We start from the raw sequence: 48,662 nt of genomic DNA, 5'->3' as shown, positions 1-48,662 counted from the left end.
GTGGGTGGGGGATCTTGTGGGTGGGGGTGGCCGTCATCCCGTACGCGCGGGTAGTGGACCACTTGTGTACGCCCCCACTCAGCGTTTTTCCTCCCCCTCACGGGAGGGGCCGCTCCGCAGGACGGCAGTCCGGAGGAGCGGCCCCGCACCCGACAAACCCACGCCCGCCGCAGGCGCCACGGCGAGCAACACGCGCGGCGCCGCAGCCGACAACGCGGGAAGCCGGCCAAGCGCAGCGGACAGGCCCTAGCGAAGCGCAAAGTCGCGGCGGCCGAAGCCCAGTGCGATGACCACGAGGACGCAGGCGAGGCCGCCGCCGGTGATCGCGATGGCCGGGGAGGTCAGATCGGCCGCCGAGCCGGCGAGGAAGTCGCCCAGGCGCGGGCCGCCCGCCACCACCACGATGAAGACGCCCTGGAGGCGGCCGCGCATCGCGTCCGGCGTGGCGGCCTGGAGCATGGTGCTGCGGAACACCATCGAGACGGTGTCCGCGCAGCCGGCCACCGCCAGGAAGAACAGGCCGATCCAGAGGTGCCGGGAGAGTCCGAAGCAGGCGATGGCCGCGCCCCAGGAGGCCACCGCGAGCAGGATCGCCAGGCCGTGCCGGCGGATCCCGCCGAGCCAGCCGGAGAACAGTCCGCCGAGGACGGCGCCGACGGCGGGTGCGGCGGCCAGCAGGCCGACCGTCTTGGCGTCCCCGGCGAACCAGAGCACCGCGACCGCAGGGAAGAGTGCGCGCGGCTGGGCGAGAACCATCGCCGCCAGGTCGGTGAAGAACGTCATCCGCAGGTTGGGGCGGGTGGCGAGGAAGCGCAGGCCGTCGAGGACGGAGGCCCGGCGCCGGGGTCCCTCGCCCTGGTCGGGGCGCATCGCCGGGAGCCGCCACATCGCGTACAGCGAACCGCTGAAGGCCACCACGTCGATGAGGTAGGCCGCCTGGTAGCCCCACAGGCCGACGATGACGCCGCCCAGCATCGGACCGCCCATCAGACCGAGGTTGCTGGTCAGGGAGTTGAGGGCGTTGGCGGCCGGCAGCTGCTCGGTGGGCAGCAGCCGGGGGATCATCGACGAGCGGGCCGGGGAGTTCATCGCGAAGCAGACGGCCTGCAGGGCGACGACGGTGTAGAGCAGCCAGACCCGGTGGTATCCGGCGAGCGCCGCGGCGGCCAGCACGACGGACATCGCGGTCGCGCCCGCGGCGCTGTACAGGCCCAGTTTGCGGCGGTCGACGGTGTCGGCGATCGCGCCGCCGTAGAGCCCGAAGACGACCAGGGGGATGAGGGAGCACAGGCCGACCAGGCCGACGGCGAAGGTGGACCGGGTGATGGCGTAGACCTGGAGGGAGACAGCGAGCGCTGTCATCTGCTGGCCCATCCAGGAGACGGTGTTGCCGCACCACAGGCGGCGGTAGTCCGGGGATATGCGCAGGGGGGTCAGATCGGCGAATATCCGGGAGCGCGTGGGTATTTCACGCTTTGCCGGGTGCGCCGGGGAGGTGTCGTCGGAGGTCTCGTCGGAGGTCGTTGTACGGGCCACGGGTCGCAGTAAAGCATGCCGGGGTCCGGCCCATCGGGCAGACCCTAGGGAAGTCCGTACACCCGTTGGGCGTTCTCTGCGGCGATCATCGCTCCGACCCGCCGGGCGTCCTCCTCCGACCACGCACCGGCCGTCGTCCACGCACCGAGCACGCCCGCCAGCGCGGTCCGGAACAGCGCGCTGCCGACGACGTACAGCTCGGGGAGCCCATGGGCGTCGGTGGAGAAGAGCAGTTTGCCGAAGGGGGCGAGCTCCAGGAACTCGGCGAGGACGGCGGCGGCGCGCGGGCCGGTGTGAGTGAGCGTCAGCCCGATGTCGGCGTACACGTGCGGGAAGACGGCCGCCAGGTAGGCGGCCTGGCGGTGGTACGGGTAGCAGTGCAGCAGCACCAGGTCGGTGCCGGCGGTGGCCCGGATGAAGCCGGTGAGCAGTGCCGGGTCGGCGTGGTCGAGCCGTAGGTCGGGGTCTCCGAAGCCGGTGTGGAGCTGGAGGGGGCGGCCGGTGGCGACGGCCAGCCGGATCAGGTGGCGCAGCAGGACCGGGTCGGTGAGGCGGGACGTGCCGGCCGCCGACCAGGCGCGGGCGGCGGCGTGTACCGCGTCGGTGCCCGGCGGCTCGGGGGACAGCGCGAGGCCGTGCCGGTAGGCGACGACGGTTTTGAATGCCACGGCGGTGCGCGCGGCGTCCTGAACGGCGAGGGCGAGCGCGTCCGGGAGGTCGTCGGGGTTCCGTACGGCGGCCGCGGTGTGCTCGGCGAGCGTCTCCAGCCGGACGATCTCGTGGCCGGTGCCGCCGCCGGCGGCAGCCGTCTCCGCCGGCCCGGTCAGCTCGCCGGGCAGCCCGGTGTCCAGGAGGTACGTGCCGATGCCGGTGGCGCGCAGCAGGCGGCGCCGGGTCTCGTCGGGGCCGAGCTCCCGGCGGCGGGCCAGGTAGTGGGCGGGCGGGCAGTGCGCGGGCAGACCGAGCAGCGGCGGGCACCAGCGGCGCACGGCGAAGCCGGTCTGGGTGTCGAAGAAGGTGGTGCCCGCCGCGGGCGGCCGGTCCGATTCGGTGAGGTACCGGGCGAACGTCCCGGGGCCGGGGTCGTGCCGGAGCACGCCGTGGCAGTGGTGGTCCACCAGCGGCGGCAGTCCGTCGACCGGGCCGGGGCCGCTCCCCGGGACGTCCGTGGCCATCACCAGCGCCAGCGGGTGGCGGCGGCGATCTCCTCCGGTCCGTGGTCCGCGAAGTGCGCCTCCTCGGCGCGCCGGACCGCGAGCACCGCCCCGTGCAGCACCTCGCCCATCGCCTCGCGCAGCGGCGCCGACTTCTCCAGCCGGTCGGCGGCCTCGGTGAGGGTCGCGGGCAGCCGTACGATGCCGCGCCGGGCGCGTTCACGGACGCCGAGGTGGCCCGGGTCGCCGCTCTGCGGCGCCGGCAGCCGGGCGGCGGTGTCGATGCCGTGCAGTCCGGCGGCGAGCACCCCGCCGACGGCGAGGTAGGGGTTGGCGGCGGCGTCGAAGGGCTTGACCTCGGCGTGGCCGCCGTCCGGGTCGTCGGGAGCGCCGGTGATCAGGCGGAGCGCCGCCTCACGGTTCTCCACGCCCCAGCACTGGTAGATGCCGGCCCAGTGGGAGGGCTGGAGCCGCAGATAGCTCGCGGGTGACGGGCAGCCGAGAGCGAGCAGGGCGGGGAGGGTGTTCAGGACACCGCCGAGGAACGCCGTCGCGTCCGGCGCCAGGCCCCAGGCGGCGTCGGGAGCGCGGTGCAGACTGCGGCCGTCGCGGTACAGGCCGAGGTGGAGGTGGCAGCCGTTGCCGACCTGTCCGGCGACGACGGACGGCGCGAAGGAGGCGCGCAGCCCGTGCCGGGCGGAGACCGCGCGGACGGTCTCGCGGACCAGGACGGCGTCATCGGCGGCGCGTACCGGGTCGCCCGGTGCGGTGCTGACCTCGAACTGGCCCGGTGCGTACTCGGGGTGGAGCTGGAGGACGTCGATGTCCTGGAGGGCCAGCGCCTCGGTGACATCGCGGAGGTAGTCGGAGAGTTCCACGATCCGGGTCATGCCGTACGCGGGGCCCGCGCAGGGGTAGTCGAGCTCCTCGTACGCCTCGGGGGCGGCCGAGGGGCGGCGCTCGGGGACGCGGGTGACCACCCACTCGGTTTCGAAGCCCATCCGCACCTCCAGACCGGCCGCGGTGGCCCGCTCGGCCATCCGCCGGGCGAACAGCCGCTGGCAGGCGGGGTGCGGCGCGCCGAGCTGCTCATAGCGGTCGGCCGGCGCCCAGGCCCAGCCGGGCTGGCCGGCGAGGGTGGTGAGGCGGCCGAGGTCGGGGAAGAGCCGCAGGTCCCCGTCGGGCCCGCCGAGGTGGTCGGACGCGGTGATCGTGTCGTCGGAGGTGAAGACGTCGAAGACCGGCGCCGCGCCGACCCCGCGCGTCACGGCGTCCGCCAGCCGCTGGGCCGGGATGGCCTTGACGCGGGTGATGCCGGCGTTGTCCACCCAGGTCATCGCCACGTTCCGGGCGCCTTCCGCCACCAGTCGCGCCGCCGTCCGGCGGGCCTCCTCGCACTGTTCCGCAGCCCGCGTTGCCATGAAGCCGTCCTCACTCGCCCGTGCCGATCCCTCGGCGCCCGTTCGCTCCCCTGCTGGTGGCTCGGGGCTCCCCCCGGCTCATGCCGGGCGGTACCGCCACCCGGTCAGGGGCAGTTGAACTCGCACCATACGCACTTTCCGCCGCCGCGCGGCTCCACACCCCAGACGTCCGTCAGCCGGTCCACGAGGAGCAGGCCCCGGCCGGAGACGCCGGACTCGCCCGGTTCACGGCGCCGGGGCAGGCTGCTGGAGTGGTCCTCGACCTCCAGCCGCAGCCGCCGCTCGACGCTGTGCGGCATCCGGATGTGGACCACGGCCCCGCCGTCGGTGTGCACCAGCGCGTTGGTGATCAGCTCGTCGGCGACCAGCTCGATCTCCTCGGCCCGCTCGGCCGCGCCCCAGGCGCGCACCGCGGCCCGGATCATGTGCCGGGCGGCGGAGAGGCCTTCCGGGTCGGCCGGGGCGACGTGCCGGCGGAACCGTCCCACGGTGTCGTGCTCCGGGGCGCCCAGCCGGCGCAGCAGAAGCAGCGCCATGTCGTCCTCGCCGGTGCGGTCGCCCGCGGACTCGCAGAGCCGTTCGGCGAGTTGCTGGACGTTCTGCGGGCCCTCGCGGACCTCGCGGGCCAGGTGCCGCATCCCCTCGTCGAGGTCGGTCCCGGGCCGTTCGACGAGGCCGTCGGTGCACAGCAGCAGGGTGTCTCCGGGGGCGAGCCGGACGGTGGTGACGGGGTAGTCGAGCCGCCGGAACGCGGAGGAGATGCCCAGCGGCAGCCCGCCGGCCACCGGCAGCCGGCGGCAGATGCCCTCGGCGTGCCGCAGCAGCGGGTCGAGATGGCCGGCCCGGACGATGCGGGCGGCGCCGGTACTCAGGTCGGCGTCGACGTAGATGCAGGTGGCGAAGCGGTCGGTCTCCAGCTCGTCGAGGAAGGCCGAGGCCCGGCCCATGACCGTGGCGGGGGCGTGCCCTTCGGCGGCGTAGGCGCGCAGCACGATCCGCAGCTGGCCCATCAGCGCCGCGGCCTGGGTGTCATGGCCCTGGACGTCGCCGACGACGGCGGCGACCCGGCCGTTGGGCAGCGGGATCACGTCGTACCAGTCACCGCCGATGTCCCGGCCCATCCGGGCGGAGCGGTAGCGGACCGCGATCTGCGCGCCGGGGACGCCGGGGATCCGGCGCGGCAGCATCGCCTGCTGGAGGCCGGCGGCGATCTCGTGCTCCTGGTCGTAGAGCATGGCGCGGGCCAGGCTCTGCGCGATGCTGCTGCCGAGGGCCACCAGGACACTGCGCTCCTGGTCGCGGAAGTCGTTCTCCCGCTCGAAGAACAGGCCGATCACACCGAGCAGGTGGCCCTGGGCGATCAGCGGCAGATAGGCGGCGGAGTTGACGTTCAGCGGCTCGATGGCGTGCCACAGCCGGGGGTAGCCGTACCGGAACTCCGCGCGGTTGCGCACATAGCGCGGGGCGTGGCTCCGCGCCACCTCGCTCATCGGGAACGCGTCGGCGACCCGGGTGTATTCCAGATCGGGGACGAAGCTGCCCGCCCTGCCCTCGGAGACCAGCCGGATCCGCCCCGCCTCGACCAGCCCGAGGATGACGTTCTCCGCGCCCAGCCGGCTCAGCCCCTGCTCGTCGGCGAGTACCGCGATGACCTCGCCGACCGTTCTGGCGTGCGCCAGGGCGACGGTGGTGCGCTCGACGACGCTGGTGTGCCGGCGCCGCTCCTCATCGACCGCGAGCCGCTCCGCGGCATGGATGTACTCATGGGTGGCGTCGCGGACCACGCCGATGACGCGGCGGGGCCGTCCGGTGCTGTCGCGGCGGATACTGCCCTGGGTGTGGGTCCAGCGGAGCTCGCCGTCCCTCAGCCGTACGCGGAAGTAGGCGCCGTACGAGTCGCTGCCGTCCTTGAGGGCGCGGGTCACCAGGGCGTCCAGCCGGGCCGCCTCAGGCTCCGGGACGCGCCGGTTCAGGGTCTCCGGCCGGTCGTCGTACTCCGCCGGCCGCATATCGAAGACCTCAAGGGCGGGCGGGTCCAGGTGCATCAGCCCGCTGTCGAGATCCCAGTCGAAGGCGCCCATGCCGTTGAGGGCAAGGGTCAGGTCCGGGTGGGCGGGCCAGTCGTCGGGCACCGACACGGCGGGCTGGGGCGCGCGGGGGCGGGCAGCCATGTCGTTCACCTTACGCTTTCCGCTGCGCTTGGCTGGCTTCCCACGTTGTCGGCCGTCCCGCCGTGCGGGTTCCCGCCGTTGTGGCCCGTCGCGGCGCCCCGTTTGTTTTTGGCGTCTCCCGCCGTTGCGCCTGCGGCGCTGTTGCCGCTGCGCGGGGCTGTACGTCGCGGGTCCGGCCCTCCGGACTGGCGTCCTGCGGGCCGGACCCTCCCGTGGGTGGGTGGGAGAGGGCCGGTGGGGGTGCGCGTCACCCTGTGTGTGCGGGTGGTACACCGTACTGACTCGTATTTTTCTTGACGCGGACATGTCGCGCCGCCATGGTTGCCCCCGACGGCTCCCCCACGCCACAGGAGACGGATATGCAGCCTCTGGTCAGGAACCCCCGCTTGGCGATACCCGTCGCCGCGGGTGCGGCCCTCGCGCTCGTCGGGGGTGTCGCGCTGTGGTCGGCCGCGGACCGTGCGGACGCCGCACCCGGCCGCGCGGCGGGCGGATTCACGGTCGCCGCCGCCGGCGATATCGCCGAGAAGTGCACGGCGAGCGACAGCGGCTGCGAGCACCCCAGGACCGCGGCGCTGGTGCGGCAGATGAACCCCGCGTTCGTGATCACCATGGGGGACAACCAGTACGACAAGGCCCGGCTCAAGGACTTCCAGCGCTACTACGACACGTCCTGGGGCGCCTTCAAGGACAAGACGCACCCGATCGCCGGAAACCACGAGACCTACGACCCGGACGGGGAACTCGCCGGGTACAAGGCCTACTTCGGGTCCATCGCCTATCCGGAGGGCAAGAGCTACTACAGCTACGATCAGGGCAACTGGCACTTCATCGCGCTGGACTCCAACAGCCTGAACTCCACCCAGCTCGACTGGCTCAAGGCCGACCTCGCCGCCAACTCCAGCAAGTGCGTGGCCGCTTACTGGCACCACCCGCTCTTCTCCTCCGGCGAGCACGGCAACTCGCCGGTCGGCCGCCCGGCCTGGAAACTGCTCCACGACGCCAAGGCCGAGCTGGTCCTCAACGGCCATGATCACCATTACGAACGCTTCGCACCCCAGGACCCGGACGGCAGGGCCGATCAGAACGGGATCGTCGAGCTCCTCGCCGGGATGGGCGGGGCGAACCCATACGCCATCGAAGAGGTCCAGCCGAACAGCGAGAAGCGGATCACCGACACCTTCGGGGTGGTGAAGCTGAACTTCACCGACACCGGCTTCTCCTGGGAGCTGGTGGGCACGGACGGGAAGACGAAGGACAGCAGTCCGGAATACCAGTGCCACTGATGTCTTTCGGTACCGCGGCGCGCGGGCGGTCCGGCTGATGTACCTCGCCACCACGGACGCGGCCACGACGGCGAGGAAGGCGACGCGTGGCCGCGTCGGCGGGCCGGTCCTGGCCCTTGGCGCGGTCAGCCTGGTCACCGATGTCTCCTCGGAGATGGTCACCGCCGTACTGCCGCTCTACTTCGTCCTCCAACTGGGGCTGTCGCCACTCCAGTTCGGCTTTCTCGACGGCCTCTACAACGGCGTGACAGCGCTGGTGCGGCTGCTGGGCGGGCATGCGGCCGACCGTGGCGGGCGCCACAAGCTCGTCGCCGGGGCCGGCTACGCGCTCTCCGCGCTGTCCCGTCTCGGGCTGCTGTTCGCCGGCGGCGGCACGCTCGGCATCGGCGCCTCGCTCGCGGCGGACCGGATCGGCAAGGGCGTACGTACCGCTCCTCGCGATGCGCTGATCTCGCTCAGCGCTCCCCCGGACGCGCTCGGCCGGGCCTTCGGCGTCCACCGCGCCATGGACACCACCGGCGCCCTGCTGGGACCGCTCGCCGCGTTCGCCCTGCTGTGGGCCACCGCCGACGCCTATGACGCGGTGTTCGTGGTGAGCTTCTGCGCCGGGGTGGCCGGGGTGTTGCTGCTGGTCGCCTTCGTACCGGGGCGGGCCGGGCCGCCCGCGCCGCCCCGTGCGGGACGCGGAGGACCGACCACCCCGCGGTCCCGCGCAGGGCTCCTCGCTCCGCTCCGCGACCCCGCCTTCCGGCGGATCTTCGTGGCGGCGGCGCTGCTCGGCGCGGCGACCATCGGCGATGCGTTCCTCTACCTGCTGGTGCAGCGCCAACTGGACTTCGCGGTCAGCTGGTTCCCGCTGCTGCCGCTGGGCGCGGCCGCGGTGTATCTGCTGCTCGCGGTGCCGGCCGGGCGGCTCGGTGACCGTATCGGCCGCCGGGTGCCGTTCCTGTGCGGACACGCGGCGCTGCTCGGCGGCTATCTCCTGCTGCTGGCGACCGGCGCCGGACCGGTACTGCTGGTGGGTGTGCTGCTGTTGCTGGGCGTGTTCTACGCGGCCACGGACGGGGTGCTGATGGCCCTCGCCGGTCCGGTCCTTCCGGCCGCGCGGCGGGCCAGCGGGATGGCGCTGCTGCAGACCGGGCAGGCGGTGTGCCGCCTGCTGGCGGCCGCCGGATTCGGCGCCGCCTGGACGCTGTGGGGTGCCCGCCCCGCGCTGCTCCTCGCCGCCCTCGCCCTGGCCGCGGCGCTGGTGGCGGCCGCCGTCCTGCTCCGTGGACCGGAGCGGCCATGACCATGCCCCCGTCCTCCTCCCGGGTCGTCTCGCTCTCCCTCCGGGCCCGGATCGTCGCCGTGGCGGTCGCGACCGCGCTGCTGGCCGCCGTCGCCGTCGTCTACACGGTCGGCGCCGCCCGGCGCGCCGAACCCACCGACCCGGCCTCGGCCTTCGGCCTCGACCACGGCCGGCTGTACTTCCGCAGCGCCGGAGCCGGCCGGGTGGCCCGGCTCCCGGCACCCGCCGCGCGGACGACGGCCGCCGACGGCCCGGCCTGCGACCGCTTCTACGCGGCGACCGGTACCGCGCTGTGCCTCCAGCGCCGGCCCGGGATCCCGCCCCGGTCGTACGCCGTGGTCCTGGACCGGCGGCTGCGCGAGAAGCGGCGGATCGCGCTCACCGGCATCCCCAACCGTGCCCGGGTGTCGGCATCCGGCCGGATGTTGTCCTGGACGATGTTCGCCACCGGTGACTCCTACGCCACCACCTCGTTCTCGACCCGCACCTCGATCCTGGACACCCGTACCGGCTACCTCATCAAGAACATGGAGGAGATCCCGCTCACCCTCGACGGCCGCCGCTACCACTCGCCGGATGTCAACTACTGGGGTGTCTCCTTCGCCCGCGACGACAACCGCTTCTACGCCACCGTGTCGACCAAGGGCAAGACGTACCTCGTCCAGGGCGATATGCGCGGGTGGGCGGCGCGGACGCTCCGCGAGAACGTGGAGTGCCCCTCGCTCTCGCCGGACAACACCCGTCTCGCCTTCAAAAAGCGGGTCCGTGCGGACGCCGCCGCCCCCTGGCGGCTGTACGTGCTGGATCTGCGCACGCTCCACGAACACCCGCTTGCCGAGACCCGCAGCGTCGACGACCAGGCCGCCTGGCTCGACGACCACACCCTCGCCTACGCGCTGCCGGGCCGCGACGGCCGGGCCTCCGACGTCTGGACCGTCCCGGCGGACGGCTCCGGCCCGCCGTCCCTTCGCGTACCGGACGCTTCCTCACCCGTGCGCGTCCCTTAGCCGGTGTGGGGAGGGCGCACAATCGAAGGGTGAATGATGTGCAGCACGTCCAAGGTGAGCCTGCCGGCGGCGGGGAGCCGGGGTCCGGTGCGGGGCAGCGTGGCGTCCGGCGGCGGGACCGTGATGAGCGGGGGCGGGCCCGCAATGCCCGGCCGCGGGACGGGCTGGGCCGGCCACTGCCGTACGGTGCGCCCGGCGTGGCACGGCAGCCCGAGGGGGTGTCCCGTGCACCGGCGGCGGCGCTGGCCGAGGCGCAGCGGCTGCTCGACGAGGGGATGCCGTTCCACGCGCATGAGGTGCTGGAGGACGCCTGGAAGGCGGCGCCGGAGGCGGAGCGCGAGCTGTGGCGGGGACTCGCACAGCTCGCGGTGGGGCTCACCCATGCGGCGCGGGGCAACCCGGCAGGCGGTGCGGCGCTGCTGGGCCGGGGCTCGGCGGCCATCGCGCCGTACGGGGACGCCGCTCCCTACGGGGTCGATGTCGCGGGGCTGCGGGCCTGGGCCCGGGAGCTGACCGGCCGTCTGACCGGCCCGGGGAAGGGGGCGGGGAAGGGCATGGGGACTGTGTCGGCAGTGGGGAGCGCGCCTCGTCTGTGCCGTGGCGATGAGGCGGCCGGAGGATGCCCTGTGTGACGACCGGTGAGTGGGCGGCGGCCGGGGCCCACGGGGCTGCCCGGCAGGCGCCGGTCCTCCGGTCCGTCTCACTCACTGCGTCCGCGTACCCGCCGGCCCATGGCGAGCAGGCCGGCCAGGCCGACGATCGCGGCCCCGGCGAGGCCCGCGCCGAGGACGAGGGCGGGGCGCCACGGGGATCCGGGGTGGATGCCGGCGGCGTCGGCCTGGGCGGCCGCCGGGAGGAGCGGTTGGCCGTCGTGGCCGCTCTGTACGGCGTGCAGGGTGCCCACCGGTTCGGCGGTGCCGGCCGAGCGGAAGCCCCAGTCCAGCAGTGAACCGGCTTCCTTGTAGACGCTGTTGGCGACCTTCGACCGGGGGTTCAGCACGGTGACCAGGAGCGTACGGCCGTTCCGGCGGGCGGCGGCGATCAGTGTGTTGCCGGCTTTGCTGGTGTAGCCGTTCTTCACGCCGATGATGCCGGGGTAGCGCGGCACTCCGTGCGAGCCCGCCAGCATGCGGTTGGAGTTCTCGATCGGGGTGCCGCCAACGCTGGGGAACCGGGCGCGAGTGGTGCCGCAGTAGCGGGCGAAGTCGGCGTTGGCGAGTCCGGCGCGGGCGAAGACGGTCAGATCGTACGCGGAGGACACCTGGCCGGGCGCGTCATAGCCGTCGGGGGACTTCACGGTGGTGTCGCGCGCGCCGAGTCTGCGGGCGTTCTGCTCCATCTCCTGGGCGGTCTTCTGCCAGCCGCCGTTCATGGCGGCGAGGACGTGTACCGCGTCGTTGCCGGAGCGCAGGAAGACGCCGCGCCACAGGTCGTCGACGGTGTAGCGGCGGCCCGCCTTGACGCCGACGACACTGCTGCCGGATCCGAGGCCGGCCAGGTCCGCGGTGCTGACCCGGCGCACCGTGCCGGAGGAGAACTTGGGCAGGACGGTGACCGCGAACAGCGTCTTGATCGTGCTGGCGGGGGCGAGTCTGCGGTGCGGGGCCTTGGCGGCCAGCACGTTGCCCGTGTCCGCGTCGGCGACCAGCCAGGACAGGGCGGAGAGGCCGGTGGGCGGTTTCGGTATGCCGGGGGCGGTCTCGACGGGCTGACGGGCCGTCGGGCGGACGGCCGCAGCGGCCGGTATGGACGTCAGCGACATTCCCGCGACGGCGGCCAGGGCCATCGCGGCTGCCTTCTTGGATACTCGTGCGTCACGTGCCATGCCGTCACGCTACGTAGGGCAGCGGCCGCGCGCAGCGTTGCTGGGCCGGATGGAGCACAGCGGTTTCGCCCGCCCGGCTGCCGCGGGCGGCGGATCGCATCCGCAATGAGTGCAAACGACGGGCACGCAGAAGGACCCGCCCGGTGCGACGGGGGATGCACACCGGGCGGGTCACAGGAACCTTTCTACCGCATCGGGGAACGGTCACGCTCCAAAAACTTGTGCGTGTGCGGATTACCAGGCGACGGGGAGCGAAATCAGGCCACGCGAGCGGAGCGTTCTGCGGTACCGCAGCGTGTCACGTGGCACGTCCAGGCGGAGGTCCGGGCAGCGGCCGAGGAGCGCGTCGAGCGCGGTGACGGTCTCCATGCGGGCGAGTGCGGCGCCGAGGCAGTAGTGGATGCCGTGGCCCAGCCCGAGGTGCCCGGAGACGTCGCGGCCAGGGGACAGCGTGTCGGGGCCGGGGAATCGGGCCGGGTCGCGGTTCGCGGACGCGATCGACAGGAGCACGGTGTCCCCCGCCGGGATGCGTACGCCGCCGATCTCGATGTCCTCGGTGGGGAAGCGGCGGATCGCCAGGGGGGCCGGTCCGTCGTAGCGGAGAAACTCCTCGACGGCGGTCGGGAGTTCGGCCGGATTCCGTCGCAACCGGCGGAGCTGTTCCGGGCGGTCGAGCAGGCCGAGCACGGCGTTGCCGATGAGGTGGACGGTGTTCTCGTAACCGGCGAGGAGGATGAGGAAGGCGAGGGAGGTCAGTTCGTCCTCGGAGAGCCGGTCGCGGTGCCCGTTGCCGTCGGTGTCGTCGCGCACCGCGATCAGGTCGGACAGCAGATCGTCGCCCGGCTCGGCCCGCTTTGCGGCGATCAGGCCGGTGTAGAACTCCAGCATCGCCCCGACGGCCTGCTTCGCCGACTCCGGCCGGGACGGGTCCGGGGTGATCAGGGCGTTGGACCAGGCCAGGAAGTCGGGACGGTCGTGCGGCGGGATCCCGAGCAGATCGCAGATCACGGCGATCGGCAGCGGCCCCGCGTAGTCCGCGATCAGGTCCGCCGGGGCGCCGCGCCGCTCCATGGCGTCCAGCAGGCCGTCGGCCACCCGCCGTACGGGGGCGCGCAGGGCGTCGACCCGGCCCGGTGTGAAGGCCTTGACGACCAGTCGGCGGATCCGGGTGTGGTCCGGCGGGTCCATGTTGAGGAGGTTGGCGTCGAGCGCGGGCGGCAGCGCGAGGCCGCGGTAGCCGCCGGGGGTGGCGTGGCGTTTGTCCAGGGAGAGCCGGGGGTCGGCGAGCGCGCGGCGGACGTCGTCGTAGCGGGTGACCAGCCATGCGGGGTTCCCGTCGGTACCGGTGATCCGGTGGACCGGGCCGGCTTCGCGCAGCGCCGCGTACGCGGTGTGCGGATCGTCGAGGAGGGGGGTCGGGTCGAGGGGGGCGGCGGGGCCCGTCCCGGCGGTGTTCTGCATGATCCCGACTGTAGGCCTCCGGCGGACGGGGTGTTCGCCGCACGTTTCGTTCCGCAGCGCTGACGCGGTCGATGCCGTGCGGCGGTACGAGCGGAGGTGGCACCGGCCGCGTGGACCGGTGCCACCTCCGTGGTGCCGGGCGGCCCGGACCCCCGTGCCGGGCCACCACGTCTTCGGTTCCTCAGTTGCGTGCCATCGCGCTCCGCTGGCGCAGTTCGGTGAGGACGGTCTCGATCAGCGGCGAGCGGTAGACGTCGGCGACCAGCGCCAAGTGCTCGTACTCGGCGGTGAGTCCGGCCTGGTCCGAGCCGTCGGCCACCACCACGCTGTCGGCGCCGTGGAGCGGGACGTGGCCGACCGCGCGGTTCTCCAGCCCCCGGCGGAGCGCGGCGGCCTCGGCGACGGCGGCCAGCTGCCGGTCGTCGAGGGCGACCGCGCGGGCCCGTTCCCGGGCGATGTCGACGGCGTCCGACTCCACATGGCGGCGGATTCCGCGCTGTACGTCCCGGATCTCGGCCATCTGCCGGTTGGCGCGCCACTCCAGGTCGGCGAACGGCCAGCGCAGCGGCCACGCCGAGCGTTCCATGGTGATCTCGGGGGTCTGTGCGGTGACGGTCCGCCAGAGCGGGGAGAGCCGTCGCAGTCGGCGCCAGGCGGCGACCCGGGGGCCGACGGCCGGCAGCGCGAAGCCGGCGAGGACCAGGATCGCGCCGACCGAGGCGCTCAGGGGCGCCACTCCGTTGGAGAGCCAGAGCGCGGGGTGCCCCGTCCAGGACAGGACGAAGCCGATGACTTTGCAGGCGCAGTAGACCAGGCCGAGCCAGCAGCCCGCGGCGAGGACCCGCAGGCCGCGGGCGAGATGGGTGCCGCCGAGCCGGGCCGCGTAGCGGGGGCAGAGCGTACCCAGGGCCGCGAGGCTCGATCCGAAGATGGCCAGATACAGCACCAGGAAGAGCATGACTCCGGGTGAGTCGGTGTAGGCGGTGCTGAAGTCCCTGGGGTGCTCGACGGCGTCGGGGCGGCCGACCGCGAAGCCGGTGATCGCCACCGCCCACAGCACGGCCACCGTGCCGACGGCGGCGCGGGCCCGCTTCCGGGCACCGGCCCGGGCGGCGCCGCCCTCGCCGGCCGTCCAGCGCAGCAGCAGGACGAGCGCGCCGGTGGCGAACACCACGACGGAGGAGTAGAGGAAGACCATGGCGAGGTTGGCCACGCCCACCAGCCGGTCGAAGGCCCGGTAGAGGCTGGGCGCGGAGAAGAGGAAGACCGTCGCGACCCCGCCGGTCATCACACAGGCGAGTCCGAGGTCGGTGTTGCCGCGGTCGCGGAACCAGGCGAGGGACTTGTACCCGACGATGCCCCAGGCGGCGATCCCGAAGGAGAGGTAGATGAGGTCAAACACGCGGCCTCCCGTCGCCCGCCGCGCCCGCGCCGACGCCGTCGGCGCCCGCTCCCCCGGCCGGGGCGTCCTGCGCCCGCCGGATGTGCTGCAGCGCGGGCCCGAGGGCCGCCGCCAGCTCCGCGGCCTGGCCCTCCAGGGGGAGTTCACGCTCGGCCACGGTGGGCACCACGCGCTCCATCAGCAGCGTGCCGAGCACCTCGGTCTCCCGTTCGGCGAGGTTGTCGTAGCCGTGGTGCCGGGCGAGCCCCATGGTCAGCCCCATCCGCCGGAGGGCGGTGGCGGCATCGACCGACGGCGTCCACATCTTCAGCGCGTCCTCGGTGATGGCCGGGTCCTGGCCGTGGCCCAGCAGCAGATGGCTCAGTTCGTGCAGCACGATGTGGGCCTGGTGCCAGGGTGAGGTCCTGAGTTCGTAGAAGACCCAGTAGCCGTCGTCCGTGACGGCCGTCATGCCCGAGACGACCCCGCCCAGGCTCATCGGCACCAGACGCACGGGCCGTTCGACGCGGGTGGCGACGATGTCGCACAGCCCGCGCAGATCGGTCGTGGCGGGCAGCGCCAGTTCCTTGATGAGCCGCTTGCACCGCCTGCGTATCCGCCCCACTCGCATGCTCGTCCCGTCCTCGTCTCCGGCCGGCCGCCAGGTGGCGAAGGGCCGGCCCCGGTCAAGGGTCCCGACCGGCCCGCTCACCCCGTTTCACCCCCCGGTTCCGGCGGGTCGGCCGGCAGGTTCATCTGCTGCCGGAACTGGGAGATGATCGTCGTCAGGCTGTCCTGCACCTCCGGCGGCAGACCGACGGAGCGCAGCGCGATCGCCCGCACCCGCTGGTCCCGCATGGCGGCGAGGAAGCGGACCTCCTCCTCCACCCGTGCGGCCTGCGGCTGGGAGAGGTCCCCCAGCAGATAGCCGACCGGTACGGCGAAGAACTTGGCCAGCGCGCGCAGCAGCTCCGGACCCGGGTTCGCCCGCTTGCCGTTGCGCAGCATCGACAGGTACTGCTCGGTGACCTTGACCCCGCCGTACTCCTCGGCCCCGCCGCTGATCTCCTCCGCCACGAAGGCGTTGGTGTACGGCGCACCGGGCGGGTGCATGTTCGCGAAGAGGTGGTTGAGCCGCTCCGCGAGCACACTGCCCGCGGCTCCGGCCCGGTCGTCGCCTCCCACGCCCATCCCCCGTTCCCCGAACCGACGCTCTTCGGAAACCCCACGACATCCCGCGACGTCCCACGGCGAACCCAACGAACAGTTAAGGCCGTTCCCGCCGCGTTCCCCATACTTGCACGCAACGAACGGGACGCACCAGTCCACTTACGGACAGTGAACTTCGGCGGCCTTAACCACCAGTTGAGTAACGGCCGGGCGCGGCTCAGCCCTGAGCGGGGGCCGCGCGGTGGTCGCGCAGAGCGGTGGCGGCGAGGTCGCTCGCTTCGCCCAGGACGAAGGCCCGGACGCCGTCGGACCGCCACTGCGCCTGGCGTTCGGGGGTCCGGGCCATCGCGCAGAACGGCACGCCGTGGCCGGCGCACGCGGTGCGCAGGCGCTGCACGGCGTCCCGCACCCGGGGGTGGCGCAGCTGCCAGGGCACGCCGTAGGACTGCGACAGGTCCCCGGGGCCGGGGAGGACGAGGTCGATGCCGCCGCCCGCCAGGATGCCGTCGATGGCGTCCACGCCTTCGGCGTCCTCGATGAGCGGGATGAGCATGACCTCGGCGTTGGCCCGGTTCACGTACTCCGGCAGGTCGATCAGTCCGAAGCCGGGGACGCGCCCGCCGTTGAGGGAGCGCATGCCCTTGGGGGCGTAGTACGCGGCCCGGACCGCGTCGTCCACGTCGGCCCGGGTCCGTACGTGCGGGACAACGATGCCCATGGCCCCGGCGTCCAGCGCGCGCAGCACCGCGCCGGGGTCGGCCTCGGGCACCCGCACGAACGGGGTGAGGCCGGTGGCCTCGGCGGCGCGGATCAGGTGCTCCAGCTGCTGCGGATCGACGAGGGTGTGCTCGGTGTCGAGGATGACGAAGTCGTATCCGGCACAGCCGATCATCTCGACCAGGGTGGCGGAGGGGACCGAGCAGAAGAGGCCGTGGACCTCCTCGCCCTCGGCGAGCTTCCGCTTGACGGCGTTGGGGCGCAGCATGTCAGCTCGCCTCCGTGCGGCCGGAGCCGGTACCGCCGGCCAGGAAGTGGAACGTCGGACGCGGGTGCATCAGGAAGTCGTGGTGGGAGATGTTCCAGGCGTAGGCGCCGGTGACACCGAACGCCACCCGGTCGCCCGCCCGGAGGCCCGGTGCGTGGACCTGGCGGGCCAGGACGTCCTTCGGGGTGCACAGCTGGCCGGTGAGGGTGACCCGGTCCTGGCGTGCCGTGGACCGCGGCCAGGGGTGGGGCCAGGGAGCGGACACCGGCAGGACCGTGCAGGGCTGGTCGTGGCCCTTGGTGGCGGGGGTGCGCAGGTGGTGGGTGCCACCGCGGACGACCGCGAACTCCTCGCCGTGGCTGTGCTTCACGTCCAGCACCTCGGTGGCGTACCAGCCGCAGTACGCGGTCAGGGCGCGGCCGGGTTCGATACGGAGCAGCAGGCCGGGGTGGGCGTCGGTGAGGCGGGCCAGGCCCGCGCCGTAGGCCGCCCAGTCGAAGCGGGTGCCGGGGTCGGCGTAGTCGACGGCCATGCCGCCGCCGACGTTGACCTCGGCGAGGCGATGGCCGTGCCGGCCGGCCAGCGCGAGCGACCAGGTCACGATCGACTCGGCGGCGTCGAGGAGCTGCGGTGCGTCGAGGCCGGAGGCCAGGTGGGCGTGGACGCCGCGCCACTCAAGCTGCGGGCAGGAGCCGTCGGTGAGGAGGCGGACGGCCTCGTCGGCCTCGGCGGGGTCGAGACCGAAGGGGCTGGGGCGGCCGCCCATGGCCAGGGAGCTGTCCTCGAGGGAGTCGGCGGCCAGCGGGAGGTTGAAGCGGAGGAGGACCGGGATGCGGGCGTCCGGGGCGGTGCGGGCGGCGAGGGCGGCCAGCATCCGGAGTTCGCAGACGCTCTCCACGTGGAAGCGTTCGGTGCCCGCTGCCAGGGCCGCGGTGATCTCCGCGGGGGTCTTGCCCGGGCCGCCGAAGGCCAGCGGCCGGCCGGGCACGGTCGCGCGGACGTGGGCGAGTTCGCCGCCCGAGGAGACCTCGTAGCCGTCCACGTACGGGCCGAGCGCGGCCAGGATCTCCGGTTCCGGGTTGGCCTTGGCGGCGTAGTACAGCTCGACGCGCTCGGGCAGCGCCGCCCGTACCCGGGCCGCGTGGTCGCGCAGCGCCGCCAGGTCGTAGAGGTAGGCGGGCAGCTGGTCGCCGGGCAGGGCGAGGGCACGCTCGCGGACGGCGGCGGTGGGGGCGGTCATCGGGCGGTGCTCCAGGGCTCGTCGGTGCGGGCGGCGCCGGTCAGTACGTGTTCGGCGAGGGGAAACGGGGAGGCGAGGCGGACATAGCCGGCGTCCCGGTCGGCCTTGCGCTCCCAGCGGGTGAGCAGGTTGGCCTTGGCGGGCAGCGGTACGCCCGCCAGCAGGGCGCTGAGCAGGGGCGGGCAGCCGTGGGCGTCGGCGTAGGCCTGGATGGCGGCGCGGACCCGCGCCCACAGCTCGGCCTCGGTGTGCGGGTGCAGGTCGGCGAGCGCGGCGAGCAGTTCGGCGACGTGGTTGACCAGCAGGCAGTAGACGACCCGGTCCCAGCCGCGCTGGGCGTCGTACGTCATCGGGCCGGCGACCTCGGGCGGCAGCGCGGCGAGGGTGTCGGCGTGGTGGTCGGGGACGAGCTTGGTGCCCTCCAGGTCGCGGAAGAGAACCTGGGCGGGCATCCCGTCGCCGTCGACGCACACCAGGACGTTCTGCAGGTGCGGTTCGAGGACCATGCCGTGCTCGAAGTACGCGGCCAGGACCGGCGGGATCAGCAGGTCGAGGTAGGCGGCCCACCAGTCCAGGGCGGTCTGCGGACCGGCTCCCTCCAGGAGGCGGGAGATGTGGGCGGGGCTGGTCGGGTATTCGTCGGCGACCGCGGCCGCGAGCAGCGGGGTGGTGCCGGGGGCCAGCCGCCGGTCCAGACCCTCGCGGACGATCATGCCGAACCCTTCGAGCAGGGTGCGGTCCGGGCTGCCGTCGGGACCCGGCAGGGCGAGGCTGCGGTAGGCGGGTTCGCGGAGCATGGCGCTGCCGGGGTAGCGGGTCTCCAGGTCGGCGAGGACCGGCGCCAGCAGGCGGGTCAGCGCGACCGCGCCGGACAGCTCGTAACTGGCGTTCTTGCGCAGGCAGTTGGTGATCCGGACGTTCAGGCTGAACTTCAGGAACGTGTCGCCGTCGTACAGGGTGCGGACGGAGGCGGTGGCCGCGAAGGGCCGTTCGCTCACGCCCAGGTCGAGGAGGTCGCCGCGGTCGAACGCGGCCCGCAACGCGGGGTGGTGGTGGAGCAGTTCGTACTGCCACGGGTGGGCGGGCAGCAGCCGGTAGCCGTCGGGCACGGCGGGGTGCAGCGCGTCCACCGCGGCGGTCGCGCCGGCCGCCGCGGACTCCTCGGCGATCAGGTGGTCGCGTACGGCGAACAGGCGCAGCGGGAAGGACGCCGCCGTCTCGGGTGCGTACGCCGCCCAGGAGGCCGGGTCGCCGGTGCGGGCCTTGGGGGTGGGGTGGAACCGGTGGCCGAAGAGCAGCGACTGTTCGGAGACGAGGTAGGCGGCGAGGGGGTCTTCGGGACCGTCGCCGGTACGGGCCGGGGTGTGCGCGGCGAGGGTGGCGGTCAGGGCCTGGTGGCTGGAGTGGATCTGCTCCCGGAATTCCTCGTTGTCCACGCCGGTGCGCAGCGACAGTTCGGCCCCCGCGTACTCGGCGAGGCGGCGCCAGTCGGTCTTGTCCCAGCCGCCGTCCGGCCGCTGTTCGGTGACCGGTCCGGTGAACCGGTGGGCGCCGAGCAGCGAGGTGCGGCGCAGCGCGACCCGGAGGAGCACACCGCGGCGCGGCAGCCGGAGGAGCAGATGGCCGTCGGCGACGGCCGTCTGGTGCTCGGGGCCGGACAGTTCGCGCAGCAGGCAGTTGAGGAGGGTGTGCGCCACGGCCTCGTCGGCGGTGGGCAGGCCGTCCGGGGTGGCGGTGGGCGAGGGCGCCTGGAGGGGGGCGGTGCCGGCGGGCAGCGACATCAACGGCTCCAAAGGGGCTGGGAAGGGCGACGGATGAGGGCGGGGAGGGCGGCCGCGAGCACCGTGGCGAGGGCGACGGCGGTGCCGGTGAACAGGGGCGCGGCGGGCCCGAAGAAGCTGTTGCCGGCCGCGGCGGCCAGGCCGGCGGCGACCGCGCCGGCCTTGGAGACGAACTCCAGCGAGCCGAACATCCCGCCCGGCGCGCGCCCCTTGGCGCAGTCGGCGGCGAGCACGGAGCGGCAGACCAGGCCGAGGGTGAGGCCGGCGCCGAGCAGCAGCCGTACGGCGATGAAGGCGGCGAGCGAGTCGGCCAGGACGTGTGCGGCGAGGCCGAGCGCGATACAGCCGAAGCCGAGGGTGATGCCGAGCCGGGGGCGGCGGTGGAACGCGGCGTGCACGGCCATGGCGCACAGCAGGTAGCACAGGTGCGGGAGGGCGAAGAGCACTCCGGAGAGCAGCGGGGAGGCGCCCGGTATGCGCTCCTCGATCAGGGAGATCAGATACGGGAAGGAGATGACGGTCGAGAAGACGAAGGCGAACTCGAAGGCGTAGAGGGCGCGCAGGGGCCCGGGCGCGGGTCCGGTCCCGGCCGGCTCGTCCCCGGCCTTCCCGGCCGTCCCGGCCGCGTCGGCCGCCTGGGCGCCGGGCCGCTTCTCCTGCTCGCGCGGTTCGGGGAGCGTGGCGAGCATCAGGGCCGCGGCGAGCGGCAGCACGGCGAGCAGCGCGTACTGGCGGTGCGGTGACAGCCAGGGCGAGAGTGCGCCGACGACGATGGGTGCGAAGACGAGGGCGGCGCGGGCGCTGCCCTGCATCAGGGTGAGCGCCTTGGACAGCGCGGGGCCCTCCAGCGCGGCGCCGAGGTAGCCGTTGGACGCGGCGAAGGTGCCGCCGAGCACGCCCTGGAGGACCAGCGCCGCGGTGAAGACGGCCAGGGAGTCGGCCCATCCGGCGAGCAGGAAGGAGACGGCCAGGCCCAGCTGGGCACGGAGCAGCAGCCGTTTGCGGCCGAACCGGTCGGCGAGCCGGCCCCACAGCGGGGCGCCGAGCCCGCCGAAGACGGTGGGGACGACGTAGAGCAGGCCGGCCCAGTGCGCGGTGTGGTCACCGAGCTCCGGCAGGATCGCGGAGAGGTAGGGCGGCAGGCCCAGGGCGGCGAAGGACGCCACGAAGTAGCAGCCGGCGACGGCGTGGATGTGCCGGCGGCTGAGCGGGGAAGCGGCGGCCGGGGCCGGCCCGGCCACCGTGGCGGAATCGGCCGCGGCCCGGGCGCGGTCCGGTGACGCGGTGGCGGTCATCGTGAACCACCGGGCCGCCGCAGGTAGTTGGGGCCGTGCGTGTAGTGCTTGTTGATGTCGGCGGCGCCGGAGCGTTCCTTGCTGAGCAGGGTGCCCGCGGTGACCATCGCCTTGACCGGCAGGCGGGGTGCGTCCAGGACCCGCGTGCGCAGCGTGGCCCCGGGGCCGCCGGGCGCGCCGCCGAGCCGTTCGACGGCCTCGGCGAGGCGGTCGCGGACGAGCCCGAGGAGCCGTTCCAGCGGGGCGCGGCCGTGGCGGGCGAGCCCGAAGGCGTACGCACCCGCGCACAGGTGCACGGTGATGGTGGTGAACAGGTCGGCCACCGGCTCGTCGCCGTCGACGAGGATCCGGGGGTCGGCGAAGGCAGCGGGGTCGAACGCGCCGGTGCCGAGGGTGTCGCGCAGCCGGCGGGCGTTGATCCGTGGCCCGTCGTTGTCCTTGAACAGCAGCCGCAGCCGGGTGGCGCCGCCGTCCCGGTCGAGGACGAGGGAGATGTTCTGCTGGTGGGACTCCAGGCCGATGCCGTAGCCGAAGAGGGTGGTCTGCCAGTCGAACAGGAGGGTGAGGCAGGCGTCCAGCAGGGCGATCGGGTCGCCGCCGTGGAACCGGTCGGCGAGGTGGTCGACGACCAGACGGCCGCCGGGTGCCTCGCTCAGCAGCGCGGCCAGGGGGACGACGACGGCGTCGTCGAGGCCGGCCGGGTAGCGGCGGCACAGGGTGGCGAGGAGTTCATGGCCGGCGTGGGCGTAGGTGGACTCGTCGGCGTGCAGGATCCTGCCCTCGAAGCGCGGTTCGCGGGCGATGACGGTCTCCAGCAGCCGCTGTCCCAGGGCACCGTTGACCAGGGTGTGGGGCTTGATGGTGCGGCGGTTGCGCAGGCCCAGGGTGGCGGTGGCCAGCGGCAGTTTGAGGTGCAGGGCGGGGTCGGCGGTGAGGGCGACCGTGCGCATCGACAGGGTCGGTATCGCCTCCAGGTGCGGCTGCCCGGCGAGGTGCGCCTGGTCCTCCAGGCCGGCCTCGCGCAGGGCCTCGCGCAGCGGGGCGCCCACGGTGAGCGGGTGGACGGGGAGGGCCAGGTGGCTCCGCTCCAGCTCCGGCAGGCCGAGGTCCGCCGGGGTGGGCCAGTGGCCGGGCAGACCGGTGGCACCCTCGGCGAGGGTGACGGCGTGCCGTGGCAGGGCGAGCCAGCGCAGCGCGAAGCGTGGGTGGAACTCCGGCGCCCAGGCGCGCAGTTGGTCCTCGCCGAGGCCGGAGCGGCCGCGTGCCGTGGGGTAGACGGGGTGGTCGTGGTGGGCGGCGAGGGTGTCGTGGGCGAGGCCGCCGGCCAGGCCGGTCCAGTGGGCGGGGTCGGCGCCGTACCGGGCGGTGAGCCGGTCCAGGACCTCGCCGCGCGCCTCGGTGTGCAGCCGCATCGTGGCGAGCGTCTGACGGCACTCCTCGGCGAAGGCGTCGAAGCCGTCGCGGTCGACGGGGTCGGCGAGCGCGCGCAGCGCGGCCAGGATCTCGTCGGTGGTGGCCAGTTCGGTGCCGTCGGACTCGCGGAGCAGCAGCGGCCGGCGGGCGGCCGTCTCGCACTGGAAGCCGTCCTCGGCGACCGGCAGCAGCAGCGCGTCGCCGTCGGCGGCCGCCCGCCGCAGCCACCGGCCGTCCGCGCGCTCCACGGGCGCGCTGTGGCTGCGCAGGCCGACGACGTCCTCCCGGAGCAGCGCGCTGAGCACGCGCAGCAGCAGATCCGCCTCGGCGGTGGCGGAGGGCGTGGCGTCGGAGAGCGTGGTGGTGCCGGTCACGGGGTGATCTCCCAACGCTGCGCGGCGAGCAGCTGGTCCGCGGCCCGGTCCACCGCCTGCTGGTCGGTGCCGGTGGCCCGGAGCACGCCGACGTAGTCGCGGTTGGTGTGGTACAGCTCGTGCCGCTCCCCCAGGGCCCGCAGCGGGCGGTAGGTCAGCCGGACCCCGTCGACGGTCCGTTCGGTGGCTTCGGGGGCCGCGGTGAGCGTGCCGGCGGCGGGGGCGCAGAGGTGGTCGATGCGGGCCGCGCCGTCGGTGCGGGCGCCCAGGTCGACGGGGAGCGGCTCGCCGAGGTGGGTGCGGAGGATGTGCGCGAAGAGCGGGATGTCCAGCAGCTGGGCGAGCATCAGGTCGCACTGGTCCCCGATGACACGGTAGTTGACCTCGATGATCCGGGCGCGGCCCTGGTGCACCACGAACTCGGTGTGGCAGGCGCCGAACCCGACACCGAGCGCGTCGAGCTGGGCGAGGACCTGGGCGACGACCGGCTCGGGGTGCTCGGGGACGAAGGTGTGCCGCTGCTCGATGAAGTGCGGCGGCGCGGAGAGCGTGGTGTGGAAGCCGCCGAGGACGTGGCGTATCCGGCCGTCGCCGAGGGTCTCCAGGGTGTACAGCTCACCGGCGAGGTACTCCTCGACGACCAGGGCCGCGCCCGGCCGCCGGGCCTGGATCTCCTTGGCGTGCCGCACCAGTTCGTCCGGGCCGTCGGCGAGGACCACGTCCTCGCTGGCGACGCCCTCACGCGGCTTGACCACGCAGGGGTACGGCACGTCGAGGCCGGTCAGCGTCGCCGGGTCCCGGTCCGCGGGGAGCTCCGCCGACCAGACGGTGTCGGCGCCGGCGGCGGCGAGGTGGCGGCGCAGCTGTGCCTTGTCCTTGGCGCGCAGGGTGGCGCGCCAGTCCTTGGCGGGGAGCCCGAAGTAGTCGGCGGCCAGGGCGGCCTGGGTCTGGAGGTGGTCGCTGTTGGTGAAGACCGCGGCGGCCGGGTGGTGGGTGGCGATCCGGGTGATGACGGCGCGGAAGTCGCGGACGTCGCACTCGAGGATCTCGGTGTGCGGGTGGCGGCGCCGGTGCGGTTCCGGCTGGTCGGTCAGGACGGTGACGTCGAGGCCGAGCCGGGCGGCGGCGGGCAGGAAGCCTTCGGAGACGGAGTCGGTGGGGTTGAGCGCGAGCAGGTAGAGCCGCATCAGCGGCGCCCCTTCCGGAACGAGCGGAGCCGGCGGCGGACCGGCGGTGAGCATGGCGCGGGCACGGGGAACGGGCGGGCGGTGTGGGACGGTGGCCCGCCCGTTCCCCGGCGGCGGTTACTTCTTGGGCAGTTCGACGCCGGCGGCCTTGGCCACGTCGGCGAGCATCTTCTCGGCGGCCTGGACGCCGATGCCGGACATCCAGGTCTCGTCCGGGACCTCGAACACCTTGTTGTCCTTGACCGCCTTGAGGTCCTTCCAGACCGGGTTGGAGGTCACGGTCTTCTGCTGGGTCTTCTGCGGGTCGTCGGCGAGCGTGACGAAGACCAGGTCGGCGTCGGCCCGGTCGATCTGCTCCGCGCTGACGTCCTTCATCGTCACCTTGGGGTCGGTGGAGGACTGGGACTCCGGGCGCTTGAGGCCGATGTCGTCCAGGACGACGCCGCTGTAGGAGGAGCGCTGGTACAGGCGGGTGGGCCCGGCGACGAAGCGGACGACCGACGCGGTGGGCATCTTGCCGTACTTCTTCTCGATCGCCTCGCCGAGGGCCTTGGCGCGGCCCTCGTAGCTCTTCAGGGCGGCGTCGGCCTCCTTCTCCATGCCGAGCGCCTTGGCGTGGACCTTGAGGTTGTCCTTCCAGGGGCCGCCGGTGGTCTCGGTGAAGACGGTCGGGATGCCCAGGCCCTTGAGCTTGTCGTAGATCTTCTCGTGCCGGACCTTGGAGGAGAGGATCAGGTCGGGCTTGAGGGAGGCGATCTTCTCGAGGTTGGGCTCCAGCAGCGGGCCGACGTCCGTGACGCCCTCGACCTTGCCCTGGAGGTAGTTCGGGAAGCCGCCGGCGGTCTTCATGTGCGGGGAGACGGCACCGACCGGCTTGATGCCGAGCATGGTGACGTCGTCCAGCTCTCCGGTGTCGAGGACCACGACGCGCTTCGGCTTCGTGGGGACCTTGACGTCGCCCATCGCGGTCTTGACGGTGCGCGGGAAGCCGGCGGCGGACGCCCCGGCCTGGTCGCCGCCGTCGGTCTTCTCGTCGTTGCCGCAGGCGGACAGGGCGCCGACGCCGAGGACCACGGTCAGCAGCGCGCCGCCGAGCCGGCGGGATCCGCGCAGGGGAGATCTGGTGGACATGGGGTTTCCTTGCTGTGAGCGGAGAGGGGGAGGGGGTGACGTGGTGTGGGGGTTCGGGGGGGGTCAGCGGGCAGCGGCGGCGGTGTGCCGGGCCGCTTTGCCCTTGGGGACGACCAGCGGGGTGCCGGTCTCGGGGTCGGGGATCACCCGGCATTCCACGTCGAACACGGACTTGACCAGGTCCGCGTCGAGCACCTCGGCCGGGGTGCCGGCCGCGGCCAGCCGCCCCGCTTTGAGGACCACCAGGTGGTCGGCGTAGCGGGCGGCCTGCCCGAGGTCGTGCAGCACCATCACCACGGTGCGGCCGGCTTCGGTGTGCAGGTCGGCGACCAGGTCGAGCACGTCGAGCTGGTGCCGCAGGTCCAGGAAGGTGGTGGGCTCGTCGAGCAGCAGCAGCTCGGTGTCCTGGGCGAGGGCCAGGGCGATCCAGGCGCGCTGGCGCTGGCCGCCGGAGAGCTGGTCGACGGGCTGGTCGCGCAGTCCGGTGGTGCCGGTGCGCTCCAGGGCGGCGTCCACGGCGGCCTGGTCGGCGGCGGACCAGGGGCTGAGCAGCCGCTGGTGCGGGTAGCGGCCGAGCCGTACGAGTGCCTCGACGGTGATGGCTTCGGGGGTGACCGGCTGCTGTGGCAGCAGGCCCATCCGGCGGGCGAGGGAGCGCGCGGACATCCGGTGGATGTCCGAGCCGTCCAGGGTGACGGTGCCGCCGGCCGGGGCGAGCAGCCGGGTCAGCCCGCGCAGCAGGGTGGACTTGCCGCAGGCGTTGGGGCCGACGATGGCGGTGACGGCGCCGCCGGGGAGGACCAGGTCGAGCCCGCCGACCACCACCCGGTCGCCGTAGCGCAGGTCGAGGCCGTGCGCGGCCAGCTGGTTGGGCTGCGGCCGGTCATCCGGCCGCCGGGCGTTCCGCTCCTCGGCGGCCGGCCCCTGGGTGTTCGGCTCCTGGGGTGCCGACTGCTGGACGGTCATACGGAACTCCTCTTCACGGGCGTGCTCTGTCGGAACATCAGCACCAGTAGCCAGGGCGCGCCGAGGGTGGCGGTGACCACGCCGACCGGCAGCCCCTCGACGGGCAGCAGGTGCTGGACCACAAGGTCGGAGGCGAGCAGCAGCACGGCGCCGGTCAGGCCGGTGAGCGCCAGCGTCCCGGCGGTCGGCGGGCCGGCCAGGAAGCGCACGACGTGCGGCACGGCGAGGGCGATGAAGGAGACCGGTCCGGTGAGCGCGGCGGCCAGCGAGGCCAGCGTCACGGCGGCGACGAGGAGTTGCAGGCGCGCGGCGGAGACGCCCAGGCCGAGCGCGCCGGCCGAGTCGTCGCCCAGGTCCAGGACGGCCAGCCGGCGGTTGAGGACGAACACGGCGGCCAGTGCCACGGCGAGGGCGGCGGCCGCGCCCCAGACCTCGGTCCAGGTGCGGCCGTAGAGCGAGCCGGTCGTCCACTGCCGCGCCGAGCCCGCGAGTTCGGCGGGGAAGCGGACGACCATGAGGTTCACCGCGGCGGCCAGCCCCGCCTGGACGGCGAGGCCCACCAGGACCAGGCGGGTGACGGCGAGCCCGGAGCGCCAGGCGAACGCTCCCAGCAGCAGCGCGGCCACCAGACCGCCGCCCAGCGCGCCCACCGGGATGAGCGTCTGCGAGGCGCCGGTGGCGAGGAGCACCACCGAGCCGAACGAGGCGCCTCCGGTGATGCCCATGACGTCCGGAGAGGCCATCGGGTTGCGGAACAGCCGCTGCAGCACGGCGCCGGCCGCGGCCAGACCGGCCCCGGCGAGCAGCGCCGCCACCAGCCGCGGCGCCCGGAACTCCTGGACGACGTACACATCGCCCAGGTCTCCGAGGCCGATCAGGCCGCGCAGCGCGACGGACGGCGACAGCGCCATCTCACCCGTCGTCAGGGAGACGGTGGCGAGGACGCCGAGCACGACGAGGGCGCCACAGCTGAGCAGCGCGGTACGGCGGCGCTGCCGGGCCCGTACGTCACGGGGCCGGGCGGCGGCGGTCGGCACGGGGGCGGTGGCGGTCATCGGGCCGCCTTCCGGGCGAGCAGCGCCAGCAGCGGCGCGCCGAGGAGACCGGTGACGATGCCGACCTCCAGCTCGGACGGCCGGATCACCAGCCGCCCCAGTACGTCGGCGGCGAGCAGCAGCAGAGGGCCCGCGATCAGGCAGCCGGGCACCAGCAGCCGGTGGTCGCCGCCCAGCAGCGGGCGGACCAGGTGCGGTGCGGCGAGCCCGATGAACGCGACCGGCCCGGCCACGGCGACCGCGGAGCCGGCGAGCAGCACCATCGCGAGCGTGCCGGCCAGCCGGATCCGCGTCACCGGGACGCCGAGCGCCTGGGCCGTCTCGTCGCCGAGTGCCAGGGCGTTGAGCGCGGGGGCGAGGGCCAGGGCGAGCACCGCACCGATCGCGAGGGTCGGCAGCATCGGGTACAGCACGTCCAGCGGCCGCTCGGCGAGCGAGCCGGCCAGCCAGAAGCGGGCCTCGTCCAGGGTGCGCTGACTGGTCAGCATCACGGCCGACGTCCAGGACAGCAGGACGAGCTGGAGGACGAAACCGCCGAGGGCGAGCCGCACCGGGTCGAGGTCGCCGGCCCGCCGGCCGAGCGCCTGCGCGAGCAGGGCGGCGCCCGCGGCCCCGGCGAAGGCGAACCACACGTACTCGACGGGCCGGGTCAGGTGGAGCGCGTAGATGGCGGTGACCACGGCGAAGCCGGCGCCCGCGTTGAGGCCGAGCGTGCTCGGTGAGGCGAGCGGGTTGCGGGTGATGCCCTGGGCGACCGCGCCGGCCAGGCCGAGTGCGGCGCCCACGACCAGTCCGATGACGGTACGCGGCAGGCGCAGCCCGGTGACCACGAGGGCGTCGCGCCCGTGGGCGCCGCCGAACAGGGCGTCGGTCACGGTGGACAGCGGTACCGAGCGCGCGCCCAGGGCGAGGCTCAGTACGGCGCACACCGCGAGCGCGGCAACTCCCAGGAGGAGCACCGGCACGCGGCGGGCTGAGAAGGTGGGCACACCGGGCGGTGCGGCCTGATCACTCGTGGACACGGTGCGTGAGTTTAGGTTAGGCATACCTAAACTTGTCAACTGCTGGTGCGCCTGTGGCAACGTCCGCGTCCGCTGATCACCCTACGTGGACGGAAACCGCTCCCCCACACCGGTCCAGCCGCGGCCGGCCGAGGGAGGCGCCGACGGCCTCCCGGGCGCCGCGGCACCCCACGACCTCAGTGCGTGGGGACTCTGAGCTCCCCGCCCCGGTAGAAGCCTTCCCGCTCCTCGACGACGTACGGTGCCATCGCCGTGCGCCGCTCGTGCTCCTCACCGGAGGCCCGCCAGGCGTCGCAGGCCGCCCTGGAGTCCCACATCGAGACGCCGGTGATCTCGTGCCCGTCCTCGGACCAGTACGCGAAGGCGCGGAGCAGGCCGCGCGGATACGGGTGCGGGCGCCAGGCCCGTTCGAACTCCGCCAGCGTGCCCGGCTTGATACGGCGCGTCGTGACCCAGACGAAGTGCTCCTCCATCGCAGCCTCCTTCGGAACACCGTTTCCGTACCGCGGAGGTCCGGAGGTGCTCTCGCGCAACGCTCGGACCGCCGCTCGAACCACCGTAGGTCCGCCGCCCGGCTTCCGCCTTCCCAGCGGCCCGGGACGCGCCTTTCGCCACGCACGCCGAAGGCCTTGTCGCCACACATGCCGAAGGCCCTGTTCCACTTCCGTGAAACAGGGCCCTCACTCGGGCCGAAGCCCTTCTGCACCGTCGGGACGACAGGATTTGAACCTGCGACCCCTTGACCCCCAGTCAAGTGCGCTACCAAGCTGCGCCACGTCCCGGTGCCCGCTCCCGCCGGGCTTCCCCGGCTGACCGCGCACAAGAACAATACCGCATGTCAGAGGGTGGGTGCTGCCATATCCACGGCACCGTGACGCGCAGGACGGCGCGGAGCGGCCGGGTCCGTTCGGAGGTGCTCTCAGATGTGTTCGCCGAGCCAGGCCAGCAGGTCGGCGTGGACCTCGTCGCGGTTGGTCTCGTTGAGGACTTCGTGGCGGGCGCCGGGGTAGGCCTTCCAGGTCAGGTCACGGGTGCCCAGATAGCGGAAGTCCTCCAGGAGTTCATGGACCAGGGTCATCCGCTGGTGGCAGGGGTCCAGGTCGCCGACGGCGATGTGGACGGGCAGTCCGCGCGGGACGCGGACCAGGTTGGCCGGGTCGTTGATCTTGCGGATGGCACGCACCCAGTCGAGCGAGAGGCCGGCACAGAACGGGAAGCCGCAGTCCTCGTCGGCGACGTAGGCATCCACCTCGGCCGTGTCACGGGAGAGCCATTCATAGCCGGTGCGGCGGGGAAAGGCGTCGTTGAAGGAGCCGAAGAGGCGCGGGATGAAGGGGGAGAGCGCGGTGCGGCCATGTGCGGCGATCTCGTCCTCCAGCCCGCTGACGGCACCGTCGATGTCCAGGCCGGGCAGGGTCCGGAAGGTGCCGGTGAGGATCAGTCCGGCGAGGTCGGCGCCGTACTCCTGGGCGTAGTCGCGGGCCAGCATCGCGCCCAGGCTGTGACCGAGCAGGACCAGCGGGGTGCCGGGGTGGGCGGCGGCCGCGCGATCGCCGATGCTCTTGAGGTCGGTGACGATGGCCCGCCAGGCGTCCGGACCGGCCACGCCACGGCCACCGGTGGAGGCCGCGGTGGCGCCGTGCCCCCGGTGGTCGGAGGCGAGGACGCCATAGCCGTGGCCCGCCAGAAAGCGGGCGAAGCGGTCGTAGCGCCGGCCGTGTTCCGCGGCGCCGTGCGCGATCTGGACGAGGGCGCGCGGGTGCCCGCCCTCCGGGGGCCAGATGTACGCGGCGATCCGGGCGCCGTCCGCTGCCTGGTGGAACTCCTGCCGCATGGCCTGCATCGCGTCGTCTCCTGACTGCCGGGCGGTGGCTGACGAGCCGTCGGCGCCCACTCTTCCGCTCCGGGCGGCGGCGCGCCACGGGAGGCGCGTCGGCATGTTGACCACCGGACCGGGCGGCGTGACACGATCAAGCGGTCCGTTGCCGTCGCGCGCTGTCGCCCGCACGGCAACACCGGTACCGAGGAGGATCGTTGGACACCACTGATCGCCACTCCGAGCACTCCGCAGGGCCCCTCGAAGCGCCCGCCCCCGCCGGCCGCCGCTTAGGGCCGGTACGCTCCGCGCCGCTCTCCCGCCGCAGATTCCTGCAGGGCACCGCGTCGGCGGCCGCCACGGCGGGGCTCGCCGGCGTGGCGGCCGGGGCCGGCGCACCCGAGGCGTGGGCGCGGGGCGGCCGGGCCCCCGGTGCCGCGGTGACCCTCACCGCGGCCACCGACGGCGCGGCCTCCCTGGCTCCCGCCGGCGACCGGCTGGTCGCGGAGGTCCAGAACGTCCTGTGGTCGCTGCCCCGGTCAGGCGGCGAGGCGGTGGCCCTGACCCCGCCCGATCTGGAGCCCACCCGGCCGGTCCACTCCCCCGACGGCCGCCAGGTCGCGCTCTGCGCCTACCGGGGCGGCGCCTTCCACCTGTGGACGGTCGCCGCCGACGGCTCCGGCCTGACGCAGCTGACCGACGGCCCGTGGGACGACCGCGGGCCCGCCTGGTCCCCCGACGGGACCCGGATCGCCTTCGCCTCCGAGCGCGGCGGCGACCCGGCGGCCGGCCGCAGCCCGTACCGGATCTGGGTGCTGGACGTGCGGAGCCGGCGGCTGACCCGGGTGACCGGGCGGTCCGGCCAGGACGGGCCCCATCAGGACGGCGCCTGGGAGGACTTCGACCCGTGCTGGTCGCCGGACGGCTCCCGGATCGTCTTCGTCCGCGGCCGGGTGTCGGGCACCGACCTGCTCTCCCGTACGGTCGCGTCGGTGCCGGCCGACGGGAGCGGCACGGTGCGCACCGAGCACACCGAGAGCGCGGCCGCCGAGGTGATGACGCCGGCGCTGTCCCCCACCGGACGGCTGGCCTACCTGCGGACCACGGACAAACCGGGAGCGACCTGCACGCTGGTGGTGGACGGGGCGCGGGTCGGGGTGGACGGCGATGTGGCGCCGGTGCCGCCGCGCTGGGTCTCGCGGGACGAGCTGCTGCTGACGGTCGACGGCCAGTTCCGGATCGTCCGGGCGGACGCCCCGCGGCACGCCGAGACGATTCCGTTCAGCGCGCGGCTGCCGCTGGACCGCCCCGATTACCGCGTCAAGGACTACCGCTTCGAGGAGGCCGGGGTCCGGCCGGTGCGCGGCGTGCATCTGCCCGCGCTCTCCCCCGACGGCCGCCGGGTCGCCTTCGCGGCGCTCAACTCCCTGTGGGTGGCGCCCGCGTCGGGCGGCGGTGCGGCCCGGAGCATCGTCCGGGCCGACGCCACCCGCTATGTCCTGGCGCCCAGCTGGTCCCGGGACGGCCGGGCGCTGCTGTACGCCGACGACCGGGACGGGCTGTTCGCAGTGCGCCGCCGGGAACTCGCCACCGGCGAGGAGACGGTGCTGGCCACCGGGGGCCGGGTGCAGCCGGCGCTGTCGCCGGACGGCGGCCGGCTGGCCGCGCTCGACATGTCCGGAAATCTCGTGGTACGGACGCTCGCCGACGGCACCGAGCGGGTACTGGCCGCCCCGATGGGCGCCGGCGGTCTCCCCGGTCGCCCCAGCTGGTCGCCGGACGGCCGCTATCTGGCGTACTGCGACCGCAACCGCCTCAACCGCCGCTTCCGCGAGGGCTACAACGTCATCCGGGTCGTGGACGCCGAGACCGGCGAGGGACGGCTGTTCACGGTCGCCGAGCATGTCTCGATCGCCGACCGCTACGACTCGGGGCCGGTGTGGTCGCCCGACGGACGCTGGATGGCGCTGATCGCCGAGTCCGCGCTGTGGGTGCTGCCGGTGCGGCCCGACGGGACGCCGGACGGGACGCCCCGGCAGCTGACCGACGAGGCCGCCGACCATCCGTCGTGGTCCGGCGACTCCGGCACGCTCCTCTACCTCTCGGCGGGCAGGCTGCGGCTGATCGGGGTGTCCGGCGGCCCGGCCCGGACCGTTCCGCTGTCCCTCACCCACCGGCCGCCGCGCGCCCGGGACACCGTCGTGCACGCCGGCCGGTTCTGGGACGGCACCGGCGACGAGGTGCGGCAGGACGTCGATGTGGTGGTACGGGACGGGCGGATCACCGCCGTGGAACCGCACCGCCGGAGCCGGTCCGGCACGGCCCGCCGGGTGGACGCCTCGGCCCGGACCGTGCTGCCCGGCCTGTGGGACGCGCACACCCATCCGTGGCAGACGACGTACGGCGGCCGGCAGACCGCCCTGCAACTGGCGTACGGCATCACCACGGCGGTCTCCTGCGGCGGCTTCTCCTACGAACAGGCCCGCATCCGGGAGGCCGTGACGGCCGGCCTGCTCACCGGACCACGGCTGCTGACGTGCGGGGAACTGCTGGACGGCGGCCGGGTGGCGTACAGCATGGGGCGGGCCCACCGCACCCGCGCGGGGCTGCGCCGTTCGCTGGCCCGTGGCGCGGCGCTGGACTGGGACTTCGTGAAGACGTACGTACGGGCACCGGGCTGGGTGATGGCGGAGGCCGCGCGCTTCGCGCATGACCGGCTCGGGGTGCGGGCCGGCAGCCATCTGCTCACCCCGGGCCTCCAGCTGGGCCAGGACCTGACGACTCATCTCCAGGCGACACAGCGGCTGGAGTTCGGACACGCGGTGTCCAGGACCGGCCATTCCTACCAGGACGTCGAGGAGATCTACACCGGCACCGGCTTCCACCTGATCGCGACCCCGTTCTCGTCGGCACCGCTGCTCGGCGCCGACCCGGCGCTGGCCGACGACGTACGGGTGACCCGGCTGATGCCTCCCTGGGACACCTCGGTCGTACAGGAGGGGGCCCGGCACCGGCCCACGCCGGCCCAGCTGTCCGACCTCGCCACCGAAGTCGGCCTCTACCGGCGGGTCCTGGGCGCCGGCGGGCTGGTCGCGCTGGGGACCGACCAGCCGTTGCAGCCGGTGGGGCTGAGCCTGCACCTGTGTCTGCGGGCGCTGCACCAGGGCGGCCTGAGCGTGAGCCAGACGCTGCGTACCGCGACCGCGCTGCCCGCCCGGGTGTTCGGCGCGGAGCGGGATCTGGGGACGCTGGAGGTCGGCAAGATCGGCGATATGACGCTGGTGGACGGCGATCCGTTCAGCGACTTCAGCTCGCTGGTGCGGACCTCGGCGGTGCTGCGCGGAGGCCGGCTCGTCGAGCAGCGGGAACTGGTCGACTCCTTCCCGGCGCCGGCCGGCCACACGCTGCGGGCGGCCGGTACCGACTGGCTGGAGGTGGGCCGGCAGCAGCGCCGCGACTCCTGCTGCGACCTCGCGCACTGACCCTGCTCCCACAGGGTGGTGCGGCGCCGCTGCGCACCTCAACCCTTCGCATGGATCGCCCAGTTGATGTTTCGCGCGTCCCGCAGTAGGTATGCCAACGGGTATTGCACGCGGTAAGCGACAGATCACGTTCGGATACGGCCGCCGCCGACGGCACCGCCAGTGCCGTCCCGGGCGGGGTGCGACCAGCGCGGAGAAGATCGCGGAGGAGGGCTCGTCTTGTATCGCTATTTCACCGACCAGCGGCATGAAGCACTCCGATCGCGGGTGCGGGACTTCGCCGAAAGGGAGGTCCGTCCCCGGATCGCGGAGATGGAGGCGAGCCGTACCGTCTGCCATGACCTTTCCCGCCGGATCGCCCGCCAGGGGTGGATCGGCGCGACGATCCACCGGGCGTACGGCGGGATGGGCGCCGGGCATCTCGCCAAGACCCTCGTCATCGAGGAGCTCTCGCGGGTCTCCGGCGCCATGGGCGCCATGGTGCAGGCGTCCCAGCTGGGCGTCGCGAAGATCGTCCACTTCGGCGACGAGGAGCAGAAGAAGGCCTGGCTGCCGGCGATCGCCTCCGGCGACTGCCTGCCGACCATCGCGGTCACCGAACCGGGCTCCGGCGGCCATGTGCTGGGCATGGCCGCCACCGCGGTCCGGGAGGGCGACCACTACCTCCTCAACGGCCGCAAGATCTACGTCGGCAACAGCCATGTCGGGGATCTGCACGGTGTGATCGTCCGCACCGGCGAGGGCTCCCACGGGCTGTCCGCGTTCCTCGTGGAGTCCGGCACGCCCGGCCTCCGGGTCGGTCCGCAGCAGCCGGCGATGGGGCTCCACGGCTTCAGCTTCGGCGAGCTCATCTTCGACGACTGCCGGGTCCCGGCGGCGAACCTGCTGGGCCGGGAGGGCGACGGGCTGTCCGTCGCGTACTCCTCCAGCGTGCTGTACGGACGGCCGAATCTGGCCGCCGTGTCGCTGGGCATCCATCAGGCGGTGCTGGACGAGACGACACGGTTCTGCGCCGAGCGGCAGCGCTATGACAGGCCACTGGCCGACCTCGGCAACATCAAGCTCAAACTGGGCCGCATCCAGTCGCGGCTGATGCTCGCCCGGCTGTCCGCCTACCATGCGGCGCACTTGCTGGACCAGGGGCTGCCCTGCGATGCGGAGCTGATGAACGCCAAGCTGGTGAACGTGGAGTCGGCGCTGGAGTCGGCGCGTGACGCGATGGACATCCACGCCGCGTGCGGGCTGTTCACCGACAGACCGGTCGAGCGCTTCCTCCGGGACGCGCACCACATCTTCGCACCGGCCGGAACCTCGGACGTCCAGCTGCTGCGCCTGGGCGAAGTGGCCCTGGGGCAGGGGAAGGGCGACTGGTCCGGCCGGTTCGCCGAGCAGCTGCGGCTGGATCCGTCGGAATGGCCGGAGAGCCCGGAGGTTCCGGAGAGCCCGGAGAGCCCGGAGGGTCGGGAGGGTCCGGAGATTCCGGAGGGTCGGGAGGAGAACGGCCGGGCGACGGTTCCGGGCCAGCGCACCGCGCCGCCCCGCCAGCGCTCCTGGTTCACCCGCCTGAAGTGAGCGACGGGCCCGGGGTGACCCGGGCCCGCGTCGTACCGGCGGGGCCGTGGCCCGGGGCCGGCTCCACCCGGGGCCGGCCCGGCCGGTCAGGACGAGTCGCGCTGCTGGTCCTCCATGCGATGGATCTGCTCGACGAGTTCGGCGGCCAGCGACTTGATGGTCTCCAGCCCCTTCCGCCCCCAGGGCCGTGGTTCGAGGTCCACGACACACACGGTGCCCAGCGCCATGCCCGTGCGGTCGATCAGCGGCGCGCCGAGGTAGGAGCGGATACCGATCTCGTCCACGACGGGGTTGCCGGCGAACCGCGGATAGTCGCAGACGTCCTCCAGGACCAGCGCCTTGCGGCGGACGATGACATGCGGGCAGTAGCCGTGGTCGCGGGCCATCACCCGGCCGGGCCGGGCGCTGGCGGGCGCCGGTCCCAGCTCGACGGCCTGGTTCTGGCCCGGTGTGTAGAGCCCGGCGAAGTACTGCCGGTGTTCGTCGATGAAGTTGACCATCGCGTACGGCGCCTCGGTGGTCCGGGCCAGCTTGCGGGCGAACTCGTCGAAGGCGGGCAGCGGGGAGTCACCGATGCCCAGGGCCCGCAGCCGGGCCACCCGCGCCGGGGCCTCGTCGTCCTGCGGGGTGAGCAGCAGATGGCGGGTGGGGTCGTAGGGGACGTTCGGGACGCGGGAGACGGGGTAGTTCATGGCAGCTCCGGGGTCGTGGCGAGGGCGGGGGTGAGCAGGTGCTGGACGAGCGACACCAGGACTTGAGTGGCCGAGCTGCACTGGCGGGCGTCGCAGAGCACGACGGGCGTGGCCGGCGAGAGGTCCATGGCGGAGCGGACCTCGTCCGGTTCGTAGTGGTAGGAGCCGTCGAACTCGTTGACCGCGACGATGAACTGGATACCGCGCCGCTCGAAGAAGTCCACCGCGGCGAAACACTGGTCCAGCCGCCGGGTGTCGGCGAGGATCACCGCGCCGAGCGCGCCGTTGGACAGCTCGTCCCACATGAACCAGAAGCGATGCTGCCCCGGCGTCCCGAAGAGATAGAGGATATGGGCGGGGCTGAGCGTGATCCGGCCGAAGTCCATGGCGACGGTCGTGGTGTCCTTGTCCTCGACGCCCGCCAGGTCGTCGGTGCCGACGCTGATCTGGGTCAGCAGCTCTTCCGTGCTGAGCGGTTCGATCTCGCTCACCGCCCCGACGAAGGTCGTCTTGCCGACCCCGAATCCGCCCGCCACGAGGATCTTCAGCGCGGTCGGGAAGAGGTCGGTCGAGGAGTCCCCCTGCCGGGGGTCACAGTCGCTTGCGAAGTCCATTCAGCACCGCCTCCAGCAGGGCTCGGTCGGTACGGGACGCGGGCCCAGCCGGAACGGCCTCGGGGGCCCGCGCGGTGAGCGCCCCGCAGTCGACGAGGTCGGCGAGGAGCACCTTCGTGACCACGGCGGGCAGGCGTATGTGGGCGGCGATCTCGGCGACCGAGACCGGCCCGCGGCACAGCCCGAGCACCTGGGCGTAGTCGGGTCCCTGGCAGGCGGCGGGGCGTCGGCCGGTGGCCATCACCATGGTCAGCAGGTCGAAGTGCGCCGTCGGACGGGTCCGGCCGTTGCTGACGGTGTAGGGGCGGACCAGCCGGCCCGCCTCGTCGTCGTACCACGGCTCACCACCACCCCGCCGCCGTCCGCGGCGCACGGTCATGGTCAACGCCCGCCCGCGGACGCCTGCTGGCGCGCGGGCGTGGAGAGGTACGGCCGGACGCTCTTGACCAGCATGGACATCTCGTAGCCCAGCACGGCGACATCGGCCTCGCGCCCGGCGAGCACAGCCAGGCAGGCGCCGGATCCGGCGGCGGAGACGAACAGGAAGGTGGACTCCAGCTCGACGACGACCTGGAGGACGTCGGCACCCTCGCCGAAGCGCACTCCGGCGCTGCGGGCGAGGGAGTAGAGACCGGAGGACAGGGCGGCCATGTGGTCGGCGCTGTCCGGGTCGAAGCCGTGGGCGGCCTTGACCAGGCCGTCCGAGGACAGCAGCAGCGCGCTGCGGGCGTGCGGGACACGCTGGACGAGTCCGGTCAGCAGCCAGGACAGGTCGGTGTGCTGACTGCTCTGCAGCTGCGGGTGTGCCTGCGCGCGCACATCACTCACCATGATTGCGGTCGTCTCCTCGGGGGCGGGCCATCGGGGCGTCGTGGTCACGGTCGTATGACAGGTCGTCACCGGCCGGGCGGCGGTCGCCGCCGCCCTGGGCCGGGAGGGTGCCGGTGTCGTCGGTCCGTCCGGCGTAGGTGTCGTCGGCGAGGCTGAAGCCGCGCCGGAAGGCGGCCATCAGGCCAGGGTCGTGCTCGGGTTCGGGACCCGTGCGGCGCTCGGCGGACGGCAGGATCGGGTCGCCGCGCAGCTCGGGGGCGAGGTGGGTCTGCTTGCGGCGCCTGGGCAGCCGCGGGCGGGCGCCGTTGTCCACGGAGGAGGGCGGCGCGGGCGGCAGGAGGACCGGGCCGGGGTCGGCGTGGAGGCCGGCCGTGGTGCCGTCGTCGGAGGCGGGTGGCGCACTCGCGTGCGCGTCGGTGCGGGGGGCATCGGGGGTGCGGCGGCGGGGGGAGGCGTCGTTGCCCGGGGTGCGGTCGGGGGCCGGGCCGGGGGCGGGGATGGCCGCGGTCGTCAGGGACGCGCCGCCGAGGCCGTGGTGGTCGTGGGCGGTGTCCCGGTCGGCCGCGCGGGACGTGTCGGGTTCCTGGGCGTCGTCGTACCCGCGGTCGTACCTTCCGTGCTCGCGCGCCGGGGCGGTGTCCGGGAATCCGGTGCGCGGTGCGTCCGCCCGGTCCGTCTCGCCGCCCGCCGCGCTGTCGGCCGGCTCCGCGCCGAGCAGCGCCTTCGGGATGATCAGCACGGCCTGTACCCCGCCGTAGATATTGCTCTGCAGCCGGACGACGATGCCGTGCCGGCGGGCGAGCGAGGAGACCACGAAGAGTCCGATCCGGCCGTCGCTCAGCAGCTCGGCGACGTCGATGTGCTCCGGGTCGGCCAGCAGCTCGTTCATCCGGGTCTGCTCGTCCGTGGACATGCCGAGGCCGCGGTCCTCGACCTCGACGGCGAGGCCGGCGGTGACGAGTTGGGTGCGCAGCATGACCGGGGTCTGCGGGGCGGAGTAGATCGTGGCGTTCTCGACGAGTTCGGCGAGCAGGTGGATGACGTCGGCGACGGCGTGCCCGCCCAGGGTGCCCTCGATCGGGGGCACCAGCTTGATCCGCGGGTACTGCTCGACCTCGGCGATGGAGGAGCGCAGTACTTCGGTCATGGAGACCGGGCGGCTCCACTGCCGGCGCGAGACCGCGCCGCCGAGGACGGCCAGGTTCTCGGCGTGCCGGCGGATGCGGGTGGCCAGGTGGTCGACGTGGAACAGACCCTTGAGCAGGTCCGGGTCCTCCACCTGGTTCTCCATCTCGTCGAGCAGTTCGATCTCGCGGTGCACCAGGGACTGCAGCCGGCGGGCGAGGTTCACGAACACCTCGACCTTCTGCTCGTTCCCGCTGGCGTCACTGCGGGCGAGGGCGACCGCTTCGGCGACGGCGGACTCGGCGGCCCGTCCGGCCGCGGCGACTTCGTGGGCGAGCAGTTCGAGGGTGTCGCCCGTGGGCACCGGGCCGGGCTCGGGGTCGGGGTGCTGGAGCCACTCGCCCTGGCGCACCCGGTCGACCAGGTCGTACAGGTCGGACTGGCTGCGGGCGCAGACCTGGCGCAGCCGGGCGTAGCGGCCGACCGTGGCGCGGGCCTCGGCGTTGGCGGCCGCGCTCGCGGTGAGCACGATGACGCAGACCACGGCGAGACCGCCGGAGAGCACCGCCCATTCACGGCCGGTGATCCGGGCGCCGCCGGCCTGGACGACGAATGCGGCGACGGCGGTGCAGACCACCGCGGTCAGCAGACACGGGACCGCGGTGAGCCGCACCAGCCTGCCTCGTATCGCCGAGTCGGCGGCCGATTCGGGGAAGGCGGCCCGGCCGTGCCGTCCGCTCTCCCGTTCCCGTCGTCGGACCGGGGCGGGGACAAGGGCGGCCACGGGGGCGGATACGGGCGCCGCTCCCGGGGAACCCTGTGTCTCTGGGGACCTTTGAGCCTCCTGGGACGTCTGGGTCCCCTGGGGGAATGCGGTCGGCATCGGCGCCCTCCGGATCGGCCGTTGGCAGTTCACGGAGCACGCACGCTAGTTGTTGCGAGGGTGTGGTTCGGACCTACTTCGAGGTTTCGCTACCCTTCGCCACCTCCCTGCGTGTGCGCGGCGCGCACACCAGTGCGACGGAATACGAACTCCCGTTCACCGAAGGTGGTATGACGCCTCCCCCACGCCCTTCGGGCGGCTCACAGAGGACACTCGCGCACGAGTGCGCCCCTCAGCCACCGGAGTCGACTACTCTTCGTACACATCTTATCAACCGTGCGTAACGGCAGCCAGTCACCCTTTCGGCCCCTCGCAAGGCGCCCCGGAATTCCCCTCAGCCGTCCCGCACCGGTCCGCCGGCGCTCACGCGCCGGGCATGCCGGAAGCACGCCCCGCCCGTCACGCCGTCACGCCCCGGCGGCCAGATCCAGCTCCGTCCGCACCGGCGCCTCCTGCCAGGCCGGCCAGCCCTGGACCGGTGGTACCGCGATCTCCCGCCACCACGGATGGACGGCCGGCGGATCGGCCGGCTCGAAAGGCTCACCGGGCCGCGGGTGGGCGGAGGTCACACCGGCCTTCCGGGCAGCGGACGCGGTCCAGTCCGCGGGCTCGGCCCACGGGTGCGGGGCGAGGTTGAAGGTGCCCCAATGGATCGGCAGCAGCACGCCGCCGGGCTCTCCCCGCTGAAGGTCGAGGTGCGACCGGACCCCCTGCGCCGGGGTCATATGCACATCCGGCCAGAAGTCCGAGTACGCACCGATCTGGATCATCGTCGCGTCGAACGGGCCGTGTGCCACGCCGATCTCGGCGAATCCGGGGAAGTAGCCGGTGTCCCCGCTGTGGTAGACGCGGTGGTCGGGTCCGGCGACCACCCAGGAGGCCCACAGGGTGTGCTGCGGACCGCGCAGGCCCCTGCCGCAGAAGTGCTGCGCGGGGGTGGCGGTGAGGGTCAGCCCGCCGAGCCGGGTGGACTCGTGCCAGTCCAGTTCGGTGATCCGCTCCGCCGGTACGCCCCAGAACTCCAGGTCGGCGCCGATCCCGAGCGGGACGACGAAGGCCGCGCCGGTGCGGATCAGGCCCTGGACCGTCGGCATGTCGAGATGGTCGTAGTGGTCGTGCGAGATGACCACCGCGTCGACCGGGCCGAGTTCGTCCAGCCCGACGGGCACCGGGTGCATTCTCCTGGGGCCGACCCAGGTGAACGGCGAACAGCGCTCGCCCCAGACCGGGTCGAAGAGCACCCGCCGCCCGTCGATCTCGGCCAGCACGCTCGCATGGCCCATCCAGGTGAGCCGCAGCCCGGAGGCGGGCCGCCGGCTCCAGTCCTCCGCGGCCGGACGGTGCACCGGAATCCGGCCGACCGGCGCCCGGCGCAACCGCCCCTCACGGCTCAGCTGGGTCCGGGCCATCGGCAGCGCGGAGCCGCGCAGCAGCTGCCGGGTCGGCACCGGATTGCGGAACTGCCCATCCACGAACTGCGGCGACCTTCGCATCCTGGCCAGCCGCTCCCCTGTGGGCTCGGCGCCGAAGCTCGCGGGGCGCAGCGCGGACAGGCCGACGCGGCGGGGTCGGGAAGCGGTCACAGCACCTCCATGGTCGGGGCGGTCGCGAAGTGAACGCGCCGCGGGAGCGGTGGGTTCCGGCACACCGGCCGGGCGGCGCCCCAAAAGCGCCGGCGCACCCGGCGATCAGCCCGCACCGGGAGGCGCCGTACGGTCTCCCGCACCACGACACCCGGACGTCACCACCATCACCCGCGGACGACAACCACGCGACCGGCCGGAACATTCCGAGCGCGGCCACCGCGCACGGCGGGCGACGGCGGATGCGCCCCCTTACGCCGTCTCGTGCGCCCCCCTTACACCGTCTCGACGGTCAGCGGCGGGGTGGAGTGGGCAGGGCGGCGCGGCAGGAAAAGGGTGCGCAGCAGGATGCGCGGGGCGACGAGCCGGGCGGACGGGGCGGTGAGGCAGAAGACGTCACGGAAGGCCGCGCCGACGACCGGGTCGATGGCGGCACGGGCCAGGAACCGTTCGAGGTACCGCATGTTCAGCCGCTCGACCAGGCTCGCCCTGCCGTCCTCGGGGCGGGCGTACGGCCGGTCCGCGCCGGCCGCGGTGACCCAGGCGGTCTGCGCGGCACGGGCCACCGCGCGCTGTGCCCTGGCGGCGGTCCCGGGGCGCAGTCCGCCTCCGGCCGCGAGCGTCCGGCGTACCGCCAGCGCGCCGATCGCGGCGACCGACATCCCCTGGCCGTACACGGGGTTGAAAGTGCAGCCGGCGTCCCCCAGGACGAGGAACCCCTCGGGCAGGGCGCCGGGGCGCTCGTAGTGCCGGCGGCGGTTGCAGGTGTCGCGGAAGCCGTGCACCGGTGAGAGCGGCTCGGCCCGGGCCAGCAGCTCGTGGATATACGGGTCGCCGACCGTGGCGCTGAAGGTGGTGAACCCGGCCTCGTCGGTGGGCGGATGGTGGCCGCGCACCCCGGACATGGTCAGCAGCCAGTTGCCGTCCTCGACCGGTACGTAGACGGCACCGCGCGGGCTTTCGGCCCAGCCCGGGATATTGATGCCGGCATCGGGGGCGGTGGCCGGGTCCTTGGGGCGGTACATCCGGGTGACGTAGGCGAGTCCGGCGTCCACGGTCTCCTCCCGGGGTGCGCTCCGGCCCAGTTCGGCGAACCACTGGGGGGCGCGGGAGCCACGGCCCGAGGCGTCCACCACCAGCTCCGCCGGCAGCTCCCGTACGGTCCGCGCGCCCTGGGCGCCGTCCCGCGGCCGTACCCGTACCCCGGTCACCCGGCCGGCGTCTCCGGTCAGGCCGACGGCCTCGGTCGCCTCCAGGACGTCGACCCGGGTGGGCGATGCCACGGCCGCCGCCAGCGCGCGCTCGCGTACCACCGCGTCCAGGACCGGGCGGGTGATGCTGAGGAGGCTGTGGCGCGGCTCGTGGAAGCGGCGCTGCCATCCGGTGGCCATACAGGTGATCAGATCGCGCGGCATGCACAGGGTGCGCGCGCCCGCGTCGGTGAGCGCGGCGAGCGTGCCGGGCAGCAGTTCGTCCAGCGCGTGCTGGCCGCCGGTGAGCAGGACGTGCAGATGGCGGGCCTGCGGGACTCCCTTGCGGAAGGTCCGCCCCTGCGGGTACCGGTCACGCTCGACGACCGTGATCGCGTCGACGTGACCCACCAGGGCGGTGACGGCCAGCATCCCGGCGAGTCCCCCGCCGATCACGATCGCGGTGCGCCCGCCATTGGAGTGCTCTGCCATCTCTACCTCGCTTCCCCCGCGGGCCCCTCCGGCCGCCGGACGGACCGCTCACGTGCTCCGTGGCCGCTTCCGGATCACACCCTCCAGCGCCGCCGACAGGGTGTCAACGCCCCCTCCCGCCAACGGAGTCGACGCGCGCGGCGCGTTCCGCGCGGTCGCCCGGCCGCCGGCCCGCGCCCGCGCGGCCGGCCGCTGCCACCCCGGTCCCTGACATCCCGGTATGAGGCGCGCCTGGGTCTAGACTCCCGGCAGCGGACGTCCGTCGTCCGCCGACGCTCTCACCCGCAGGGGACTCCTCTCACCAGCCAGGATTCAAGGACGCTTGTGACATTCCAGCAGGTTTCCGAGCCGCATGCCGCACCGGACGCGCAGGGCGCGTATGACGTACTGGTCGTCGGCGGGACCGGGGTGGACATCACCGTGCCGGTCGGCGCGCTGCCCGTACCGCTCGCCGATTCCCACCCGGTCCGGCCCATCCACGAAGGCGCCGGGCACACCGGCACCGGTGTCGCGCTGGGCTGCGCCGCACTCGGGCTGGCCACCGGACTCGTGGACTTCATCGGCGACGACCACCCCGGCAGCCTGGTCCGCGAGCGGCTGGCCGGCACCGGCGTCGACTTCCGCCCGCTGACCTCACCGCACGGCACCCGGCGCGCGGTCAATCTCGTCGCGGCCGACGGCCGGCGGATGTCCTTCCACGACGCCCGCGACCCGCACGACCTACGGATGCCGCCCGAGCACTACCTCCCGCTCCTCGGCCGGGCCCGGCATGTGCACCTCTCGATCACGCACTTCGCCCGCTTCCTCTACGACGACATCGAGGCGCTCGGTATTCCCGTCTCCACCGATCTGCACGACTGGGACGGCCTGACGGAGCATCACCGCGACTTCGCGCTCCGCTCGGATCTGGTGTTCCTCAGCACCGCCGGGGCGGGTGAACGGATCGGTTCGGTCATGCGGGACATCCTCCGCAACGGCCGTGCGGAGGCGGTGGTGGCCACCGCCGGTGCGGGCGGCGCCTACCTCCTCACCCCCGACGACCGCACCCCGCGGCTGGTACCCGCCGCGCCGCCGCCCGGCCCCGTCGTGGACAGCAACGGCGCCGGCGACGCCTTCACCAGCGGCTTCCTCTACAGCCGGCTGGCCGGCCGGCCCTTCGAGGACTGTGCGCGCCTGGCTGCGGTCGCGGGGGCGCACGCCTGCACCACTCCGGGCACCCACACCTCCCTCGTCGGGCCGGACGACCTCCGGGGGGTGCTGACCGATTCCCCGGCCGCCGGACGGGCCGCCGATCGCGCGGCCGAGGCGCCCGCCGACGCCGGTCCCGACGCCGGTCCCCAGGCCTCGGATGCCGCTCCGGATCAGGATCGGCCCTTTCCGGATCAGGATCAGCCCTTGCGGCCCACTCCGGCGTAGAAAATGGTGTTGTTGAGCTCCTGAGCACCGGGCACCGGGCCGTCCGGACGCCACAGCGGTACCCGGACGACGCCCGGGTCCAACAGGGTGAACGGGCCGAAGAGCGGCTCGATGCCGGCCTTGGTGCGGAGGTTGAGGGGCGCGGCGGAGTTCTTGTAGACGTCCGTCACCCCGGTCCGTGCCGCCTCGTCGACGCGGCCGCCCTCGTATGCCTCGTAGGGTTCGTCGGTCGCGTGGGACAGGACGAGGTGGCTGCCCGCGGGGAGCGCGTCGGCGAGGGTGGCGACGAGGGCGGCCGGGTCCTCGTCGTCGCGGATGAAGTGGAGTACGGCGACCAGCAGCAGCGCCACCGGCTGCGAGAAGTCGATCAGGCCGCGGACGGTGGGGTGGTCCAGGACCGCCCCGGGGTCGCGGAGGTCCGCGAGCGCGAACCCGGTGCGGTCGGTGTCGAGGAGGCGGGCGCCGGCGTGGGTGGCGACGATCGGGTCGTTGTCGACGTAGACCACGCGGGTGCCGGGGGCCGTCTCGCGCGCCACCTCGTGGGTGTTGGGCGAGGTCGGGATGCCGGTGCCGATGTCGAGGATCTGGCGGATGCCGCCGGCGGTCAGTTCCCGCACCGCCCGCCGGAGGAAGGCCCGGTTGGCGCGGGCGCTGAGCCGCACCTGGGGGTGGACCTCGATCACCCGCTCCGCGGCCACCCGGTCGACCTCGTAGTTGTCCCGGCCGTCGAGGTAGTAGTCGTACATCCGGGCCGGGTGCGGCCGGCTGGTGTCGATCTGCTCGGCGGAGAAGCCGGAGTGCCCGGGGCCCGGGACGTACGGTCCGAAACCGGGGGCCGGCCGGTCCGGGGCCGGTCCGGAGAAGTCCTGGCCGCTCATGCCGTGCTCCGCTCGGCGCACCGGCCGGGGGCCGCGGCGAGCAGGAAGTCGGCGTGGCCGGCCTTCGCGCCCTCGATGAAGCTCACCATCTCGTGGTGGGTGTAGATCAGCGCCGGGCCGTCGGGGTCGGTCGACTGGCGGAGTGCGATCCGGCCGTCCCACAGCCGCATGGCCTCGACGCACTCACCGCCGTTTCCGCCGCTCCACGGTTTGTGCCAGCCCTCGCTTCCCAGCTCCTTGGCGGGCATGCCGTTGTAGATGCGTATGCGATCCATGGGGGGTTCAGATCTCCTTGCGAAAGCCACCCAGAACGGCCTCGGTGGCGTGTGCCGGCGCGGCCTGCGCACACATCCGGTCCAGGGCCTCCAGGAACTGCGAGACGTCGTTGCGCTGGTCGAAGTACACGGCTCCGACGAGGCTCTCCGCGTAGGCGATGTCGGGGAGTTCCGGCATCGGAAAGCGGAAGATGTGGAAGGGGCCGTACATGGCGGGGTGCGGGCCCGCGGCGAAGGGCATGATCTGCAGCCGGACGTTCGGCAGCGCGGTGGCCTCCATGAGCCGGGTGATCTGGTCGCGCATCACCTTGGGCCCGCCGATCGGGCGCCGCAGCACGGTCTCGTCCATGACCACCCACAGCATCGGCGGGTCGTCGCGGGTCAGCAGGGACTGCCGCTCCATACGCAGCGCGGCGATCCGTTCGATGTCGGCCGCGGAGGCGTGCGGCATACCGGCCCGGAGCACGGCGGTGGCGTAGTCCTCGGTCTGGAGCAGCCCCGGGACGTAGTGCGGCTGGTAGGCCCGGATGAGGCCGGCCTCGCCCTCCAGGCTGACGAAGGCGCTGAACCACTCGGGGAGGACGTCCCGGAAGCGGTGCCACCATCCGGGTTTGTTGGCCTCGCGGGCGAGGGAGAGAAAGCCTTCGACCTCCTCCCCGTCCGTGACCCCGTAGGTGGCCAGCAGCTTCTCGACGTAGGGGAGTTTGAGGCCGACCTCGGCCTTCTCCATCCGCCGGATCGTGGCGTGGGTCACATCGAGCGCCGCGGCGGCCTGCTCGAAGGAGAGCCCCGCCCTCACGCGCAGGTCCTGCAGCCGCTTGCCGAGCACCACCCGCAGGACGGTCGGTGCCCCTGCCGACCGTGGATCCACCACGTCCGATCGCCTCCAACTGACTTCAGTGATCAGCAGTGTGTCACGTCGTCACCAAGAACGAACAGACTGCACTTACGATTCTGCAAATTACAGACTGATCCTTGCCACCGGTGACCAACATCGCACATAGTTGCGCCGTGGCTTCCTCCAACAACGCTTCTTCGTTAAAGCGCTGTGGCGGCGTCGCCGCCCGGTACTCACAGGACGCGTTCCACTTGCCGGCGCGACGCACGTCCGTCTCCGAGGCGCGCAGACGCGTCAGCGCGCTGCTGTCCGAGTGGGGAGCGGACCAACAGGTCCGCGATGACGTGGAGTTGGTGGTATCCGAGCTCTTCACCAATGCGGTACGGCACACCGACAGCGAGAAGGTCAGCTGTGAACTCACCCTCGCCGGGGCGCGTATCCGCATAGAGGTCGTGGATCAGGGCGGGCCGGGCGTCGCGGCACTCCATGTCCGGCCCAGCAGCCTGGACACGGAGTGCGGACGGGGGCTGTTCCTCGTCGGCGCGCTGTCCGCCGGCTGGGGTTCACGGCCCGCCGACAGCGGCCACGGCCGGGTCGTCTGGGCGGACCTGCCGTACACCGGTACCGCGGTGTGCTGAGGCCCCGATTCCGCGGTCGACGGAATCGGGGCCTCGGTCATGCCATAAGCCATGCCATGCCCCGCCGCACACCGGACCGCGTCATTCCGCGGGCGGGCGGCGGCACGGCCCGTGCCCAGCGCTACAGCGGCAGCAGATCGGGGCGCTTGGGCTCGACGTGGTCGCCGGAGGACTCACCGCGCAGCCGGCGCCCGATCCACGGTACGAGGTGCTCCCGGGCCCAGTGGATGTTGTCCCGCCGCGCCTCGGCGGCCGACCGCTCCGTCTCCGGGGGCCACGGCTGGTCCGGGTCGGCCGGCACCCGCAGCCCGAGCACCTGGGCCGCGCGGAGCGCCACCCGGGTGTGCCCGTCGGCCGACAGATGCAGCCGGTCGTCGCTCCAGGCCCGCCGGTCCTGCACCGACTTCAGCGACCACAGGTCCAGGACCGGGCAGTCGTGCCGGTCCGCGATGGCCCGGACATGGGCCGTGTACGTCGCGATCTTGCCGCGCAGGTGCTTGAGCACAGGGACGTCGCGGGTGTCGAATCCCGTACAGAGCAGGACCGTGCCGACCGTCCGGCGGAGATCGGCCACCGCGGCCTCGTAGCGCTCGGCGACCGCGTCCGGGTCGGAGCCCGGCCGCAGGATGTCGTTGCCGCCGGCGCAGAACGTCACCAGCTCAGGCGCGAGCTCCCTGGCCCGCGGCACCTGTTCCTCGACGATCTGGTCCAGGAGCCGCCCCCTGACGGCGAGGTTCGCATAGCGGAACTCGCCCTCCGACCGCTGATCCGAGAGCAGGACCGCCAGCCGGTCCGCCCAACCGATGTACACCCCGTCAGGGCCGGGATCCCCGACCCCCTCCGTAAAGCTGTCCCCGACGGCTGCGTACGACCCGATGGCCCCCGGGGTGCCACTCCAGGTGCCGTTGCTGATGTTCTTCGAATCGTCTGCCACGTCAGGACATACTTCCCTCTGAGAAGTGACCTACGCCACCGTAACCAGGGGTTGACGGGGGGTGATTAATGCCACCAGGTCAAATTCTTCCCAAGCTGGAATAAAGACCGGCCGTGGCATCGCCCCCCCGAGCGCCGCACCGCGCTCCCGCACGCCTCCGCCACGGCCCGATTGTCCCTTGCGTCCATGTCGTATCGTCGGAACGTGCCCCGCCCCGCCGACGAGCAGCGTCGGCGGCCGAATCAGCAAGGAGCGCCCGTGACGCAGACGCCGCAGGTCCCACAGGACCACCCCGGACTCGCGGAGGTCCGCAACTTCCGCGATGTGGGCGGGCTGCCGACCGTGGACGGGCGTCGCGTACGGAGCGGCCTGCTGTTCCGCAGCGGGCACCTCGCCCATGCGACGGCGGAGGACGCGGCGTTCCTGGCCGGCCTCGGGCTGCACACCGTCTTCGACTTCCGTAACGCCGCGGACATCAAGCTGGAAGGCCCCGATATCACCTTGCCCGGCGTGCGCCATGTGAACATTCCGCTCACCGACCCGGCCGACGGCGCGGAGTTCTGGGCGATGGTCCGTGACGGCGCACTGGACGAACTGCGCGCCGCGCTCGGCGACGGCAAGGCCGCGGGCCGGATGACCGAGACCTACCGCCACATCATCACCACCCGTACCGAGGACCACAGCCGGGTGCTCCACGACCTCGCCGAGGGCAGCGTCCCAGCGCTGATGCACTGTGCGGCCGGCAAGGACCGGGCGGGCCTCTCCGTGGCCGTGACCCTCCTGGCGCTCGGCGTGGAGCGGGACGCCATCGAGGCGGACTACCTCAAGTCCAACGACCCGCACCACCGCTACAAGCTGCGCCGCTCCGACCACTCCACGGCCGGGATGCCGCCGGAGGTCGCGGAGCTGCTCGCCCCCCTGTTCGGGGCGCACGCCGACTACCTCGCGGCGGCCTACGACACCATCGAGCGCACCTGGGGCTCGACGGAGAGCTACCTCGGCGACGGGCTGAAGCTGGCCGCCGCCACCCGCGAACGCCTCCGCGACCGCTTCCTGGTCTGACCCCTCCGGCCCCGCCAGGGCCTGTGCCGGCCGCCGATGCCCTAACGCACGCTCAGCGCTTGCCTGGCCAGAGTCCGGCCGAAGTGCCACATCAGGCCACCGCCGTTGTGGGCGTCGTCCATGACGGCGGTGAACGCCGCCATGAAGCGGTCCACTTCCCGCTCGCCGATGATCAGCGGCGGGATCAGC

General features: G+C 73.5%; 41 protein-coding genes, 1 tRNA gene and 1 pseudogene. 9 read left to right on the top strand and 34 right to left on the bottom strand.

The window, feature by feature from the left end:
• Positions 1–246 precede the first annotated feature (246 nt).
• The 4 genes from AZE13_RS21135 to AZE13_RS21120 form a co-directional block, all read right to left on the bottom strand.
• Positions 247–1,536: an MFS transporter gene (locus AZE13_RS21135; protein WP_066934157.1), complete on the bottom strand. Its 1,290-nt coding sequence runs from the start codon at positions 1,534–1,536 to the stop codon at positions 247–249.
• 44 nt (positions 1,537–1,580) lie between these two features.
• On the bottom strand, positions 1,581–2,711 hold the full coding sequence (locus tag AZE13_RS21130) for an amidohydrolase family protein (RefSeq protein WP_066934154.1): 1,131 nt from the start codon (positions 2,709–2,711) through the stop codon (positions 1,581–1,583).
• Positions 2,711–4,111, bottom strand: a complete 1,401-nt coding sequence (locus AZE13_RS21125; RefSeq protein WP_066934150.1) for a glutamine synthetase family protein — start codon at positions 4,109–4,111, stop codon at positions 2,711–2,713. Before AZE13_RS21125 ends, AZE13_RS21130 begins: the two co-directional genes overlap by 1 nt.
• A 104-nt stretch (positions 4,112–4,215) precedes the next feature.
• Positions 4,216–6,282 carry a SpoIIE family protein phosphatase gene (locus AZE13_RS21120; protein WP_066934147.1) on the bottom strand — a complete coding sequence of 689 codons (2,067 nt, stop codon included), beginning with the start codon at positions 6,280–6,282 and terminating at the stop codon, positions 4,216–4,218.
• A gap of 386 nt (positions 6,283–6,668) precedes the next feature.
• Between AZE13_RS21120 and AZE13_RS21115 the strand changes: the two genes are divergently transcribed.
• From AZE13_RS21115 to AZE13_RS21100, 4 genes are read left to right on the top strand one after another with little or no spacing between them, the layout of a single operon-like run.
• Positions 6,669–7,568 (top strand): metallophosphoesterase family protein, encoded by a 900-nt coding sequence (locus AZE13_RS21115; protein WP_258527908.1) that lies wholly within the window; start codon positions 6,669–6,671, stop codon positions 7,566–7,568.
• A 37-nt stretch (positions 7,569–7,605) separates the two neighbouring features.
• On the top strand, positions 7,606–8,859 hold the full coding sequence (locus AZE13_RS21110) for an MFS transporter (RefSeq protein ID WP_066934142.1): 1,254 nt from the start codon (positions 7,606–7,608) through the stop codon (positions 8,857–8,859).
• Positions 8,856–9,866, top strand: a complete 1,011-nt coding sequence (locus AZE13_RS21105) for a hypothetical protein (protein ID WP_066934138.1) — start codon at positions 8,856–8,858, stop codon at positions 9,864–9,866. The genes AZE13_RS21110 and AZE13_RS21105 overlap by 4 nt, the downstream gene beginning before the upstream one ends.
• Positions 9,867–9,895: 29 nt before the next feature.
• Positions 9,896–10,498, top strand: coding sequence for a DUF309 domain-containing protein (locus AZE13_RS21100; protein ID WP_258527907.1), 603 nt, complete (start codon positions 9,896–9,898; stop codon positions 10,496–10,498).
• Between the two features lie 68 nt (positions 10,499–10,566).
• On the opposite strand, the gene AZE13_RS21095 is transcribed toward AZE13_RS21100, so the two are convergent.
• The 18 genes from AZE13_RS21095 to AZE13_RS21010 all read right to left on the bottom strand — a co-directional run bounded on the left by AZE13_RS21095 (position 10,567) and on the right by AZE13_RS21010 (position 29,995).
• Entirely contained in the window at positions 10,567–11,691 is a 1,125-nt protein-coding gene (locus AZE13_RS21095; RefSeq protein WP_066934132.1) for a D-alanyl-D-alanine carboxypeptidase family protein, read from the bottom strand.
• 234 nt (positions 11,692–11,925) lie between these two features.
• Positions 11,926–13,152, bottom strand: coding sequence for a cytochrome P450 family protein (locus tag AZE13_RS21090; protein WP_066934129.1), 1,227 nt, complete (start codon positions 13,150–13,152; stop codon positions 11,926–11,928).
• 181 nt (positions 13,153–13,333) lie between these two features.
• Positions 13,334–14,554 (bottom strand): MAB_1171c family putative transporter, encoded by a 1,221-nt coding sequence (locus tag AZE13_RS21085; RefSeq protein WP_066934126.1) that lies wholly within the window; start codon positions 14,552–14,554, stop codon positions 13,334–13,336.
• Positions 14,547–15,164, bottom strand: coding sequence for a hypothetical protein (locus AZE13_RS21080; protein WP_398780187.1), 618 nt, complete (start codon positions 15,162–15,164; stop codon positions 14,547–14,549). The genes AZE13_RS21085 and AZE13_RS21080 overlap by 8 nt, the downstream gene beginning before the upstream one ends.
• Positions 15,165–15,241: 77 nt before the next feature.
• Positions 15,242–15,724, bottom strand: a complete 483-nt coding sequence (locus AZE13_RS21075) for a helix-turn-helix domain-containing protein (protein ID WP_066934120.1) — start codon at positions 15,722–15,724, stop codon at positions 15,242–15,244.
• A 196-nt stretch (positions 15,725–15,920) separates the two neighbouring features.
• On the bottom strand, positions 15,921–16,688 hold the full coding sequence (locus tag AZE13_RS21070) for an HpcH/HpaI aldolase family protein (RefSeq protein ID WP_066934118.1): 768 nt from the start codon (positions 16,686–16,688) through the stop codon (positions 15,921–15,923).
• Position 16,689: 1 nt separating this feature from the next.
• Positions 16,690–17,928 (bottom strand): type III PLP-dependent enzyme, encoded by a 1,239-nt coding sequence (locus tag AZE13_RS21065; protein ID WP_066934115.1) that lies wholly within the window; start codon positions 17,926–17,928, stop codon positions 16,690–16,692.
• Positions 17,925–19,709: an IucA/IucC family protein gene (locus AZE13_RS21060; RefSeq protein ID WP_079124214.1), complete on the bottom strand. Its 1,785-nt coding sequence runs from the start codon at positions 19,707–19,709 to the stop codon at positions 17,925–17,927. The genes AZE13_RS21065 and AZE13_RS21060 overlap by 4 nt, the downstream gene beginning before the upstream one ends.
• Positions 19,709–21,004, bottom strand: coding sequence for an MFS transporter (locus tag AZE13_RS21055; protein WP_079124213.1), 1,296 nt, complete (start codon positions 21,002–21,004; stop codon positions 19,709–19,711). The genes AZE13_RS21060 and AZE13_RS21055 overlap by 1 nt, the downstream gene beginning before the upstream one ends.
• On the bottom strand, positions 21,001–22,791 hold the full coding sequence (locus AZE13_RS21050) for an IucA/IucC family protein (protein ID WP_066934112.1): 1,791 nt from the start codon (positions 22,789–22,791) through the stop codon (positions 21,001–21,003). The genes AZE13_RS21055 and AZE13_RS21050 overlap by 4 nt, the downstream gene beginning before the upstream one ends.
• Positions 22,788–23,978, bottom strand: a complete 1,191-nt coding sequence (locus AZE13_RS21045) for an acetyl-CoA carboxylase biotin carboxylase subunit family protein (RefSeq protein ID WP_066934109.1) — start codon at positions 23,976–23,978, stop codon at positions 22,788–22,790. Before AZE13_RS21045 ends, AZE13_RS21050 begins: the two co-directional genes overlap by 4 nt.
• Positions 23,979–24,095: 117 nt before the next feature.
• Entirely contained in the window at positions 24,096–25,109 is a 1,014-nt protein-coding gene (locus tag AZE13_RS21040; RefSeq protein ID WP_066934106.1) for an ABC transporter substrate-binding protein, read from the bottom strand.
• A 63-nt stretch (positions 25,110–25,172) separates the two neighbouring features.
• On the bottom strand, positions 25,173–26,075 hold the full coding sequence (locus tag AZE13_RS21035; RefSeq protein ID WP_258527906.1) for an ABC transporter ATP-binding protein: 903 nt from the start codon (positions 26,073–26,075) through the stop codon (positions 25,173–25,175).
• Positions 26,072–27,130 (bottom strand): FecCD family ABC transporter permease, encoded by a 1,059-nt coding sequence (locus AZE13_RS21030; RefSeq protein WP_066934103.1) that lies wholly within the window; start codon positions 27,128–27,130, stop codon positions 26,072–26,074. The genes AZE13_RS21035 and AZE13_RS21030 overlap by 4 nt, the downstream gene beginning before the upstream one ends.
• Positions 27,127–28,095, bottom strand: a complete 969-nt coding sequence (locus AZE13_RS21025) for a FecCD family ABC transporter permease (RefSeq protein WP_398780191.1) — start codon at positions 28,093–28,095, stop codon at positions 27,127–27,129. The genes AZE13_RS21030 and AZE13_RS21025 overlap by 4 nt, the downstream gene beginning before the upstream one ends.
• Before the next feature lie 233 nt (positions 28,096–28,328).
• Complete coding sequence (locus AZE13_RS21020) at positions 28,329–28,625, bottom strand: antibiotic biosynthesis monooxygenase (RefSeq protein WP_066934096.1); 297 nt, start codon at positions 28,623–28,625, stop codon at positions 28,329–28,331.
• Between the two features lie 235 nt (positions 28,626–28,860).
• Positions 28,861–28,934, bottom strand: a tRNA-Pro gene (locus AZE13_RS21015).
• A gap of 137 nt (positions 28,935–29,071) precedes the next feature.
• Entirely contained in the window at positions 29,072–29,995 is a 924-nt protein-coding gene (locus AZE13_RS21010) for an alpha/beta fold hydrolase (RefSeq protein WP_066934093.1), read from the bottom strand.
• Positions 29,996–30,186: 191 nt separating this feature from the next.
• On the opposite strand from AZE13_RS21010, the gene AZE13_RS21005 reads away from it, so the two are divergent.
• Both AZE13_RS21005 and AZE13_RS21000 read left to right on the top strand, forming a co-directional pair.
• A complete protein-coding gene (locus tag AZE13_RS21005; protein WP_066934088.1) occupies positions 30,187–33,450 on the top strand; it encodes an amidohydrolase family protein in 3,264 nt (1,087 codons plus the stop codon).
• Between the two features lie 219 nt (positions 33,451–33,669).
• On the top strand, positions 33,670–35,022 hold the full coding sequence (locus tag AZE13_RS21000; protein WP_066934085.1) for an acyl-CoA dehydrogenase family protein: 1,353 nt from the start codon (positions 33,670–33,672) through the stop codon (positions 35,020–35,022).
• An 86-nt stretch (positions 35,023–35,108) separates the two neighbouring features.
• Here the strand turns inward: AZE13_RS21000 and AZE13_RS20995 are convergent, their stop codons facing one another.
• From AZE13_RS20995 to AZE13_RS20965, 7 genes are all read right to left on the bottom strand, one after another.
• Positions 35,109–35,714, bottom strand: coding sequence for a GAF domain-containing protein (locus tag AZE13_RS20995; protein WP_066934081.1), 606 nt, complete (start codon positions 35,712–35,714; stop codon positions 35,109–35,111).
• Positions 35,711–36,328, bottom strand: a complete 618-nt coding sequence (locus AZE13_RS20990) for a GTP-binding protein (RefSeq protein ID WP_066934078.1) — start codon at positions 36,326–36,328, stop codon at positions 35,711–35,713. Before AZE13_RS20990 ends, AZE13_RS20995 begins: the two co-directional genes overlap by 4 nt.
• On the bottom strand, positions 36,306–36,707 hold the full coding sequence (locus AZE13_RS20985) for a DUF742 domain-containing protein (protein ID WP_066934076.1): 402 nt from the start codon (positions 36,705–36,707) through the stop codon (positions 36,306–36,308). The genes AZE13_RS20990 and AZE13_RS20985 overlap by 23 nt, the downstream gene beginning before the upstream one ends.
• A gap of 2 nt (positions 36,708–36,709) precedes the next feature.
• Positions 36,710–37,159 carry a roadblock/LC7 domain-containing protein gene (locus AZE13_RS20980; protein ID WP_066934074.1) on the bottom strand — a complete coding sequence of 150 codons (450 nt, stop codon included), beginning with the start codon at positions 37,157–37,159 and terminating at the stop codon, positions 36,710–36,712.
• On the bottom strand, positions 37,149–39,068 hold the full coding sequence (locus AZE13_RS20975) for an ATP-binding protein (protein ID WP_258527905.1): 1,920 nt from the start codon (positions 39,066–39,068) through the stop codon (positions 37,149–37,151). Before AZE13_RS20975 ends, AZE13_RS20980 begins: the two co-directional genes overlap by 11 nt.
• Positions 39,069–39,574: 506 nt before the next feature.
• Positions 39,575–40,750, bottom strand: a complete 1,176-nt coding sequence (locus tag AZE13_RS20970) for an MBL fold metallo-hydrolase (protein WP_181690400.1) — start codon at positions 40,748–40,750, stop codon at positions 39,575–39,577.
• 275 nt (positions 40,751–41,025) lie between these two features.
• Positions 41,026–42,432, bottom strand: a complete 1,407-nt coding sequence (locus AZE13_RS20965) for an NAD(P)/FAD-dependent oxidoreductase (RefSeq protein WP_066934070.1) — start codon at positions 42,430–42,432, stop codon at positions 41,026–41,028.
• A gap of 324 nt (positions 42,433–42,756) precedes the next feature.
• Here AZE13_RS20965 and AZE13_RS20960 point away from each other — a divergent pair, with 324 nt between their 5' ends.
• A complete protein-coding gene (locus AZE13_RS20960; protein ID WP_181690399.1) occupies positions 42,757–43,848 on the top strand; it encodes a carbohydrate kinase family protein in 1,092 nt (363 codons plus the stop codon).
• Here AZE13_RS20960 and AZE13_RS20955 read toward each other — a convergent pair.
• The 3 genes from AZE13_RS20955 to AZE13_RS20945 are packed head-to-tail and all read right to left on the bottom strand — an operon-like array spanning position 43,821 to position 45,875.
• Positions 43,821–44,726: an SAM-dependent methyltransferase gene (locus AZE13_RS20955; protein WP_079124211.1), complete on the bottom strand. Its 906-nt coding sequence runs from the start codon at positions 44,724–44,726 to the stop codon at positions 43,821–43,823. The genes AZE13_RS20960 and AZE13_RS20955 overlap by 28 nt on opposite strands.
• On the bottom strand, positions 44,723–45,001 hold the full coding sequence (locus AZE13_RS20950) for a DUF397 domain-containing protein (protein WP_066934068.1): 279 nt from the start codon (positions 44,999–45,001) through the stop codon (positions 44,723–44,725). Before AZE13_RS20950 ends, AZE13_RS20955 begins: the two co-directional genes overlap by 4 nt.
• A 7-nt stretch (positions 45,002–45,008) precedes the next feature.
• Positions 45,009–45,875, bottom strand: a complete 867-nt coding sequence (locus AZE13_RS20945) for a helix-turn-helix domain-containing protein (protein ID WP_066934065.1) — start codon at positions 45,873–45,875, stop codon at positions 45,009–45,011.
• A gap of 215 nt (positions 45,876–46,090) precedes the next feature.
• On the opposite strand from AZE13_RS20945, the gene AZE13_RS20940 reads away from it, so the two are divergent.
• A complete protein-coding gene (locus tag AZE13_RS20940; RefSeq protein WP_066934063.1) occupies positions 46,091–46,477 on the top strand; it encodes an ATP-binding protein in 387 nt (128 codons plus the stop codon).
• A gap of 121 nt (positions 46,478–46,598) precedes the next feature.
• Here AZE13_RS20940 and AZE13_RS20935 read toward each other — a convergent pair whose 3' ends face one another.
• Positions 46,599–47,411, bottom strand: coding sequence for an SGNH/GDSL hydrolase family protein (locus AZE13_RS20935; protein ID WP_066934060.1), 813 nt, complete (start codon positions 47,409–47,411; stop codon positions 46,599–46,601).
• Between the two features lie 258 nt (positions 47,412–47,669).
• On the opposite strand from AZE13_RS20935, the gene AZE13_RS20930 reads away from it, so the two are divergent.
• Positions 47,670–48,473 (top strand): tyrosine-protein phosphatase, encoded by an 804-nt coding sequence (locus tag AZE13_RS20930; RefSeq protein WP_066934056.1) that lies wholly within the window; start codon positions 47,670–47,672, stop codon positions 48,471–48,473.
• Between the two features lie 41 nt (positions 48,474–48,514).
• On the opposite strand, the pseudogene AZE13_RS38285 reads toward AZE13_RS20930, so the two are convergent.
• Positions 48,515–48,662, bottom strand: a pseudogene (locus tag AZE13_RS38285) (aspartate aminotransferase family protein); the annotation flags it as partial.

The organism is Streptomyces sp. NBRC 110611, assembly GCF_001590865.1.
In the GTDB taxonomy this organism is placed as follows: domain Bacteria; phylum Actinomycetota; class Actinomycetes; order Streptomycetales; family Streptomycetaceae; genus Streptomyces.
Note: the sequence above shows the minus strand (reverse complement) of the source record. Positions and strands in the feature narration are given on the sequence as shown.

Excerpts from the sequence above, each read along its gene's own strand:
- AZE13_RS21130 (WP_066934154.1), bottom strand. The coding sequence starts at position 2,711 with ATGGCCACGGACGTCCCGGGGAGCGGCCCCGGCCCGGTCGACGGACTG.
- AZE13_RS21125 (WP_066934150.1), bottom strand. The coding sequence starts at position 4,111 with ATGGCAACGCGGGCTGCGGAACAGTGCGAGGAGGCCCGCCGGACGGCG.
- AZE13_RS21120 (WP_066934147.1), bottom strand. The coding sequence starts at position 6,282 with ATGGCTGCCCGCCCCCGCGCGCCCCAGCCCGCCGTGTCGGTGCCCGAC.
- AZE13_RS21110 (WP_066934142.1), top strand. The coding sequence starts at position 7,606 with ATGTACCTCGCCACCACGGACGCGGCCACGACGGCGAGGAAGGCGACG.
- AZE13_RS21105 (WP_066934138.1), top strand. The coding sequence starts at position 8,856 with ATGACCATGCCCCCGTCCTCCTCCCGGGTCGTCTCGCTCTCCCTCCGG.
- AZE13_RS21095 (WP_066934132.1), bottom strand. The coding sequence starts at position 11,691 with ATGGCACGTGACGCACGAGTATCCAAGAAGGCAGCCGCGATGGCCCTG.
- AZE13_RS21090 (WP_066934129.1), bottom strand. The coding sequence starts at position 13,152 with ATGCAGAACACCGCCGGGACGGGCCCCGCCGCCCCCCTCGACCCGACC.
- AZE13_RS21080 (WP_398780187.1), bottom strand. The coding sequence starts at position 15,164 with ATGCGAGTGGGGCGGATACGCAGGCGGTGCAAGCGGCTCATCAAGGAA.
- AZE13_RS21075 (WP_066934120.1), bottom strand. The coding sequence starts at position 15,724 with ATGGGCGTGGGAGGCGACGACCGGGCCGGAGCCGCGGGCAGTGTGCTC.
- AZE13_RS21070 (WP_066934118.1), bottom strand. The coding sequence starts at position 16,688 with ATGCTGCGCCCCAACGCCGTCAAGCGGAAGCTCGCCGAGGGCGAGGAG.
- AZE13_RS21065 (WP_066934115.1), bottom strand. The coding sequence starts at position 17,928 with ATGACCGCCCCCACCGCCGCCGTCCGCGAGCGTGCCCTCGCCCTGCCC.
- AZE13_RS21060 (WP_079124214.1), bottom strand. The coding sequence starts at position 19,709 with ATGTCGCTGCCCGCCGGCACCGCCCCCCTCCAGGCGCCCTCGCCCACC.
- AZE13_RS21055 (WP_079124213.1), bottom strand. The coding sequence starts at position 21,004 with ATGACCGCCACCGCGTCACCGGACCGCGCCCGGGCCGCGGCCGATTCC.
- AZE13_RS21045 (WP_066934109.1), bottom strand. The coding sequence starts at position 23,978 with ATGCGGCTCTACCTGCTCGCGCTCAACCCCACCGACTCCGTCTCCGAA.
- AZE13_RS21040 (WP_066934106.1), bottom strand. The coding sequence starts at position 25,109 with ATGTCCACCAGATCTCCCCTGCGCGGATCCCGCCGGCTCGGCGGCGCG.
- AZE13_RS21035 (WP_258527906.1), bottom strand. The coding sequence starts at position 26,075 with ATGACCGTCCAGCAGTCGGCACCCCAGGAGCCGAACACCCAGGGGCCG.
- AZE13_RS21030 (WP_066934103.1), bottom strand. The coding sequence starts at position 27,130 with ATGACCGCCACCGCCCCCGTGCCGACCGCCGCCGCCCGGCCCCGTGAC.
- AZE13_RS21020 (WP_066934096.1), bottom strand. The coding sequence starts at position 28,625 with ATGGAGGAGCACTTCGTCTGGGTCACGACGCGCCGTATCAAGCCGGGC.
- AZE13_RS21010 (WP_066934093.1), bottom strand. The coding sequence starts at position 29,995 with ATGCAGGCCATGCGGCAGGAGTTCCACCAGGCAGCGGACGGCGCCCGG.
- AZE13_RS20995 (WP_066934081.1), bottom strand. The coding sequence starts at position 35,714 with ATGAACTACCCCGTCTCCCGCGTCCCGAACGTCCCCTACGACCCCACC.
- AZE13_RS20990 (WP_066934078.1), bottom strand. The coding sequence starts at position 36,328 with ATGGACTTCGCAAGCGACTGTGACCCCCGGCAGGGGGACTCCTCGACC.
- AZE13_RS20985 (WP_066934076.1), bottom strand. The coding sequence starts at position 36,707 with ATGACCGTGCGCCGCGGACGGCGGCGGGGTGGTGGTGAGCCGTGGTAC.
- AZE13_RS20980 (WP_066934074.1), bottom strand. The coding sequence starts at position 37,159 with ATGGTGAGTGATGTGCGCGCGCAGGCACACCCGCAGCTGCAGAGCAGT.
- AZE13_RS20965 (WP_066934070.1), bottom strand. The coding sequence starts at position 42,432 with ATGGCAGAGCACTCCAATGGCGGGCGCACCGCGATCGTGATCGGCGGG.
- AZE13_RS20955 (WP_079124211.1), bottom strand. The coding sequence starts at position 44,726 with ATGAGCGGCCAGGACTTCTCCGGACCGGCCCCGGACCGGCCGGCCCCC.
- AZE13_RS20950 (WP_066934068.1), bottom strand. The coding sequence starts at position 45,001 with ATGGATCGCATACGCATCTACAACGGCATGCCCGCCAAGGAGCTGGGA.